Below are 55,441 nucleotides of genomic sequence, written 5' to 3' on the forward strand. Positions count from 1 at the left end.
GGGGGGGGGGGGGGGGGGGGGGGGGGGGGGGGGGGGGGGGGGGGGGGGGGGGGCCCCCCCCCCCCCACCCCGGGTGCTGCGGTACCGCGGACGGGGCCGTCCGTCAGCAGTCGCCGCCGCCCGCGCCCTTGCCGGCGGTGTCCCCGTTGGCCAGGTTGATCGCCAGGTTGGGCAGGGTGATGGCGCCGCCGATGGTGGCGCCGTTGGCGTTGGCCTTGAGACCGCTGATGTCGGTCTGGCCGCCGGTGGCATCCAGGCCGAACTGGCCGGCCGTGCCGTCGCTGATGCCGGTGCCCTTGATGTTGGCGCTGTCGGCCGCCGCACCGATCTGGTTCGGGGTGGTGGCGGTCGCGTTGAGGGTCGCGGTGGCGCCCTTCACCGATTGGGCGTCCAGGATCAGGTTGTTCGCCTGGATGCCCTGCCCGGAGGCGAGCTGGGCGGAGGTGAGGGGAGTGGCCGCGGCCGGCGAGGAGATGTTCAGCGACCAGGTGCCGACCGTGCCGACGACCGGCAGGTTGACCGACTGGACCGCGTGGATGCAGATCCCGTCCAGACCCGCCTTGGGCAGGCCGACCTCGGCCGCGGCGGTGGAGCTGCCCGCGGTCACGGTGGTCAGGACCGCGCCGAGGCCCTTGGGGGCCGCGACGGTGGTCGAGGACAGGGTGAACGGAACGCTGGTGAGCGAGAGGTTCGCGGCGAGCACGCCCTGAGCCATCGCCACCGTCATCGCGGCGATCGCGGCCGTGGCCGGCAGCGCGATCAGCGCGGATCTGCGCCAGCGCGTGACACCTCTTGATTCTTCCTGCATGGGGTCTCCAACCGTCGTCCCGCGCTGCTGAGGGTCTGCGCGGGTACCTGAGGCGCGGCCGGCTCCGGGAGCGCCCATCCCCGACACTCCCGGAGTGCTTTACATATTTCGGCTGCGTGTCCAGAAAGTAAGCAGGGTGTGAGGGAGTGTCAATAGAGTTGGCAGGAGTCGGTACGCGTGTCTGCTCCGTGCCGCAGGGGCGTGGCTAGACTCGGCGAATGGCATGGATCAGGGAGACCGTCAGGTCACTGCTGCGGGACCGGCTGCTCGACACCGCCCGGGACCTGGTCGCCGCCGACGGCTTCGACCGGCTGCGGATGACCCAGATCGCCGCCGTCGCCGGCGTCAGCCGGCAGACCGTCTACAACGAGTTCGGCTCCAAGGACGCGCTCGGCGAAGCGCTCTTCCGCCGCGAACTCGAACTCTGCCTCCACGGCATCGAGCAGCAGCTCGACGAACACCCCGACGACCCGCACGCCGCCGCCGAGGCCGCCGCCCTCTTCACCCTCCGGCTCGCCGGGCGCAACCCCCTGGTCAAGGCCATGCTCACCGCCACCCGGGACGGCGAGGACGGCCTCCTCCCGTACCTCACCACCCGCGCCGAGTCCGCCTTCACCACCGCCACCGCCATGCTCGACGGCTACGCCGCCACCGCCTGGCCCGCGATCGACCCCGACTCCCGCGACCTCGCCGTCGACACCGCCGTCCGGCTGACCGCCAGCCACATCGTCCAGGGCGCGGGCGACCCCGCCACCTCCGCCCGCCGGATCGCCGAGGTCTTCGTCCGCGTCGCCCGCGCCTGATCCGACTCGGGGGCCCGTGGGGCCCGGGCTCAGTTCGGCGGGGCGGGGACCTCGGTGAGGGTGGGCGCGGTGTCCAGGGTGCCGACGGCGGCCGGGGGCCACACCCGCAGGCCGATGCGGCCGGAGACGGTGGCCAGGTCGCCCCAGCCGAAGCTGCGGGAGTCCTCGGAGCCGTCCGGGTTGTCGCCGAGGAAGAACAGCCTGCCCGGCGGCACCGTCTGCGCGGTCGCGGCGGCCGTCCGCGTGCCGTCCGGCGTGCAGCAGCTGCCGGTCCGGTGCGCCTGCTCGGCCCAGGCCGGCAGGCCGACCCGGAACCACGGGCCGCTGCCGCCCGGCTGCACCAGGACGAGGAACGGGTCCTGCGGCGTCGAGGAGATCTCCACCCGGTCGCCCGGCAGGCCGATCACCCGCTTGACGATCACCTCGTCCCGGCCCGGACGGTGCAGCAGCACCACGTCCAGCCGGTGCACCGCCGCCCCGCCGCTGCCCGGCACGGCCAGCAGCCGCTGACCGTCCGCGAGCGTCGGCCGCATGCTCGAACCGTCCACCCGCACCGCGAGTGCGGCCGTCGCCACCGCCGCGAGCACGCACCCGACCACGACGCCGACGAGCACGCCGAGCAGCAGGCGGGTGGTCCGCCGGCGCGGCCGGTCGGTGGCGTCAACGTCCGTGGTGGGCAGGGGAGTCGACATCGGGCACTCCTGAGGGGGAGAGGGCCGGTGGATGCGGGTGCGGTGCGGTGGGACGGTAGTGGTGCGGCCGCCCGTTGCGGAAGACCCCGGGCGGAGCCGGGCTCAGGGGCGGCGGTCGAGGGCCGCGCGGATCGCCTGCCAGCGGTCCGGGTCGTCCACGGCCACCGCGACCAGCTGGTACGCGCTGCGCTCGCACAGGTCGGCGAGCTGATCCGCCGTCACCTCCGTGCCGTCCAGCCAGCCGACCAGCAGCTCCTCCATGTACGCCAGCCAGCCGTGCACGGTCGCGACGACGGCGGGCGTACGAGGGGTACCGGCGCCCGTCAGCGCCACCAGGATCCACTCCGCGAACCGGGCCCGGACGTCCCGGTGGAGCGTGGCCATCGTGCCCGTGCCGCCGCGGTCCACGTGCCGGACCACCGCCAGGTACAGCGACGGATGCCGGCCCACGAAGGAGATGAATGTCTCGATGCCGCCGCGCAGTTGCGCCGACCCGCTGAGCGCCGGATCCGGCGAGACCTGGCCGAGCACCTCGTCCGCCACCAACTGCACCACGGCGGCCCGGAACCCGCGCTGGGAACCGAAGTAGTGGAACAACAGGCCCGGTGAGACCCCCGCCGAGCGGGCCGCCGACTCCACGGACAGCGTGTCCAGGCCGTCGGAGTGCACCAACTCCCGGGCAGAGTCCAGGATCTGGCGGCGGCGCTGATCCGCCGACAGTCGCCGTCCGGGCTGCGCGCCGGGCTGGGGGAGGGGATGCACGGGCGCATCCTATTGACTTCCCCCCGGGCGTGGCTACTTTTGAGTACTACTCAACAAGCATCCGTGAGCCCCCGTCCGGCCGACCCGCGAGGCGAGGTACCGCCATGCCCAGCAGCCCCCTCCGGTCGCCCGGCACGGCACCGGACCGCGTCCGGCGGCCGGCGCTCCCGTACGAGGAATCCGACCTCGACCGCTACCGCGACCTGCAGCAACTCGCCTACGGGGTGGCCGAACGGGCCGCCGGTCGGCTGCGCGCCGGCATGCGGGAGAGCGACGCGGCCGAACGGCTCCGACAGGAGCTGCGGGCGGCCGGGATCGGCGCGTTCGCCCGGCGGCCTTCGGCCCGCTTCGGGCGGCGGACCGCCGGTGCCGGCACGCCGGGCGGGCTGCCGGGGATGGGCGGGCGCCTCCTGGCGCGGCTCCGGGAACCGGAACGGCTCCGGGACGGGACGCCCTACCTGCTCGACTGCGTCCTCACCGCCGGCGGCCGCACCGTCGGCGTCGCGCTCGCCGGGCGCCTCGGCGGCAACCCTGTCTGGGACGTGCTGCGGGCCGACCTGCCCGCGTACCGGGACCTCGTCCTGCGCGAAGTGCGGCGCGGCAGCCCGCTCCACCGGCTCGGCCGGGCCGTGGACGCACTCGCCGCGAGGCACGGCTACGACAACCCCGACCGCGGCCTGCTCGGCGGGGTCATCGCCCGCTCGGCGCCCGCCCGCGCCGGCGACCCGCAACGCCGTACGGGCCCGGCCCGACCCGCCTCCCACGCCCACCGCCTCCCGCCGGGCCTGTGGGCCGTCAGCCCCAGGGTCGCCTTCCGCGGCGTCGGAGTCGCCTTCGAGGAACTCCTGGTCGTCACCGAGACCTCCGCCTGCTGGCTCGACGACGACCTCCCCCACGCACGCACCCCGTAATACGGAACGCCGACCGCCCCCTTGTGCCTGCGGCGGTGTGGGCTGCGCCCTTGCGCCTGCGGGGCGGGGCTCGTTCGTTGCGCGGGCGTTGACCATCGGGGCCATGCCCGGCCCGCGTCTGCGGCGGGGCCGGTTCGTCACCGGTCGGTGGCGGTGGGCTGTGCCGCAGGCCGTGGCGGGAGGCTCGTTGCCCGTGCTGATGTGTGGGCGCCCTCCCGGCTGGGGGCCGGGAGGGCGTCGGGTCAGTCGGTGGGGGTGAAGATGTGGACGGGGCCCAGTTGGTGGTGGGTCTCGACGGCGTCGTCGAGGTCCTCGACGATGGGGACGGTGCGGCGGGTCTCGTCCTCTTCGTCGTCCTCGGGGCGGCGGTTGCCGCGCTGTTGGGCGACGGCGGAGCGGACGTTCCCGTTGCCGGAGCTGCCGCCGCCGACGGGGCCGTAGTGGCCGCCCATCATGCCGGGCGGCGGCGCGGCCATGCCGCGGGCGCCGTTCCCGGAGCCGTTGCCGGACCCGCTGCCGTTTGCACCGGCGCCGACCACGCCGTTGGTGCCGCCGCCGGCGGAGCTGCCGTGCGGGCCGCCGGTGCCGGCTTCGAGGTCGGTCTGGGTGCCGCCGCCTCCGCCGCGGCGCCCGGTGCCGGCGCCGAGCCGGAGCCCCTGCCCCTGGTGCGGGAGGGCGCCGGCCACCCGGTCGGGGCCGTCGGTGCCGCCGCCTCCGCCGCCGGAGCCGCCGCCGTGGCCGCCGAGGTGGGGCGAGAGGTTGATCCCGCCGAGGACGCTGGTGCCGGAGCCGCCGTGGCCGCCGACGCCGCCGCTGCCGCCGCCGGCGAGGTGCGGGCGGAGGCTGTCGAACGCGGAGAGCCCGGCGTCGCCGGAGTGTCCGCCGCCGAGTGCTCCGCCGGCCCCGCCCGCGAGTTGGAGCGGGCTGAGCGGGGAGGCCTGCTGCGAGCCGAGGGCCCCGATGGCGTGCCGCTGGGAGTCCTCGTGGTCGCTGAGGTTGCGGACGATGGTGTCCATCTTCCCGGCGGTGTCGCGGAAGTGGTTGAGCAGTCGGTTGATGATTTCGACGCCGACGGCGCGGGCGATCTGTTCGGCGGCCTCGACGGCGATCTTGCCGAACATCTCGCTGGGGTTGCCGATGTCCAGGCTGTCGACGATCTTGCGGAAGGAGGAGCCGTGCGAGTCGATGTCGTCGCCGTGGCGGCGGAGTTCGACGGCGGTGGCGGTCATCCTGGCGAGGTCGATGCCGAAGCTCTGGCCGTTGGACTTGCCCGGGGGCGTGCCGAGGACCTCCTTGACGGCCTTCTCGGCGAGGTCGGCGACCGGCTCGGCGATCATCTTGGCGAGCCGGGAGACGGCCTCGTCGAGGATCCGGGAGATGATCTCGCGGCCCAGCGCGATGATGGCGCCGGTGCTGAGCCCGAAGGTGGCCGAGGATGCTGCCAACTGGGCTTGGATATTCACCAGTTGGACGATGCACTGACCCTTGCAGACCTCGATCACCAGCGCTGCCCCCTGCAGCACCTTGGACGCGGTCTCGCAGGCGTCGACGATGATCCCGGAGAACTTGCTGATTCCGGACCACACTTCGGCCAGCTTGTCGGCGGCGTCGCCGTGGTAGTACTCGCCGAGCGTGGTGATGGCTTTGTCCGCCGCCATCTGGGTGGAGTCGATCTGGGTGGCGAGCTTCTTCAACTGGTCGGCCAGTTTTATGAGTTCGTCCTCGTTGGCCTGGGGCCACTTGATCCCCAGCAGGTTGAGTACGAACGACAGCTCTGAAGGTAACTCGATCGCCATAACCGCCCCCTGACCACCGGCGTCGCGTTCACTGATCGCGCACTGCGACGATACACATCGAACTCAGTGCCGACTACCTGACCACGAGGAGTGGCCGGTGATCGGGACACGTTGGTGACATGACATCAGATCCGACTGACAGTGTGCTCGGGATTCACTCGGACATGGTGAGTCCGGCCTCGGCGCCGGAGCGGCTGAGCACCACCGAGCGGATGTGCTCCAGGGCCTGCGCCCAGTCGGTGCGGTCCGGCCGGCTGCGGACGGCGGCGGGCAGGTCGAGCACGCGGAAGGTGGTGAGGTCCATCAGCTGCGGGACGAACTCGGCCCTGCCGACCGTCCACCGCCCGCCGGGGGTGGTGGGCGGGGTGAAGGTGAAGCGGGCGATGGAGCTCCAGTTGCCGCGGGCGTCCTGGGCGCCGGTGGGGTTGAACATCTCGCCGGCGATCTGGTCGCCGAGGCCGTAGACCACCCAGGTGCCGTTGACCTTCTCGTAGGCCTGCGGGATGTGCGCGTGGGTGCCGATGATCAGGTCGACGTCGGGCCGGTCGCCGGTCCGGGCGGCGGTCAGTTCCCGGGCGAGGTCGAGCTGTTGCGCGTCGGGGCTGTCCTGCCACTCGGTGCCCCAGTGGAGGCTGACCAGGACCAGGTCGGCGCCGGCGGCGCGGGCGGCCCGGGCGTCGGCGAGGATCCGGTCGCGGTCGATCAGGTTGACCGCCCACGGCCGGCCGGCGGGCAGCGGGATGCCGTTGGTGTCGTAGCTGTAGGCGAGTTGGGCGATCGTGGCGCCGCCGGCGGTGAGCAGGGCGGGGGTGGCCCGTTCCTGTTCGGTGCGGGCGGAGCCGGTGTGGCGCAGGCCGACGGCGTCCATCGCGTCGAGGGTGCGGCGGATGCCGTCGGCGCCGTCGTCGAGGGTGTGGTTGGAGGCGGTGGAGCAGGAGTCGTACCCGGCGTCCTTGAGCGCCCGGGCCACCTCGGGCGGGGACTTGAAGGTGGGGTAGCCGGTGTACGGGCCGCCGTCGCGGCCGTAGACGGTCTCCATGTGACAGATCGCCAGGTCGGCGGCGGCGATCAGCGGTTTCACCCCGGCGAGCATCGGGGCGAAGTCGTACCCGGTGCCGCCCGCGTCCTGGTGGGCCTGCTGGATCACCTCGGTGTGCGGCAGGACGTCGCCGGTGGCGATCAGGGTGAACGGGCGGGGCCCGGTCGCGGCGGCCGTGGCGGGCCCGGGCGCGGCGGCGGGCGCGGGCGCGGCGGCGGGTTCGCCGGCGGGCGGCGGGGTGGCCGGCTCGGCGGGTCGGGCGCAGCCCGCCGCGGCCAGCAGCAGTGCGAGCGCGGCGGCGGGGAGCAGTCGCACGATCGGCCCGTCCCATCGTCGGGTGGTCTGACAGGACCGACTATGCGGCCCGGGCCGGGTGGCGCCGCCGCCGCGGCGGCGCCACGCCCGGGGGCTCACCCGATCGGGTCGACCCGGTAGCGGAAGGTGCCCTCGGGGGCGCGGTAGTCCGGCAGCCAGGCGGCGAGCACCTGCGCGGAGGGGTAGAACATCGGCTCCGGCAGGGCGTCCACCGGCACCCGCTCCCAGCCCGCGCAGGCGTGCGGCTCGGTGACGTACGCGGGGGCGTCGCTGGGCGGGGCGAGGACGGCGGCGGTGAGCCGGGTGCGGCCGATGCCGTGGTCGAGCAGGACGGCGAGCACCCGCATCCGCTCGGCGGGCAGCTCGATGCCGGTCTCCTCGGCGAGTTCCCGGGCGGCGGCCTGCTCGAAGGACTCGCCGGGGTGGTCGACCTTGCCGCCGGGCAGGCTCCAGGTGGGAGGCTCCCCGGCGGTGGTGCGGCGCCCGATCAGGACCGAGCGCCCGTCCGTCGAGGGGACGATGACGCCGGCCCCGATCAGCGGCGGGGGCGGGGTGCTCGGACCCGAGGTCACCACTTGCCCTTGGAGTAGTCCTTGAGGAAGCAGCCGTAGAGGTCCTCGCCGGCCTCGCCGCGGACGATCGGGTCGTAGACCCGGGCGGCGCCGTCGACCAGGTCGAGCGGGGCGTGGAAGCCCTCCTCGTGCATCCGCATCTTGTCGGGGTGTGGCCGCTCGTCGGTGATCCAGCCGGTGTCGACGGCGGTCATCAGGATGCCGTCGGTCTCGAACATCTCGTCCGCGCTGGTGCGGGTGAGCATGTTGAGCGCCGCCTTGGCCATGTTGGTGTGCGGGTGCCCGGCGCCCTTGTAGCCCCGGTTGAACACGCCCTCCATGGCGGAGACGTTGACGATGTACTTGCGGCGCGCAGCGGAGGCGGCCAGCGCCGGGCGGAGCCGGCTGATCAGGATGAACGGCGCGGTGGAGTTGCAGAGTTGCACCTCCAGCAGCTCGATCGGGCTGACCTGCTCGACCGTCTCGATCCAGGTGTTGGACGCGGCCAGGTCGGGCACCAGGCCGCCGGCGTCGATCGCGGTGCCGGCCTCGATCCGGGCCGGGGTGGCGGAGCCGGTGACCAGGGCGAGCGAGGTGACCTCCTCGGCGCTGATCCGCTCGCTGCCGCCGGTGGCCTGGCCGGGCAGCGCCGGGACGTCCACCGAGCCGCTGCCGAACCGGCCGATCACCGTGGACGCGGGCAGGACGCCGGCCGGCAGCGGGGCCGACTCGGCGGCGACCAGCTCGCGGTACGCCTCGGGGGAGCGGCGCACGGTCTGCGCGGCGTTGTTGATCAGGATGTCCAGCGGGCCGTCGGCGGCGACCTCGTCGGCGAGGGCCATCACCTGCGCGGGGTCGCGCAGGTCGATGCCGATGATCTTCAGCCGGTGCAGCCACTGGTCGCTGTCCGGCATCGCGGTGAAGCGGCGGATCGCGTCGTTGGGGAACCGGGTGGTGATGGTGGTGTGGGCGCCGTCGCGCAGCAGGCAGAGCGCGATGTACATGCCGATCTTGGCGCGGCCGCCGGTGAGCAGCGCGCGCTTGCCGGTCAGGTCGGCCCGCGCGACGCGGCGGGCGCGGTTGAGCGCGGCGCAGTTGCGGCAGAGCTGGTGGTAGAAGGCGTCGACCTCGACGTAGCGCTGCTTGCAGGTGTAGCAGGAGCGCGGGCGCTCGAGTATCCCGGCCAGCTCGGAGGTGGTCTCGGTGGTCAGGCCGAAGACGCCGGCCGTCTCGTCGTCGATCCGGCCCGGGGCGCCGGTCGCGGTCTTCGCGGTGACGGCGCGGTCGTTGGCGGTCTTGCGGGCCCGCATCTCCTGGCGGCGGCGCTGCTTGAGCGTCCGGAAGACGCCGCCGACGGCCTGCCGGACGGTGATCGCGTCCGGGTGGTCGACGTGGATGCCGTCCAGTTCGGCGAGGACGCTGAGACAGAGCTCCAGGCGCTGCGGGTCGATGCCCTTGCCGTAGTCGATCTCTTCGTTGTCCATGCCCGCTGGTACTTCCTTGCTCGCGCCCTGTGTACCGGCGAAGCCTACGGGAGTGGGCCGTGCCGCCGCGAAGTAAGTATTGGAAATCACGACCGTCCCTTACGGATCCGGGTGGGTCCGGCCGGTGGCGGTAGCGTGCGGTCGGTGACCGACGCATCGTCCTCCGTGCCGCCGACCGGATGCCCGTACGCGCTGGACGACCGCCACCTGCGCGACCCGCACGCGGGCTTCGCGGGGCTGCGGGCGGGCGGGGCGGTGCACCTGGCGGTGGCGCCGGACGGGGCGCCGGTCCACCTGGTGACCGGGTACCACGAGGTCCGGGCCGCCGCCGCGGACCCGCGGCTGGCCCTGGACAAGCGGCACGCCCGGACCGCAGGCAGCGCCGGAGACTCGCTGCCGCCGGAGCTCGACGGCCACCTGCTGAACCGCGACGGCGCCGACCACGCCCGGCTGCGCCGCCTGCTCGCCGAGGCGCTCGGCCCGCGCCGGATCCTTGCCCTCGGCGACCGGATCCGGCTCACCGCCGACCGGCTGCTCGACCCCCTCGCCGGGTGCGGCGGCGCCGATCTGGTCGCCGACCTGGCGATGCCGCTGGCGATGACCGTCATCTGCGACCTGCTGGGCGTGCCGCCCGCCCGGCGGACCGACTTCCGGACGTGGACCGACACCCTGCTCTCCCCGGACCCCGGCGCACCCGGCCGCTCCCGCGAGGCGATGCGCGCGATGCACGCCTTCCTGGTCGAGCTGGTCGCGGAGAAGGGGGACGCCCCCGGCGACGACCTGCTGTCCGACCTGATCGCCGCCCACCGGGAGCGGGCGGCGCTCGGCGGGAGCGAGCTGGTCGCGATGGCCTTCCTGCTGCTCTTCGCCGGCTACCACAACTCCGCCGGGCTGATATCGGGCACGCTGTACGCGCTGCTGACCCATCCCGCGCAGCTGGCGGCGGCCCGGTCCGGGCGGCTCGACCCGGACCGGCTCACCGACGAGGTGCTGCGCTGGAACCCGCCCGCGATGCTCGCCGTCCGGCGCTTCACCACCGAACCGGTCACCCTCGCCGGGACGACGGTCCCGCCCGGTGAACGGGTCTGGCTCTCCTGGGCGGCCGCCAACCGCGACCCCGACGTCTTCCCCCGGCCCGAGCTGTTCGACCCCGACCGGGACGGCCCCGGCCACCTGGCGTTCGGCCGCGGCCCGCACTTCTGCGTCGGCGCCGCCCTCGCCCGGCTGGAGAACCGGATCGCCGTGGCGGCGGTGCTCCGCCGCTTCCCGCGGCTCGAACTCGCCGAACCCGCCGACTCCCCGCCCTGGATGCGCTCGCTGCGCAGCCGCGCCCTGACCCGCCTGCCGGTGCGTTTCTGACGCCGGGTCAGTGCCCGGTGGTGGACAGCAGCCAGGTGATGCCGGAGAGGGTCACCATCGACAGCAGCGTCGAGCCGAGGACCGACTCGCGCGCCAGCGCCGTCCCCAGGCCGTACTGCTTGGCGTAGGTGAAGACGTTCTGCGCGGTCGGCAGCGCGGAGAGCAGCACTACGGCGAGCAGTTGGTGCTCCGGCAGGTGCAGGACCAGCGCGCCGAACGCGAGCGCGGCGAGCGGCTGCACCAGCGTCTTGATCGCCACCGTCACCCCGGTCTCCGCCCGCAGCGCGCTGCTGCTCGCGGCGGAGCGGCCGTGCAGCGACATGCCCAGGGTGATCAGCGCGGTCGGTACGGCGGCGTTGCCGAGCAGTTCGAAGGAGTGCCCGAGGGCGGCGGGCGGGTGCCAGGCGGTCGCCGAACAGAGCGCGCCGAGCCCGGCGCCGAGGATGATCGGGTTGCGCAGCGGCAGCAGCAGCGCCCGCCGGGCCAGCGCGGCGGGCCGCCGCTCGCCGCCGGTGCCGGCGTCCAGCGCGGCCAGGACCAGCGGGGTGACCAGCAGGACCTGGAAGAGCAGCACCGGAGCGATCAGCGAGGCGTCGCCGAGCACCTGGACCGCCACCGGGATGCCCAGGTTGCCGGAGTTCACGTACCCGGCCGCCATCGAGTTGATCGCCTGGTCCGCGCTGCGGCGGCCGAACAGCCAGCGTCCCGCGGCCAGTCCCAGGGCGGAGGCCGCGACCGTGCCCGCCGCGAACGCCAGCATCGAGGCGTTGGCGAACGCGCCGAGCGGGGTCCGCCCGACCACGGTGAACAGCTGGGCGGGCATCGCCACCAGGAAGACGAACTTCACCAGCACCTGCTCCGCCTGCTCGCCGAGCACCCCGGTCCGGCTGACCAGGTAGCCGATCGCGGTCAGCACCCAGATCGGTACGAAGGCGGCGAGCAGCGGTTGCAGATCGGGCATCGCGGGGTCCTCGGTCTGGCGGGCCGACGGGGCACCCGGCGGGTGGCCGGGCCGACGGCGGGGCGATGGATCGGACGCGGATAGTCTTCCGGACGTGCCGAACCGATCTCCCGACACCCTCCCCGACCACCCCGGGCCCGCCACCGCCGGGTCCGGCGCCCCGTCCGCCGACGACTCCCGGTTCGACGCCGCCGGACGCCGGGTCCTGGCGGTCTGCATGGCGGCGGGCTTCACCACGCTGCTCGACCAGTCCGTGCTCAACATCGCGATATCCGACGTCCGGGACTCGCTGCACGCCGACTCCGCGCAGATCGCCTGGATCGTCGCGGGCTACTCGCTGGCCTTCGGCCTCGCCCTCGTCCCGGGCGGGCGGCTCGGTGACGTCCGCGGCCGCAAGTGGCTGTTCGTCGCGGGCCTCGCGCTGTTCACCGCGGTGGGCGCGCTCGCCGGCACCGCCCAGAGCGCCTGGGTCCTGGTCGCCGCCCGGCTGCTCCAGGGCGCGGGCGCCGGCCTGGTCAACGCCCAGATGATCGGCACCCTGCAGGACGTCTTCACCGGCACCCGCCGGGCCCGCGCGCTCGGCCTGTACGTCCTGACCGGCGGCCTGTCCACCGCCCTCGGGCCGCCGCTCGGCGGCCTGCTGCTGGCCCTCGCCGGCCCCGAACTCGGCTGGCGGCTCACCCTGTTGCTCAGCGCGCCGTTCGGCCTGGCGACGGTCGTCCTGGCCGCCCGCTACCTGCCCGCGCCGCGTCCGCGCGCCCGCCACTCCGACCTGGACGCGGTCGGCCTGGCCCTGGTCGCGGTGCTCACGCTGCTGGTGATGCTGCCGTTCATCCGGCCGCCGGGCGCGCTCGGCGGCGCCGCGTTCGCCGTGGCGGCGGTGGCCGTCGCGTTCGCCTTCGCCCGCTGGCAGCGGCACTACGCGCGCACCGGACGGCACCCGCTGCTGCACCCCGCGCTCGCCCGCTCCCGCCCGTACGCCCTCGGGACGACGGTGGCGATGGCCCAGTTCGGCACCTCGATCGCCGGCTCGCTGATCCAGACCATGTTCCTGCGCGACGCGCTCGGCCTCTCCGCGCTCGCCACCAGCGCGGTCGCGCTGCCCGCCGCGCTCGCCATGGCCGCCACCTCCTCCCAGGCCGGCCGGGTCGTCCAGCGCTACGGCCGCAGCGCCGTCTCCCTCGGCCTCGGCCTCTCCCTCTTCGCCCTCCTCACCGCGGGCCTCGCCGGCCTGTACGTCCCCGGCGCCGCCCTCCCGTACGTGCTCGCCTGCACGCAGCTGGCCCAGGGCGTCTCCTCCGGCCTGATCGTCGCCCCCAACCAGGCCTTCACCCTGCGCCACGCCCCCGCCGAGGCCGCCGGGGTGGCCGGCGGCATCCTGCAGATGTCCCAGCGGATCGCGGCCGCCGTCGGCATCTCCGCCGTCTCCGGCGTCTACCTCCGGGGGTCCACCGCCGGCCTGCTCGGCCACCGCGACGCCTACTGGCACGCCACCGCCGCCTGCGCGGCGGTCGTCCTGCTCGCGCTCCTCCTCTCCCTCCGCGCCGGCCGCGCCGGCCGCGCCGGCCGCACCGCCGGGACGGCCGGCGGCTGACCGCGGGTGGCCCCGGTCACCTCGGGGCGGGACGCAAGACCGGCGGCCGGTGACCCCGCTCACCTTCCGGTGCCCCGCGGGGTGCCGAGGGAGGCGCCCGGTGCGCCTCCCGGCCCGGTGGCCGGTGACCGCGGTCACTCCGTCGGCGCCGGCGGTGTGACCTGGCGCATCCTCCGGGGTCGCGGGCCGTGGCGGGGATCACCGCGCCCGCCGGGCCGCTCCCGGGCCCGTGCGGAGGCCGCCGACCGCCCCGGAACCCTTGCGCGGCAAGGGTCGGAGGCGAATTCCCGGCCCCGGGAGACGTCCGTCACCCCCTGTGAGCCTGCTCATAGGGGGAGCGCCGTCGGCCGGGTGACTCGTCGTCAACTCGCAGGACTCCGACCGGCATTCCCGAATCAATCGGGTCAAATAAGGACAAACGGGACTGCTTGCCGCCCGACGAGGGCTCACGCAGGATCGTGATTGCGCCCCGGGCCGGCCACCAGTCGAGCCCCAGTGACAGGCGCCATGGCGCAGCCGTTCGCGAATCGACGCGGGCTGCGCACCCGGTGAGCAGGGTTGCCGCCGGGCCCGGCCGCCCCCGGTCTTGTGGGTCCCCGTTCAGTCGCGGGGCTTCCGCATGTGTCCAACCGGGTCGGCAAGTGACCTGGACGACACCTCGGAGGTACTCGGACATGCGACAGATCAAGCACGGCCTGCGCCATCTGCCCAAGCAGCTCGGACACCGCCGGATGCCGGACTACATGCTGGGCGCCGGTGTCGCCGGTGCGGTGCTGCTCGGCACGGTGCTGCCCGTCGCCCAGGCGGTCGCCGCCCCGGAGCGGGTGCCGGCCGCCGCCGCTGCCGCCGCCGCGGCCCCCGCCGACGCCGCGCAGCAGGCCGCCGCCCCGCAGGGCGACGAGGCCGCCAGCCGTGGCGAGGCCCGCGAGGCCGCCCCGCAGGCCGCCGAGGCCGCCGAGGCCGCCCCGGCCGAGCAGGCCCCGGCCGCGCAGCCGGAGCAGGCCGCCGCCCCGGCCCCCGCCCCGGCGCCGGCGCCGGCCCCCGCCCCGGAGCCGCAGAAGCCGAGCTACTCCAACAACCTGGACGGCTGGATCCGCGAGGCCCGCGACGTGCTGGCCGCCGCCGGCAAGCCGGTGCCGTCCTACAAGGCGATGTACGCCACCGCGATGGCCGAGTCGACCGGCAACCCGAACGCCGTCAACGGCTGGGACTCCAACGCCAAGATCGGCACCCCGTCGATCGGCCTGACCCAGGTGATCCAGCCGACCTTCAAGACCTACGCGCTGCCGGGCCACAACGACATCCGCAACCCCGTCGACAACCTGATCGCCAGCTCGCGCTACTGCGACGCCAAGTACGGCGGCATGGACAAGATGGCCTCGGCCCGCGGCTACGGCTCGCACTGGCGCGGCTACTAAATCCGACGCCCGACCGCGGGCAGGATGCGGGGCATGGACCTCGACTCCCTCGCCCGTACCCGGCGCGCGCTGCACGGCGTCGCCGAGACCCTGCTGGCCGGCCCGCAGTACCGCGGGCCGGCCGCAACCATTCGGCTGCGCCCCGTCCCGGGCGGGTTCGCGACCCGCACCGACCCGCCGCTCCTGGTGGTGGACGGCGCGCTGCTCACCCCCGACGGCACCGGCCACCCGCTGGCGGGATCCACCTGCGCCGCCCTCGCCGCCGCGGCGGGCATCACCCCCGGCGGCCCGCAGGGCCTGTACGCGGACGGCTCCGGGGTCGCCCCCGACGAGCCGCTGCACGTCGAGCCCGCCTGCGCCCGGCTGATCGCCGACGCCTTCGCCCGCGGCGACGCCGCCCTGCGGGAGGCCTTCCCCGGCTGCGACCCGGTGCTCTGGCCCGAGCACTTCGACCTCGGCGTCACCGTCGCCGAGGTGAACTACGGCGTCTCCCCGGGCGACGGCTTCCTGCCCGAGCCGTACGCCTACGTCGGCCCGCACACCCCGCGCACCGGCGCCTTCTGGAACGCCCCGTTCGGCGCCGCCCGCCGCCTGGCCGACCTGCCCACCCAGGGCGACCTGACGGCCTTCTTCACCGAAGGGCGCGACCTCGCGGCTGTAGGAACCTCCAACTGAGTGCGCCCGGATTCGTACGACCATTGTGTTGATCTTCGAAATCCGCGCGTGAGCTGGCTTCGGACCCGGGTATCACGGAGTATTGAACGTTGGGTGCGGGGCGCCCGAGAGCGCCCTGCGGCAACGCCGCTACCGCGCCCGAGGTGTACCTTTCCCCAGCCAGAGAGCCCCCTTCATGCGCTTCCTGAACGACCTCAAGCCCGCGTACGACCTCACGTACGACGACGTCTTCATGGTCCCCAGCCGTTCCGCCGTGGGCTCCCGGCAGGGTGTCGACCTCGCGTCCAACGACGGGACCGGCACCACCGTCCCGCTGGTCGTGGCCAACATGACCGCGATCGCCGGCCGCCGGATGGCGGAGACCGTGGCGCGCCGCGGCGGCCTGGTGGCCATCCCGCAGGACATCCCGATCGAGGTGGTCTCCGAGGTCATCGGCTGGGTCAAGCAGCGGCACCTGGTGCACGACACCGCGATCACCCTGAACCCCGGCCACACCGTCGCCGACGCCCTCTCCCTGCTGCCCAAGCGCGCCCACGGCGCGCTCGTGGTGGTCGAGGGCGGCAAGCCGGTCGGCGTGGTCACCGAGGGCGACTGCCAGGGCGTCGACCGCTTCACCAGCCTCTCCGAGGTGATGAGCCGCGACCTGCTGCTCCTGGAGGAGGGCATCGACCCGCGCACCGCCTTCGACCGGCTCAACGAGCACCACCGCAAGCTCGCCCCGGTCATCGCCCCCGACGGCACCCTGGTCGGCCTGCTGACCCGCAAGAACGCGCTGCGCGCCACCCTGTACACCCCCGCCGTGGACGCGAACGGCCGGCTGCGGATCGCCGCCACCGTCGGCATCAACGGCGACGTGGCCGGCCGCGCCAAGGCGCTGCTGGAGGCCGGTGCGGACGTGCTGGTGGTCGACACCGCGCACGGCCACCAGGAGTCGATGATCAGCGCGCTGCAGGCCGTGCGGGGCCTCGACCCGCAGGTGCCGATCGTGGCCGGCAACGTGGTCGCCGCCGACGGCGTCCGCGACCTGGTCGAGGCCGGCGCGGACATCCTGAAGGTCGGCGTCGGCCCCGGCGCGATGTGCACCACCCGGATGATGACCGGCGTCGGCCGCCCGCAGTTCTCCGCGGTGCTGGAGTGCGCCGCCGAGGCCCGCCGCCTGGGCAAGCACGTCTGGGCCGACGGCGGTGTCCGCCACCCGCGCGACGTGGCGATGGCGCTGGCCGCCGGCGCCTCCAACGTGATGATCGGCTCCTGGTTCGCCGGCACCTACGAGTCGCCCGGCGACCTGCAGACCGCCGCCGACGGCCGCCAGTACAAGGAGAGCTTCGGCATGGCGTCCGCCCGCGCCGTGCGCAACCGCACCTCCGACGAGTCGGCGTACGACCGCGCCCGCAAGGGCCTCTTCGAGGAGGGCATCTCCACCTCGCGGATGTTCATCGACCCGGCCCGCCCCGGCGTCGAGGACCTGATCGACTCGATCGTGGCCGGTGTCCGCTCGTCCTGCACCTACGCGGGCGCCTCCTCGCTGGAGGACTTCCACCAGAAGGCGATCATCGGCGTGCAGAGCGCGGCCGGCTACGCCGAGGGCAAGCCGCTGCACTCCAGCTGGGCCTGATCCGGCACCGAGGGCCGGTCCCCCGCCACCGCGGCGGGGGACCGGCCCTCGCGCGTGCTCAGACCTTGCCGTCCAGCGGCGTGAGCAGCGCCCGGCTCACCATGCCGACCGAGTGCGAGAGCGCGTCCGCCACCGCGTCGTACGCCGGCCGCACGCGGCGCAGCCCCCACAGCGCGAGGACGCTGGCCCAGGCGGCGTCCCGGGCGCGGTCGACCGACCAGACGCCGACCACGTGCATCAGCGGGTCGGCCACCGGCAGGTCGTCCGGGCCCGGCAGCAGCGCGTCGCGGACCTCGTCCTCGACCCGGGCGAGCAGGTCGTTGACCCGCCGGTAGTCGGCGGCCAGCTGCTCGGGCTCGCGGCCCAGCCGCCGGCAGGTGTCCAGCACGGCGAGCGGCAGGTCGTGCTCGATGTGGGCGTTCATGCCCGCCAACGCGTACTGCAGCGGGTGGATGCCCGGGGTGGCACGCAGCTCGAACAGCGGGCGCCAGCAGGCGGCCGGCCGGCGCCCGGCCCGGTCGGCGTCGACCGCGTCCAGGTAGCGCACGGCGAAGCCGGAGTCGAGGTCGGCCAGGGCGGCCGGGTCGTCGAAGTACACCGCGTCCAGCTGCGCGCGGACCAGCCGGGTCACCGTCAGGTACATCGAGTTGAAGACCGCGACCCCGTCGGTGGGCGGGAGTTCGGCCGACAGGGCGGCCATCCGCTCGATCACCTGGTCCACCGTCGGAAGCTGGCTGATCGTCATACGGTCGTCCCATCGGTTCGTCCGGAAGCCCCACTGTCGCACCGGACCTCCGCCGCTCCAAGCCGCCGCGCGCACACGGCCGCGACCGGGGGCGGACGGCGTCAGGGGTGGGGGGTGACCGCCGCGGAGAGCCGCTCGGCGGCCTCGGCCACCGCGTCGGCGAAGCGCGAACCCGGGTGCCGGGTGAGCCGTTCGATCGGGCCGGAGACCGCGAGCGCCGCCACCACCCGGTTGCCCGGACCGCGGACCGGCGCCGCCACCGACGCCACCCCCGGCTCGCGCTCGCCCACCGACTGCGACCAGCCCCGGCGGCGCACCCCGCTCAGCGCCGTCGCGGTGAACCGGGCCCCGCGCAGCGCCGTGTAGAGCCGCTCCGGCTCCTCCCAGGCCAGCAGGATCTGCGCGGCCGCACCCGCCTTCATCGACAGCGAGGAGCCGACCGGCACGGTGTCCCGCAGCCCGGCGACCCGCTCGACCGCCGCCACGCAGACCCGCTGCTCGCCGCGCCGCCGGTACAGGTGCGCGCTCTCGCCGGTCAGGTCGCGCAGCTCGGTCAGCACCGGTCCGGCCGCGGAGAGCAGCCGGTCCTCGCCGGCCGCCGCCGACAGTTCGGCCAGCCGCGGCCCGAGCACGAACCGGCCCTGCAGGTCGCGGGCGACCAGGCGGTGGTGCTCCAGGGCGACGGCGAGGCGGTGGGCGGTCGGCCGGGCCAGGCCGGTCGCCGCGACCAGGCCGGCCAGCGAGGTGGGGCCGGCCTCCAGGGTGCCGAGGATCGCGGTGGTCTTGTCGAGCACGCCGACGCCGCTCAGGGTGTCCATGGGTGGGGGTACTCCAGTCTCGTACCCGGGGGCCTGACGCCCCCGGGGCTCCGGGCAGGGGGAGCGGGGATCGTCAGCGGGGGAGGGCCGAAGAGGTCGGCGAAGAGCCCGCGTCGGGGACGAGACGGGTGGACATCGGCGTGGGCAGGGCGCCGGGGATCAGCACGGCGCAGGGGGCGGCAGGGGCCGCGGCACGGGGCAGCACAGAAGCACTCCTCATCTTCCCCGCCGCCACGTTGGCGACGAGCCGGAGTTGGCACTGGACCCGGTTGCGCGGCGCGAGCTTCGAGCGCCGTGACGACCGGGGAGTTGCCGGGGCTTCGTAGGGCCGGTCCCTCCACCCCTCTGGATGATTCGCGAGGAACCTTACAAGACTCCCGGCGCGGCTTGCCAGCCACTTCGGGTCGGGGTGCCCGTCCGGCGGGTCGAGATGCCCGTCCGGCCGAACGGGCCGATCATGGAAATCGCCTGCCGTCGTCCGGACGGCGGACGACCGGGAAGGGACCGACGCGATGTTCCAACTCCTGTGGATCCTCCTCATCGGCTTCGTGCTGGGCGTCCTCGCCAAGCTGATCCTCCGTGGACCGCAGTCGATCCCGTGGTGGCTGACCATGCTCCTGGGCGCCGCCGGCGCCTGGCTCGGCAACGCGGTCTCCGGCTGGATCGGCGTACGCCACACCGGCGGCATCGACTGGATCCGGCACCTGCTGCAGATCGGCTTCGCCGTCCTGCTGGTCGGCGTGGTCGCCCCCGCCTGGACCAGGTCCCGATCCGGCCGGTAGCGCTCCGTCAGGGGGAACTGCGCCACCACCGGCGGGGGCGCCGCGGCTCCGGCCGTCCGTCGTCCTGCCCGCCGCGGGGGCGCGGCTCAGGCGTAGATCCGGGCCTGCAGGGCGTACAGCTCCGCGTAGAGGCCGTCGGCCGCGACCAGGTCGGCGTGGGTGCCGCACTCGCGGACCCGGCCGTCCTCCAGGACGACGATGCGGTCGGCCATCCGGACGGTGGAGAAGCGGTGCGAGACCAGCAGGCTGACCGCGCCGGTGCGGGCGCCGGAGTCGGCGACCAGCCGGGCGAAGCGCTCGAACAGGGCCTGTTCGGCGGTGGCGTCCATCGCGGAGGCGGGCTCGTCCAGGGTGAGGAGGAGCGGTTCTCGGCGCAGCAGGGTCCGGGCCAGGCCGAGCTTCTGCCACTGCCCGCCGGAGAGGTCGGTGCCGTCGCCGTAGCCGCGGCCGACCAGCCCGTCCAGGCCGCCGGGGACGGCCGCCTCGACGCCGGCGGCGTCGGCCGCGGCCAGCGCGGAGCGCAGCGCCTCGTCGTCGTCGATCCGTTCCGGGTCCCCGATGCCGGTGTTGTCGCGGAGCCGGAGTTCGAGGCGGGCGAAGTCCTGGAAGAGCGCGGCCAGTCGGCTCTGCCACGCGCGGGGGTCGATCTCGGCGAGGTCGACGCCGTCGACCAGGATCCGTCCCGCGGTGGGCCGGTAGAGTCCGCAGATCAGCTTGATCAGGGTGGACTTGCCGGCGCCGTTCTCGCCGACGACGGCCAGCGCGCTGCCGGCGGGGATGTCGAGGTTGACGTCCTCCAGTACGGGTCGTGCGCTGCCGGGGTAGGCGAAGCCGACGTTCTCCAGCCGGATGCCCCGGGTGAGCGCGGCGGGTGCGGGGCGGAGCGGGCCTTCCGGGCGGACGCCCGGGTCGGGGGCCTGCTCGCGCAGCTCGGCCAGCCGCTGCGCGGTCCGGCCGGCGTCCTGGAGGACGGCCAGCAGGCCCAGCGCGGTGGCCACTTGGAGGGACAGCTGGGCGGCCAGGGTGATGACGAGGATGACGTCGCCCAGCCCGGAGGTGCCGTGCTCGGCCTGCCGGACGACGGTCCAGATCGCGGCGCCGTACGCGGCGGCGAAGGCCAGTTGGCCGCCGGCCCGCAGCGCCGCGGCCGCGGTGTGGGCGCGGCGGAGCTCGGCTGTGGTCCGGGCCCAGGCGTCGCGGTGCCGTTCGATCAGCAGCGGGCCGGCCCCGGCGAGCCGGATCTGCCGGGCGGGGGAGGGCGAGGTGGCCGTGTCCAGCAGGTGCCGTCCGAACCTGACGTGGCGGGCGGTGCGCTCCTTGGCGGCGTCCAGCCGGCGCTGTGCGCGGTTGCCCGCGAGCACCGGCAGGACGCCGGTGAGCGGCAGGAGCAGGAGCCAGGGGTTGAGGCCGCCGAGCAGCACGGCGGTCAGCCCCAGTTGCAGGGCGAGCCCGCCGAGTTGGAGGACCGCCTCCAGGGAGGCCCGGGTGCGCGGCAGGTCCTCGCGGACCAGGGCCAGGGCGTCGGCGAACCGGGCCGACTCCAGCCGTTCCAGGTGCGGATCGCCGTGGGCGATGGCGAGCAGCTCGTTCTGCAGCTCCACCTCGCCGAGGTCGCCCAGTTCGAAGTAGGACAGGTGCGCGAAGTGGTTCATCATCAGTTCGAGGACCAGCAGCACCGCGGCGGTCAGGCCGAGCAGGGCGGCCGTGCCGGTGTGCCCGGCCACCGCGGCCATGGTGAGGCCCTTGAGGCTGAGCGCGATCAGCGGCGTGGCGAGGTAGCCGAGCAGCATCATCGTGCAGGCGCGCAGCAGCCGGCGCCGGTCGCAGCGCCAGGCCAGCCGCAGCAGGTGGTGCACCGCCAGGAGCAGGACGGTCATCGCAGGGCCCCTTCTTCCGTGAAGCGTTCGGCCTGGGCGCGGAAGAGCGCCGCGTACTGCCCGTCCAGGGCGAGGAGTTCCTCGTGGGTGCCGGACTCCGCGACCGCTCCGTCGGCGAGGACGAGGATGCGGTCCGCGCGGCGCACGCTGGAGAAGCGGTGGGCGATGATCACGCTGGTCACGCCGCGGGACATGTCCAGGAAGCGGTCGAAGAACGCGGCCTCGGCGCGGACGTCGAGCTGTGCGGTGGGTTCGTCGAGGATGAGCAGGGAGGCGCCGTCGGCGAGGGCCAGCATGGCCCGGGCCAGGGCGACCCGCTGCCACTGCCCGCCCGAGAGGTCGGTGCCGCCCTCGTACTGCGCGCTGAGCACGGTGGACAGGCCGTGCGGCAGCCGGTCGAGGGTGTCGAGGACGCCGGCGCGTTCGGCGGCGGTGCGCAGCGCGGCGGTGTCCGCCAGGAGCTCCGGGCGGCCCAGCGCGATGTTCTCGGCGGCGGTCAGTTCGAAGCGGGCGAAGTCCTGGAAGATCACGGCGATCCGCCGGTGCCAGGCGGCGGGCGGGACGGCCGCGAGGTCGGTGCCGCCGACCGTGATCCGGCCGCCGGTCGGGCCGTGCAGCCCGGCCAGCAGCTTCACCAGGGTGGTCTTGCCGGCGCCGTTGAGGCCGACGATCGCGGTGGACGCGCCCTCGGCCAGTTCCAGGTCGAGGCCGCGGAGCACCTCGGGGGTGTCGGGACGGTAGCGGAAGCCGACCTGCTCGAAGCGGATCGGGCCGTGCGGGGCCACCGGGCCGTCGGCCGCGGTCCGCGGCGCGGGGACGCGGTCCTCCAACTGCCGCAGGGCGTCCTCCGCGGTGAGCCCGTACAGCGTCTGCATGTCGCTCTCCGGGAAGAAGACCCCGAAGCGCATCGGGATCAGCACGGCCTGCAGGGCGGCGCTGAGTTGGAGCAGCGAGAGGGTACCGGTCGCGCCGCCGCGCGCGAGCAGGACCAGTGCGGTGGCGCCGCCGATCAGCCCGAGCGCGGCGAGCGCGACGAACGGCGCGAGGAGCAGCCGCCGCCGGGTGGCCCAGAGCGGCTGCAGGTAGGCCCGGGCCTCCTCGCCGTGCCGCTCGCGCAGCCAGGGCACCAGCCCCAGCAGCCTGGCCTCCTTGGCGAGCCCGCTGCCGCTGGCGGTCCGCCGGAGGTAGGCCAGCCGCCTCCGCCGTCCGGCCATGGTGGACCGGACGGCGCCGAACCGGCGCAGCGAGTCGCGCTGCCCGTAGCGGATGACCAGCGCGGTGACGGCGACCACGGCGGCCGGGAGCGGACCCAGTACGACGGCCACCATCACGGTGGCACCGGCGAGTTGGGCGTAGCGGGCGAGCAGGGCCAGCGCTCCGGCGGTGGCGTCACCGGGGGTGGGGGAGGTCCGGTCGAAGCCGCCGCGGGCCTCCGCGAGCAGGTCCAGCACCTCCTGCCGATCCAGGTCCTCCGGCGGCAGGCCGTCCAGGGCGCAGGCCATGAGTCCGCTGATCCGGGCGCCGTCCACCCGCCGGGAGACCAGCTCGGCGGCCAGGGTCTGGAAGGGCGCCAGGAGTTGCTGGAGCAGGAAGGCGCAGCCGGCCAGCAGCACGGCGAGCCCGAGCCGGGCGGTGGCCCGGTCGGAGGGATGCGCGCCCACGACGTCGGGCAGCCCGGCGATGACGTGGCTGGTGGCGAGGATGAATCCGATGGGCAGCAGCCCGACCGCGAGGTGCATGGCGGCGACGGCCGCAAGGGCTCCCGCGGGCAGCTGCCGGAGCAACCGGGCGGTGGAGACCCACCGTTGCGCCCGCCGGCGCAGGAGCGGCCGTCGGGTACGGGGTGGGGAGGTGCGTGCGGGCACGGTGGAGCGCCTCCGGTTCGGTGGGCGGTCGGCAGGGAGGCGAGGGCCTGGGAAGTGCCGAGCGAACGGGACGGCGCTGTCGCCGTGCGGCACGAGTCCTGGAGTCTGGTCCAGACCGGTGCGGGGCGTCAAGGCATGTCCACTGATGAACGATCAGGATCCCTGCAGTGAACGTTGGGTGACGAACAGACCAACAAAGGACTGGTCAAATGGTCTAGACATTCGCTGGCGGCGGTGGGTAACGTCCGTCATCGGGCCAGGTCGAGCCAGGCTCCCGCTGCCGCCCGCCCGGCGATCCCGGACCGGCCGCCCCCTTCGCCGCCCGCCGCGCGGGCATCCCGTCCCAGCTCTGCCACGTCCTCGTGCCCCCGCCCGCCGGGGGCACCGCTCCGCGTGCCGTCCGGCCGCGGCACCAGCCTGCGTGAGGAAACGCCATGGACCACCGAGGCGCCCGCTCCCTGGACTTCCACGGGAGCAGAGCCGCGACCGCACCGATGACCTGGGGCCAGCGTGCCATCTGGAAGTCCATCCGCTGGCTGGACGGCGAGGCGCACTACTTCAACATCCGACGGATCGTCGAAGTCCCGCCGGAGTTGACGGTCGATCAGGTCGTCGACGGGCTCACCGCGCTGGTCTCCCGGTACGAGGCGCTGCGCACGCTCTTCCGGGAGACCGCGGAGGGCGGCTGGATCCAGGAGGTCGCCGACCGCGGCAGCGTCCCGCTGGAGATCGCCGAGGCCGCGCCCGGCGCCGCCGACGACCTGGCCGAGCAGGTGGCGGACGCCCTGGTCCGGCGCACCTTCCGGCACGACACCGAGGTCCCGTTCCGCGCCACCCTGGTGCTGGAGGACGGCCGCCCGGCCCGGCTCGCCCTGGTCTTCTCGCACCTCGGGGTCGACTTCTGGGGCGTCCGCGAACTCCTCCGCGAGCTGGGCGACCTGCTCGCCGGGACGCCGGCGCCGGAGCCGGAGTGGCAGCCCGTCGACCAGGCCCGGTACGAGTCCGAGGGCGTCGGCGCGGCCCGCGGCGCCGCGGCCGTCGCCTACTGGCGGAGCACCCTGGAGAAGGTCCCCGCCACGCTCTTCCCGCCGGCCCCGGCCGGGGACGAGGGACGGCCCGAACGCTTCGTCCGGCTCGGCATGGACTCCCCGGCGGCCGCGCTGGCCGCCACCGCCCTCGCCGACCGCTGCCAGACCAGCACCGGCACCGTCCTGCTCGCGGCCACCGCCGCCGTCCTCGGCGCCTACACCGGGCACAGCACCGTCCCGCTCCAGCTGATCGCCGTCAACCGGCACGACGACCGGACCCGCCGGCTGGTCGCCGCCATGGCCGAGAACGCCCTGTTCTCCCTGGACGTGGCCGAGGGCACCTTCGACCAGGCCGTCCGGCGCGCCTTCCTCGCCGGGATGAACGCCTACCGCCACGCCCACTACGACCCGATCGCGGTGGACGAGGTGCTCGACGCGGCCCGGGCCCGCAGCGGCGACACCCTCAACCTCGGGCAGTTCTTCAACGACAAGCGGCTGCACGACCGTTGGGAGGACCTGCCGGACACCGGCGGCGACCCCGCCCGGCTCGCCGACCTCGCCGGGAAGACCCGGGTCTTCCACGTCGGCTCCTGGGAGCGCCAGGACGCCACCTTCTTCGTGCACACCAGCTACGCCCCCGACACCTGCCTGCTCTACCTGATGGCCGACACCGACCTGATCCCGCGCCCCGACATCGAGCGCCTGCTGCTCGCCTTCGAGGCGCTGCTGGTGGACAGCGCCGACGCGCCCGTGGAGCTGGCCGCCTTCCGGTCCGTCGCGCCCCGCGCCGGCCGACCGACCGACGTACCGAACGCAAGCCGCTGAGGAGCACCCGATGACCACCGCCGCCGCCCCCGTCTGGGACGAGGAAGTCGCCACCGCCGTGGCCCGGCTGACGACCGCCGCCGAGAACGAGTACTACAACCCCTACCAGGCATTCGAGTGGCCGGAGAGCATCCCCGACGGCGCGCTGTGGATGAGCGAGGACCTCGTCACCGTGCACGGCACCGAGGCCGCCGCGGAACTCACCCGCGAGCAGTACCTCGCCCTCACCAAGTGGGAGAGCATCAACTTCTACAGCCTCAACGTGCACGGCATCCGCGAGCTGATGCAGGAGGTGGTGCGGCGCATCCACACCCCCGGCTACGAGATCCCCACCCCGTTCTTCCACCACTTCCTCGGTGAGGAGAACGAACACATGTGGTTCTTCGCCGAGTTCTGCCTGCGGTACGGCGGCAAGCTGTTCCCCAACCGGGCGATGGCCTTCCCCGGCGACAAGCCGTCCCCGCAGCTGGACAACTTCACCGTCTTCAGCCGCATCCTGATCTTCGAGCAGATCGTGGACCACTTCAACAGCCGGATGGCCGCCGACGCCGCGCTGCCGGAGACCATCCGGGCCATCAACCGGGTCCACCACCAGGACGAGTCCCGGCACATCGCCTTCGGCGCCCAGCTCGTCCGCGCGCTGTGGCAGCGGCTGGTCGAGGCCGGCGACGAGCGGGAGACCGCCGCCGCCCGCAGCTACATCGAGAAGTACATCAACGCCTCGATCCAGCAGCTCTACAGCGTGGACGCCTACCGCGACGCCGGCATCCCCGACCCGTTCGCCTTCCGCGCCCGGGTGCTGGCCGACCCCGCCCGTCCGGCGGTGCACGACGCCATCACCGCCCGCACCCGGACCTTCTACCGCCGGATCGGCGTGCTCGACACCCCCGCCGCCTGACCTCGCGCCCCGCCCCTCCCGAAGGACTCCCATGCCTCCCCACACCGCAACCGCCACCGGGCCGGCCTTCGCCGCCACGCTGCGCGAGCCGGGCCCCGGGCTCGTGGTGCTCGACCCGGTCCGCGCCACGCTGCTCACCGAACTCGACGCCCTCTTCACCGGCCTGGCGGAGCTGACGGCCGCCGCCCCGGTCGTCGGCCCCCCGCTGCTGCCCGCCGAAGGGCTGGCCAGGCTCGACTACTTCCGCAACTTCCCGCACCTCGGCGTCGCCGCGGCCCGCTTCCGGGACGAGGCGCTCGACGCGCTCGCCGCCGGGGACGCGGTCGAGGGCCAGGCGGTCCGCCCCACCGGCTACCTGCTGCCCTCCGCCACCTGCTACGGCCTGCTGCTCTCGCTGGCCGCCCAGGACATCGGCACCGAGCTGCGGGTGACCGCGGTCGGCCGGTGCTTCCGCAACGAGGACCACTACGACGGCCTGCGCCGGCTGTGGGGCTTCCACATGCGCGAGGTGCTCTACCTCGGCTCCGCGGACGGGGCCAGGACCCACCTCGCCGACTCCAAGGTCTTCGTCGAGGAGCTGGCCGACCGGCTGGGCGTGCCGCTCTCCTACCGGCCCGCGAACGACCCCTTCTACGACAAGAGCGGCTCCCGCGCCAAGCTGATGGCCCTCGACCCGGTCAAGTACGAGTTCACCGCCGAGGACGGAACGGCCATCGCCTCGGTCAACCGTCACCGCAACTTCTTCGGCGAGCGGCTCGACATCACCGCCGACGGGCAGACGGCGCACAGCAGTTGCACCGCGTTCGGGGTCGAGCGCTGGGTGCACGCCATGGTCCTGTCGCACGGCAGCCCGGAGGCAGCCCTGGAGCGGGTCCGTGCGGTGCGCGGCGGCGCGGTCGGCGGCGATGACCGCACCGGCTGACTTCCGAGCGGCCGCGGAGCGCGGCGCCGCCGCCATCGGTGTCCCCTTCCCGCTGATCCAGGCCGGGATGGGCGGGGTGGCCGGGCCCGCGCTGGCCGCCGCGGTGAGCGACGCCGGGGCACTGGGCACCGTCGCGCTCTACAAGAGCGACGCCGCGCTGGCCGCCGCCCTGGTGGACGACACCGCCGCCCGCACCGACCGGACCTTCTCGGTGAACGTCATCCCCGAGGTCGCCGACCGGCTGCTGGACGCCCAGATCGCCGCCGTCCTGGACCGCGCCGACCGCCGGATCGCCGTCAACAGCTACGGTCTGCCGCCCGAGCGGACCGCCGCCGCGGTGCTCGCCGCCGGGCACCGGCTGATCGTCCAGACCGGCAGCAGCGCCGAGGCCCGGATCGCGGCCGGGCTGGGCGCCCACGCGGTCGTCGTGCAGGGCGTGCAGGCGGGCGGCCACCACCTGGGCGGGCAGCCGCTGGAGGAGCTCCTGGCCGACGCGGCCGGGGTCGGCGTCCCGGTGTTCGCCGCCGGGGCCGTCGCCACCGGGTCCGACCTGCTGGAGGCGGTCCGGCGCGGCGCCTCGGGCGCACTGTGCGGGACGCTCTTCGTCGCCGCCGCCGAGTCGGCGGCCCACCCCGACTACAAGGCGGCCCTGACCGCCGCCCGGGCCGCGGACACCGTGGTGACCGAGCGCTTCTCCATCGGCTGGCCCGGCCGCCCGCACCGGGTTCTGCGCAGCCCGGTCACCGAGTCCGCCGAGCCGCTTCCCGCCGCCCTGATCGCCTGGACCACGGTGATGGGAGCGCGGCGGCCGGTGCCGCGCGGATCGGCCGCCGCGCCGACCGCGGAGGCCGAGGGGCTGGTCGGCGAGATGGCCCGGTACGCCGGGCTGGGCTGCGGCGCCGTCACCGCCGTGGAGCCGGCCGCCGCCCTGGTCGGACGACTCCGCGCCGAGTTCGCGGCGGCGCTCGCCGACGGTCCGGCCGTCGATCCCGTCCCCGCCGAGCCCGTCCCCGCCGATCCCACTCCCGTCGAGCGATGAACGGACAACCGCTGCGGGCGGCCCTGGACCGGCTGATCGGCCCCGGCACCGACCCGGCCGGGCTGCGGGTCGGCGTCGACCTGGTGCACATCCCGCGGGTCGAGGCGCTCGCCCGGCAGCACGGCGAACGCTGGCTCGCGGACCACTTCACCGCCCGCGAACGCGAGCAGCTGGCCGCCGTGCGCGGCCGCCCGATGGCCACCCTGGCCGGGCGGCTCGCCGCGAAGGAGTCCTTCGTCAAACTCCTCGCCCCGGCCCGCGCCCTCGTCCTCACCCGGGACATCGAGGTGCTGCGCGGCCCGGGCGGCGCCCCGGGCATCCACCCCCGGGGCACGGCGCTGCGCGAACTGCGCGAGGCCGGGGTCGACCGGTGGACCGTCAGCATCACGCACGAAGGGGACTGGGCCATCGCGGTGGCCGCCGGACTGGCGAACGGCCCCCGTACCGATCCGCGCACCGACCCGCATCCCGCACCAGCGAAGGAGCAGTGAGCACCGCCATGCAGCAGATCTCCGAGTGGATCGCGTCCAAGAACCCCGGCCTGGACCGGGCGGTCGACCCGGCCGAGGACCTCATCGAGGGCCGGCTGATCGACTCCCTGGACTTCCTGGAGTTCATCTACCTGCTGGAGAACGTCTCCGGGCAGCCGATCGACCTGACCGAGGTGACCGTGGACGACTTCCGCACCCTGGACCGCATCCAGGAACGCTTCCTCGCCCCGGCCGCCCAGGGGACGGCGTGACCGCGGACGCCCCCCGGCCCGCCGCCGTCCGCTTCGGCAGCTGCGACGCCGAGCAGCGCTGGCGCCCGTCCGACCTGGCCCGGCTGCCCGCCCTGCGCGACCCGCACGCCGAGGTCCTCACCCGGGCCATGGACGAACTCCAGGCCGTGCTGTGCGGACCGGAGGACGTCCTGCTGACCGCCCGGCAGCCCCCGGAGGCGTTCACCGAGGCGATGGCCGCCGCCGGGTTCCCCGCCCGGCACCTCGCCGTCCCCGGTGACCCCGACCGGCCGGTCGAGGCGAGGCTCGCCGAGCACGGGCTGCCCGGCCTGGCCGGGGCGGCGGCGCAGCCGTACGCCGTGCTGCCCGGCACCCGGGAGGCCGCGGCCCGCCTCGGGCTGGCCGGGGAGCTGCCCGACCCGGAGACCGTGCGACGGGTCAACTCCAAGGTGTGGTCCACCGCGCTGGGGCTGCCCGGCTCCGGACGGACCGTCACCTCGGTGGACGAACTGCACAAGGCGGTCGAGGAGTTCGGCCCCTGCGTGGTCAAGGACCCGTACGGCGTCTCCGGGCAGGGCAACATCACCGTCGACTCGCCGGCCCGGCTGGACATGATCGGACGCCATCTCGCCCGGGTCCCGGAGCGGATCGAACTGGTCGTGCAGCCGCGCTTCGAGCGCGCCGCGGACTTCGCCGCGCACCTCACCATCGCCCCGGACGGCGGGACCGTCTGGCACGGCATCCGGCAGATCCTCAACGACGGCCACTCCTACCGGGGTTCGGCACCGCCCGCGCCCGAGCTGGTGGACCGGCTGGAGCGCGACGGCTACCGGGACACCGTGGAGGCCGTCGCGGCCGCGGCCGCCGGCGAGGGCTACCGCGGGCCGATGTCGGTCGACTCGATGACGACGGTCGACGGCGGGCTGGTCCCCCTCCTGGAGGTCAATGCCCGGCTCTCGCCCGGCATGATCGCCCAACGGCTCGGCGCCCGGCTCCGGTTGCGCGTCCTGCCGGTCACCCGGCCCGGCTGCTACGAGCGGCTGGTCACCGCGCTGGACGACGCCGGGCTGTTGGCCCGCGCCGGCCGCCCCGGTGTGCTGCCGCTCGCCGCCAGTACCCTCGTGCCGCCGCGCGGTTGGCTCTTCTACGCGGTCCTCGGGGACGCGGCCGCGGACCTCCCCGACCTGGATCCGCTGCTCGCCGCCGTCGCCTGACACCGATGCCCCTCTCGCCCCCTCCCGTGGACTGGAGACCGACCATGGCAGAGACCACGTACGACGCCGCGTCCGCGGCCGCCTACCGCGCCGCCCGCGAGATCCCTCGCGAGGCGCTGGAGGCCTGGCGGCAGGCGGTCGCCGAGGAGGCCGCGCCCGGCCCCGGCACGACCCTGCTCGACGTGGGCGCCGGGACCGGCGGCTTCGCGACCGCCTTCCACGACTGGTTCGGGGTCCGGGTGCTGGCCGTCGAGCCGGCGCCCGCCATGCGCGCACTGATCCCGGCCTCCGACGGCGTCGTCCCGCTGGACGGCCGTGCGGACGCGCTGCCGGTGCCGGACGCGAGCGCGGAACTCGCCTGGCTCGGCTCGGTCGTTCACCACCTGCCCGACCTGGAGGCCGCCGCCCGGGAGCTGCGCCGCGTGCTGCGGCCGGGGGCGCCGGTGCTGATCCGCAACACCTTCGCCGGCCGGGGCCGCCGCGACCTGCGGGTCCGCTTTTTCCCGGAGACCGCCGCCATGGTCGACGGCTACCCGAGCGTCGAGCGGGTCACCGAGGCGTTCGCCACCGCAGGCTTCCGCCGCACCGCACTGCGCGAGCTGCCCCAGCAGTCCGCGCCCACCCTCGCCGCCTGGGCGGACACGCTCCGCCGCGAGGCGGACTCCAAACTCCGCGCCCTCACCGACGACGCCTGGACCAGCGGCCTCGCCGCCGTCCGCGCCGCCGCCGCGGAGCACCCCACCGAGCCCGCCGTCAGCTGGATGGACCTCCTGGTACTCCGCTGACCGTCCCCGCACGTGGTGTGCGGGGTCTGCGGCGGTGACGCAGGACGGCCCCCGCCAGGAGGGTGCCGGGGCTGCGCGGCCTGAGCCACTGGTCGTCGTAGCGGTCCACGGCGCCGAAGGACCGGTATTTGTACTCCTCGTCCCCGCGCAGGAAGTCGAAGGTGTCGAGGCCCAGGGCGGAGGCCTCGGCGACGGCCCGGTCCAGCAGCACGGTCCCGAGGCTCAGCCGGGCGTAGGCCGGGTCCCAGCCGCCGTTGTAGTAGGCGAAAGTGTTCTGCCACAGGAAGCCGTACACCGCTCCGACGGGTCTGCCCTCGCGCTCGGCGAGCAGCGCCGTCGGGCCGCGGTCGCCGTCCGCGCGCTCCAGGAGGCGCAGGTGGAAGGCGCGCCGGGCCGGGCCGAAGGCCGTTCTCGTACCCTTCACCTCCTGCCGCAGCAGGTGCAGACGCAGCACCGTGTCGATCACCTCGGCGGTCATCTGCGGCGGAGCCACCCAGCGGAACGTGACGCCGGCGTCGGCGAGCTGCCGCTCGCGCCGGCGCATCAGCCGGCGGAAACCGGTGGAGCCGACCGGTAGTCCCGGGCCGACCGTGAGGCGCGGACAGGTCGTCCGCGCGATCCGCCGGGTGCCCGGGGGCAGCAGTCCGGGACCGGCCTCGGGGTCCATGGCCGGCAGCCACAGGCTCCCGCCGCGGACGCGGCCGGCGAGCCAGGCGCCGACCTCCGCGTGACGGTGCGGCAGGGCGGGAAGCAGCCCGTGGTCCGCCGCGTCGGCGCCGGAGCCCAGCAGCGTCCAGAAGCTCACCGGGAGCGGGAGGCGCGGGTGCAGCCGGCCCCGGGTGCGGACCAGCGGGACCACCGCCTCCACCCGCCCGTCGGGGGAGGTCCACACTGCGGTCTCCGCCGTCGCGTTCGCTGCCGGGTCCATCGCCTCCCACGAGCCGAGCACCCAGTCCGGCGTCATGAAGTACGAGGATCCCGGCAGGGCGGAGACCAGCGCGCGCCAGCTGTCCTCCAGCGGGGCGAGGGTCCCGGGGTGGCGGTGGATCGTGGGCCCGGTGACGGGCGGCGCGAGCAGCTCCGCGGGGCCGGTCACCGGCCGGAGTCCTGGAGCAGCCGGACGAGGCCGTCGGCGAACCGGCGGCTCATCTCCTCGACGGTGTAGCGCTGCGCGTCCTTCCGGCATTCGCGCCGCAGGGAGTCGAGCCGCTCGGGGGAGGTCAGCAGGTCGGCGACGGCGTCCGCGTACGCCTGCGGATCGTCCGGCGCGACGAGGGCGTTGCGGCCGTGTTCGAGGTACTCGAACTCGGGGGCGTGCCAGGGCCAGGGAGTGGTGACGACCGGGGTCCGGAGGACGAAGGAGTCGACCGCGCACAGTCCCACCAGGCCGGGCATCAGCAGGACGTCGGACACCGCGCCCAGCAGGGCCTTGCGCGCACCGAACGCCTGCCCGACCGGCACCACGACCGGCGTGCGTGCCGCCGCCGCCTCGACCAGGCCCTGCTCCTGCCCGGCCCCCGCGACCAGCAGCCGGAACCCGGGAAGCCGCTCGGCGACCGCCTCGGCGGCCTCGACCAGGAACGGGATGCGCTTGCTCGAGCTCAGCGCCCCGACGAAGAGTCCCGTCCGCCCGGATGTCAGACCGTGCTCGGCCTGGAACGCCGCGATCTGTCGGTCCGTCACATCGCGGTAGGCGTCGGCGAGCTCCCGGGTGTCGATGGAGTTCTGGACGACCGTGACGCGCTGCCCGGGGAAGCCCCGTTCGGCCACCGTTTGGGCGCCGCCGTCCGTGTAGGCGAAGAACCAGCGGGCCCGCCGGGTCAGCGCGAACTTGAGGCTCTGCTCGAGTGCGGACTGCGGCTGGGTGTACGTGCGGCCGTGGTCCCACATCGCCACCGTCGGGCCGCGACCGGTCAACTGCCGCAGCAGCAGCGGATACAGTTCGAGGTTCCGCAGCGACTGGTCCACCACCAGCACGTCCGAGGCCCGGACGACCCCGCCGAGGCGCTTGTGGACCAGCGGACGCCCCGCCAGCCAGGTGCTCCACTGCCGCAGCCGCACGGCGCCCTCCACGTGGATGACGTCCCGCCGCGCCTGCTGGTCCCGGCTGTACGGGGCGCCGTGCGCGATCACCAGGGTGATGCCGCGCTCGTCGAGGTCGCTGGTCAGGAGCCGGTAGAAGGATCGCCGGAATTCCGAGAGGAAAGGCACCACGAGTACCACGCGTGGCCGTTCAGCGGGGGGGCGTGTCGTCCCGGACTCCGTCGTCATGATGGATAAATTGCCATGAGCGTCACGAACGGCACGTCAGAAACCGTGTGCCGGGGGTGGAGAAGACTCATTAGGAGCAGTCATGAAGCACAATGCGCTGACCCGGAGAATCGCCGCCAGCCCGCTGGCCCCCTTCGCCACCTTCCCGACGCGGCTGGCCGCCGCCGCCCGGCACAACGCCAAGGCGGTCCGGCAGACCACCTCCTGGCTGGTGCGCTCGCGTGAGCACGTCCACTACACCTACGACCTCGAACCGCTCAACCTCGAACACCTCGCCTGGTTCGTCTCGACGGCGACGGGCTGCCGGGTCGACGCCGCCCGCGGCTACCTCGCCGAGGTCCGCGAGGACGCGCAGCTGCGCCAGGTGCTCGGTGCGGGGCTGGCCCGCAGCAGCCGCAGCGCCACCACCGACCCGGTGATCCGCTACGGTCGACGGATCGGCTGGTACGCCTTCGTCCGGGCCCTGCGCCCCCAGTTCGTGGTCGAGACCGGGACCAACCGGGGGATGGGCAGTGCGGTGATCGCGGCCGCCATGCTCCGCAACGGCTGCGGCCGGCTGGCGACCGTGGACATCGACGACCGGTCGGGCGAGCTGATCCTGCCCCCGTACGACAGCGTGGTCGAGCACGTGGTCGGAGACTCCCTCGAGTTCCTGGCCGGTCCGGTCGCCCGACGGCAGCCGATCGACCTGCTCTTCGTCGACACCGGCTGGACGCCGGAGCACGAGCGCGCCGAACTCGCCGCCGCCACACCGCTGCTGGCCCCGGGCGCGGTCGTCCTGGCGACCAAGAGCTACTGCTGGACGGAGCTGGCCGGCTGGGCCGAGGCGCAGCAGCGGGAGTTCCTGCACTTCAACGAGAAGCCGCGCGACCACTGGTACCGGGGCGTCGGCATCGGCGCGTCCTTCCCCGCCCTGGTCCGGGCGTGAACCCGGCGGTCAGGGGCCGGCTCGCCGGCTGGTACTACCGCTGGGACGCGTGGCAGGCCCCCGACGCCGTGCTGCGCCGCTCGCCCGCCCAGGCCTGGTGCCACCAGCGGGCCTGGGACCGGCTCGCGGTCCTCGGCTACCACGGGGTCGAGGACGCGGCGGTGTTCGAGGCGCATCTGGACCTGTTGCAGCGCTCCTTCAGCCCGGTTCCGCTGAGCCAGGTGGAGGAGGCCCTCCACGGCGGCCGGCCGCTGCCGCCGCACAGTGTGCTGATCACCTTCGACGACGGGGACCACACGGTCCACAGCCGGGCCCTGCCGCTGCTCGCGGCGCGCGGGATCCCGGCGGTCTGCTTCGTCATCGCCGACCTCGTCGGCACCGACACCCCGTTCTGGTGGGACGAGGTCGAGCAGCTGGTCCGTCAGGGCGGCCGGACGCGCCGCGTGCCGCCCGCGCCGCCCGAGATCACGGTGCACACCCTGAAGCTGCTGCCGGAGTACGAACGGCGGCTCGCCCTGGAGGAGTTGAGAGCCACCTCGGCGCTGGCGCCGCCCCGGCAGCGCCAGCTGACCGCCGTTGAGCTCCGGGAGTTGGAGGAGGGCGGGATCACGGTGGGGAACCACACCCTCACCCACCCGTGCCTGGACCGCTGCGACGACGGCCAGGTGCGGACCGAGGTGCTGGAGGCGCACGAGCGGCTGACCGGGCTGCTGGGCCACGCGCCGACCGCCTTCGCCTACCCCAACGGCAACAGCGACGACCGGGCGCACCACCTCCTCTCCCGGGCCGGCTACCGCTCGGCCTTCCTCTACAACCACCGGCTCGCCGTCCCGGGGCGGCGGCACCCGCTGCGGATCGACCGGCTGGTGGTCTCCACCCGGACCAGCGTCGACCGGCTGGAGACCATCCTCTCCGGCCTGCACCCGGCCCTGTTCCGGGCCGGGCGGGGTGCGGCCCGCACCCTCGCGCACGCGGGTCAACTGCTCGGCAACAGGTCATGACCCGGATCGAGGAGTCTGTGTGCGTCGTCGCCCCGGTACTGCGGCCATCCGCCTGTCGACGGCCGCCCTGTGGGCGGTCGGGCTCGGCCCTGCCTTCTTCGTGGTGGTGGTGTCGGACCGCCGTCCGTCGGCCCCCGGCCCGCTGCCGGGCTGGGACTACCCACCGGTCGAGCCGCCGGCGGCGCCCTGGCGGGTGGAGGCCGGCCAGCTCTACCTGCTGCTGACCGCGGCGCTGCTGTCCGGTGTGCTGATCTCCCGGTGGGCCGGACCGCGCCGGACGCCGGACGCGGTCGGCGCCGGCCTGGCGGCGACGGGTCTCGCCATGTACGCGGGCCCGGTGCTGTCCGCCCTGTTCGGCGGACACGGCGGCGCCGACGACTGGCGGCTCTACCTCGCGCCGCTGGTCGTGGCCGCCCTGTACGCGGCGCCGGCGGTCCGGCCGAGCCGGATGCTGTGGCGACTGCGCGCCGTCGTGCGCGTCTACACCTGGGGCAGCCTGGCCGCACTGGCCGTCGCACCCGGCTGGGCGCTGACCTCCAGCGTCATCGTGAACTTCCGGCTGCCCGGGCTCGGCTACTCCCGTCTCGCCGGGCTCACCGACCACCCCATCCTGCTGGGTACGGTGGCGGCGGCCGCCCTGGTCGTGGAGGCCGCGCCGCTCCACCGGTCCCGGCTGTGGCTGCTGCACAGCGGGGCGGCCCTGGCCACCCTGCTGCTGGCCCAGTCGCGAACCGCCTGGCTCGCGGCGCCGTTGGCCCTGCTGCTCCTGTACCGGCGCGACGTGCCGAGACGGCTGCACCCGCTGCTGGGGCGGGGGCTGATCATCGGTACGGCGGGTTGCGCCGCCCTGCTCGTCCCCGCGCTGCTCGGCGGACTCGAGCGGGTCGTGTCGGACCGCGAGGTCACGTCCTTGCACGGCCGCACCGAGGTCTGGGCCCTGGCGATGGGTGTCTTCCGCTCCCACGTGCTGCTGGGGTACGGTCCGACGCTCTTCACCGACCACTCCTCGCCGGTGCGCGGGATGTACGCGCACGCCCACGGTCAGCTGCACCAGACTCTCGCCACCTCCGGGTTGGTGGGCGCCCTCGGGCTGGTGGTGTTCGTCGTGGCCCTCGTGCTGGTGGCGGCGCGGACGGCCCGGGCGAGCGCGGGGCTGTCGTGGGCGCTGCTGGTCCTCACCCTGGCCACCTGCGTGACCGAGGCTCCGCTGCGCGGCCTCGAGTTCAGCCCGTTCCTCCTGTTGGTGCTGCTGAACGTCACCGTCCTGCTCACCATGTCGAGCAGCCGGCAGCCCCGGCCCGCTGCGGCCGTCGCTCAGGCCTTCCCCGGGCCGGCCGGTGACGCCCGGTCCTCGCGCAGCGCCGTGAACAGTTCCGAGGCGGCGGGCTGGGCCAGGACATCCCGGTCGGGGTCCTGCGGATAGGGCTGCCGAGGGACGGTGCCGAACTCGAGACCGCCCTCGGGGACCGCGCGGAGCCGCTCGACCAGGTCGTACAGCTTGCCGAGGGAGGCGAGGTCGGAGTCGGCGGTGATCGACGACGTCGCGGCGTCCAGCACCGGGTAGAGCCTGGCCGGGTTGAACAGCACCCCACTGCTGCGCAGCTTCGTCGAGAGCAGGCCCAGGAAGTGCTGCTGCCGAGTCATCCGGTTGGTGTCGCTGCCGTCCCCGACGTACTCGCGGGCCCGGACGTACGCGAGCGCGTCCGCGCCCTGCAGCAGATGGTGCCCGGCGGAAAGGTCGAGCCCGACGTTCGGATCCCGCTCGGCCGTCGGCAGGTCCACCTCGACGCCGCCGACCGCGTTGATGATCCTGGCGAACCCCTCGAACCCCACCACGAGGTAGTGGTCCACCCGAATGTCCGTCAGCCGTTCGAAGGTGCGGATGGTGCACGCCGGGCCGCCCAGGTCGAAGGCCCAGTTGAACTGCGCGAACTGGGCGCGGCTGGTGCCTCCGCCGGCTGTCGGGCAGCTCGGGATCGACACCATCAGATCCCGGGGGACGCTGACGACCCGAGCGCTCCTGCCGTCGGCCGAGAGGTGGAGCACCAGCACCGTGTCCGAACGCGCACTGCCCAGCTCGGGGCGGAAGTCCGAGCCCATGATCAGGATGTTCTGGGCCGCGCCGGACGCCCGGGGCCGCTCGCCGGCCTGGGCGGCGAGCGCCTCCTCCGTGGCCCGGTCGGTCCGGATGTTCCGGTCAAGGTGCCGGTACGTCCACCAGCCGAGGGCCGACGCGGTGGCGAGCAGGAGCACCGCCGCCAGGGCGAGGAACCGCAGTACGCGGCGGCGGGACCGCGGGACGGGTGCCGTCGGCCGGTCGTCCATCAGAAGCCGCCTCTCCGGTTGGAGCAAGGGTGCGTGGCGCACCCGGTGATTCCTTGTCACCGTGAGAGAGCATTGCCGAACACCGGGGGACTTACCTTCTGATGCAAAACATTCCTCCAAAAGGAGTGGGACGTGACGACTTCCGCTACGCGTCCGTCGCCCGAATGGCTCCCGGTCAGACGGCGGTCAGCCAAACGCCTCATCGATCTCATGGGCGGCTCGTTTCTGTTACTGATGGCCATTCCCGTGATGGCGGCCGTCTATCTCGCCATCAAGGCCACCACCAAGGGGCCGGTGTTCTACCGTCAGGTGCGCGTGGGTCACCACGGCATTCCGTTCACCATGATCAAATTCCGCACCATGCACGTCGGATCCCACCGGGCCCGAGCGGCCCTGGTGCACCTGAACGAGGCCGGCGGCCACCTGTTCAAGCTGCGCAACGATCCGCGGATCACCCCGGTCGGCCGGCTCCTGCGCCGCCTCTCGCTCGACGAACTGCCGCAGCTGGTCAATGTCCTGCGCGGTGACATGTCGCTCGTCGGGCCGCGCCCCCTGCTGCCGGAGGACTCCGACTATCTCGGACGGGCTCGGGACAGGCTGCTGGTTCCGCCCGGGGTCACCGGCCTGTGGCAGGTGAGCGGGCGGTCGAATCTGCCGTGGGAGGAGATGGTCCGGCTGGACCTGCACTACGTCGAGAACTGTTCCGCCCTCCTCGACCTCGTGATCCTGGCCCGCACGATCCCGGCGGTCCTCACAGCCCGGGGCGCGCACTGACGGACGTCCGGGTGAATGCGGCGTGTCGTGGGGATCCGAGCCGACCCGGTGTCGGATGTTTGGCTCGTGCCAGCACCCCGCATCGCCGTCCTGATGACCTGCCACAACCGGCGGGACAAGACCGTGGCCGCACTCTCCGCGCTGCGTCGCCAGCGCGGACTGCCGACCGGGTCCGCGCTGTCGGTCCATCTCGTCGACGCCGGCAGCGGCGACGGCACGGCGCAGGCCGTCGCCGAGCGGTTCCCGGAGGTCGAGCTCGTCGGCGTCGGACCCGACGTCTTCTGGGGCGAGGGAATGCGGCTCGCGAGCCGGAGCAGCCGCCGCGCCGGGATGCCCGACTGGGACCGGCAGCTCTGGCTCAACGACGACGTCGAGCTCGCCGACGACGCCCTCGCACAGCTGCTGGAGACCTCGGCCCAGGTCGGACCGGACGCCATCGTGGTCGGGCCGCTGCACTCCTCGGACGGGACCCGGACGACGTACTCCGGCAGGCGCCGCACGCTGCCCCGCTGGCATCCGCGTGGGCACACCCTCGAACTGGTCGACCCCGCGGGCCGGCCCGAGCCGTGCGACACCTGCAACGGCAACGTGGTGCTCGTGCCCCGCGCCGTGCACGACCGGCTGGGCGACATCGACGGCCGGTTCAAGCACTCGATGGGTGACTTCGACTACGGCCTCCGGGCCCGCCGGGCCGGCATCCCGATCTACGTCGCCTCCCGCTACGTGGGGGCGTGCGACACCAACCCGTTGCTCTCGGGTTCCCGGGAGCCCGGCATCGGTCCGCGCGAGGCCCTGCGGCGGGTGCTGTCGCAGCGGGAGCTGCCGCCCCGGCAGTGGTGGGCCTACTGCCGTCGTCACCTGTGGCCCTGGGCACCGCTGTTGATGATCGCGCCGTACGTCAAGACCGTGCTCCTCGCGATCCGCCGTCCCGCCCGCTCGCAGAAGTGACGCCACCGAACTCCGACCGATACCTGAGGGGATCGAGATGAAAACCCACGGCTGGTCTCCTGCGGGGCACGGCATCTGCATGCCCCGCTCGCTGGGAAGATGGCGGGGGGTGGGTCTGGGCAACGAGGTCTTCCCCTGGGCCAAGGCGTACCTCGCGAGTCGGGAACTCGGATTCGGGCTCCTGCAGCCTCCGTGGGGGCTCAACCCCCGGGACTACCGGACCGAGTTCGGCACCCCGAGGCTGGACTGGGTCGGACACGCGGCCCTGCGGGCGGTGCTGCCGAGCGAGACGGTGACCGACGAGATGGTCCGCTCGACCGGACGGATCGACTACGGTGAGGCGATCCGCGTTCTCGACGCCGAGCACGGCTGGTCCCGGCGGCGCGCGCTCCTGCTGATGCACGAGGGGATGTCGGGAGGCTACCTCGGGATCGCCCGGGCCCGGGACTTCCTCCGGAGCCGGCTGTTGGGCCGCAAGCCGGGCCAGGAGGGCCGCGAACCGGATCCGGCCAGGCTCCACGTCGTCGTCCACATCCGTCTCGGGGACTTCGGTGGCACCTCCGCCGGGCCGCGTCCCGGGGAGTGGAACGAGTCCGTGCCGGTCGAGTGGTACCGGTCGGTGCTGGCCGCCCTGCGGGCGCGCCTCGGGGACACGCTCCACGTCGACATCCTGAGTGACGACCAGGTCCGGGTCGCCGGGCTGCTTCCCGAGTGGGCGCGGGAGGACAGCCGCCGGCGGAGCACTCTGGAGGACCTCTCGGTCATGGCCTCGGCCGACCTGCTGATCTGTTCGGTCTCCTCCTACTCGATGCTCGCCGCCTTCCTGTCGGACGCCCCGTACATCTGGTACCGCCCCCACCTGGGCGAGCACGGTGGCTTCCTGAGCATCTGGGGGCACGAGCCGGACCAGCGGACCGGCCCGACCGCCGCGAACGTCCTCCGCGAGCGGCAGGACGCCGCCGACCCGGCGCTCACCCGCGGTGTCGCGATGGACACCGGCGACGACCTGCCCGGGTGGCTGGCCGACTACCTGGGAACGAGGACGGCGCTGCGCCGGCGCAGCGCGGATCTGATCCACTACGGGGTCGTCCCGCGTCACGCCGCCGTCTCGAACCACCGGGTGTAGGCCGCGGCGACCGTGCCGAGGTCGAAGTGGCGGCGCACCCGGTCGCGGCCCGCGGCGGCGAGCCGGGCGCGCCGCGCGGTGTCCTGACCGAGCGTCACCATGGCCGACGCGAACTCCTCGCGGGACTCCGGGTCGACGAGGACCCCGGCCTCCCCGTCGCCGAGGACCCAGGGCACGGCGCCGCTGTGCCGTCCCGCGATGACGGGCACCCCCATGGCCATGGCTTCCAGCAGGACCATGGGGCACGCCTCCAACCGCGACGGGTGGATCAGGACCGTTGCCTCCGCGGCGACGCGGGCGAGCAACGGGCCGTGATCCGTGGAGCCGATGAACTCCACTCCCGCCGTGAGCCCCTGCGAGCGGGACCAGGCCTCCGCCGCCCCGCCCGGGCCGAACCCGTCGCCGAACATCAGCAGGCGGGCGCCGGGCAGTTGGGCCCTGGCCCGGCCGAAGGCCCGAAGGGCCGCCTTTCCGTTCTTCAGCGGCCCCCAGCCGTTGAGGACGGTGGCGAAGGCGGGAGCGTCGGTCGGTGCGGGGGACGGGGCGCTCGGCAGCCCGGCGGGCTCAATGCCGTTGGGGATGACCTGGACCGGGCCGGGCGCGCGCAGCACCCGCTGCAGATGACGTGCGGTGTAGGGGCTCACCGCGCTCAGCGCCGAGGCCCGGTGGACGGCGGGCAGGGCAAGGGAGTTGCGCAGCCAGCGGAAGGCGGTGCCTTCCTCCCACGCGCAGCGGAGCGGGGCGTCGTGAGCGGTGACGAAGGCGGGCAGCCCGCTCTGCGCCGCGGCGAGCGCGAATTCGTACGTCCAGTGGGCGCTGACCACGTCGGCGGGACGGTCGCGCATGGCCGACGAGAGTGCCTCGCGTTCCACCCGGAAGAAGTCCCGCAGATAGTGCCGTGCGCGTGACCTCGTGGGGACCAGGACGAGGGTCAGCGGACCGGCTTCGTGGACCCAGCGCCCTGTCACCTCCTGGCTGACCGCGTAGACGGTGACGCGGTGCCCCTGTTCGAGCCAGGCGCGGACCAACTGGCCGGTGTACGGGAAGGAGTAGGTGGCCGGTGGCTCGCAGCCGAGCCGGTCGCGCAGCGGAGCGAGTGAGATCGGTCCGGCGAAGCCGATGTGCATGGCGGTCCTTAGCGCTTCAGATGCGGCCGGTGCGGGCCGACCAGGGGATGAGGCCGAGTGCGGTGGCTGTGGTGAAGACGGGCACGCTCCGGCGCAGGGCGAGCCAGAAGGCGACGACGGGGAGCAGCGCCAGCAGCCCCCAGACCGTCCGACTCAGCGGGCTGTGCCCGTACGTGGTCCCCGCGCGCCCGGCGAGGTACAGGGAGCCGCCGACGACGGCGTGGACCAGATGGATCCGCAGCATCCCGGACAGCTCGAGCAGGCCCGCGCGGTGCCATCTGCCCAGCTGCAGGGCGTGTCCGACGGCGGGGCCCAGGGCCATGGCGGCCGGCACGAGCGTGAGGCTGCGCAGGGAGGTGACGGCACCCACGGCGCACAGGACGGCCACGGTGACCGACACCTGGACGACGAAGAGCCCGCGCAGCTCCCGGCGGACCTCGTCGATGGCGTAGCCGATGGAGCACAGGAAGTAGAGCGCGGCGTTCAGGGCCATCAGCGGCACGAGCGCGGACGCGCTCTCCCAGCCGGGTCCGAGGAGCAGCGCGAGCGCGGGGGGGCCGATCGCGGCCACCACGCCGAACGGGACGAACGCCAGCGCGGAGGTGGCGCTGAGCATGTCCCGGATCCGCGGCCCGAGCGGAAGGCCCTGCCCGTGGGCCGCGGCGAGGGCGGGTGTGACCGCGTGGTGGAGGCTCTGGCAGAGCAGGTTCAGCGGGATCCCCACGGTCACGGACGCGCGGGAGAACTGCCCTGCCATGGCGGGGCCGAGCACGCGCGCGGTCAACCAGAGCGGGGACTGGATGGCGGCGGTCTGCAGCAGGCCGTACCCGGTGAAGGTGCCCGAGAGCCCGATCATGGACCGGGCCGGGACGTGGGGCCCCTCGGGGAGGTCGGAGCGGGTCAGCCGGGCGGCCGCGACGAGCAGGGTGCAGCCGGAGGCCAGGGGGAACGCGGCGGCCAGTCCGTACGGATTCCAGCCCAGGGCGAGCAGCAGCGAGCCGGTGCACAGCCCGGTCACCTGCCCGCCCAGGTCCGCCGCCACGGACGCGCGGGCGAGCCCGCACCGGCGGAGCGCGGCGGTCGCGACCGCGGCGGACGGAAGGACCAGGAACTGGACGCCCAGGATCCTCAGCAGCGGTTCCATCAGGGGGAGGTGCCACAGCGAGGCGCACAGCGCCGCGGTGGCCTGCACGGCCAGACAGCTCAGGACGCCGCAGACGGCGGAGATCCGCCAGGCGGAGCGCAGCAGCTGACGCGTGAGGTGTTCGGAGCGCAGCAGGTAGGTGGTCAGGCCGGCGTTGGAGAACAGGGTCAGGACCTGGAGGAGGGCGAGCGCGGTGGCGTGCGCGCCGTACGCGCCGGCGAGCACGACGCGTGCGGTGTACGCCGTGTAGCCGAGCTGGAGGACGGTGTTGACGGCGGCGCCGCCGTAGTTCCACGCCAGAGCGGCCAGTGCCGTGCGGGATCCCGACACCCGCTCGACGTCGCTCACCGGGCGGCCGGCGCGAGCAGTGCGGGCACCCCGGCCGAGGCGGGCCGGTGCTCGGTGGGTGACGCGTCCGGTGGCCTGAGCAGAAGTCCGATCAGCAGGCTCTGCTCGAAGGGCAGGGCGTAGGTCAGGCAGAAGCAGGCGATCCCCGCCGTGGCCAGCCACCGGAGCAGTCCGTTCGGGGACCGGTGGTCGGTGCGGAGCAACATGGCGACGACGAGTGCCACAGCAGCGATGAGGCCCACCAGTCCCACCCTCAGGAGGAGATGCAGATAGTAGTTGTGCGGCTGCTCCTCGACGACCCTGCCGTAGAGGAGGCGGGTGAATCCGGAGCCGAACGGCAGACCGAACAGCCAGTCGTGGAGTCCCTGCGGCCGGTCGACGAGCAGCCGCCAGCTGGCGACGCGCCAGGCCATGGTGTCCTCGTTGGTCGCCGACGAGGCGAGGCTGCGCGTCAGGCCCGCGTCCGGGGCGAACGAGCCGGCCAGCGCCGCCGTCGCGGCGAGCAGGACGGCCGCGCCGATCCCGGCGGCCTTGCGGCTGCCGTGTCCGGGGCGGAAGAGCAGCCATCCGGCGATCATCACCAGCGCGGCGAGCCAGACCGTGCGGTGCTGCAGCAGCACGACGAGCAGCAGCAGCGGGCCGACCAGCCACCCGGTGACGCGCGTGCGGTGGCGGCGGCAGAGCAGCATGACCGCGGCCTGCGCGATGACGAAGGCCGAAGCGGCGTCGACCGGACGCGAGTTGACCCGCTGACCGGCGATCAGGACGTAGTCGGAGTTGCTGCCGATTCCCACGCGGCTCCACCAGAGGATCGCGACCACGCCGTAGAAGCAGGCCAGCACCGTCCAGACCCGGTGCAGCGTCCGGTCGAGGTCGACATCGGGTCGCACCGTGGCGGCGTAGCCCGCGGCACCGAGCACGTGGAGGAAGTACACCCGTGCCTCGTTGCCGGCCGGTTGGACGCCGTAGCCGGAGACACCTCGGACGAGGGACGCGAACACCAGGAGGGCGAGCAGCACCAGCGCGGCGTGCCCGAGGTGCGGCCGGACGGGTCGCCGTACCAGGGAGACGGCGGCGGCGAGTGCCGCACACACGGTCAGCACGTCCAGCGGGTAGAGAGTGATACCGGCGTCCACGACCGGCACTTGGCCCCGCAGGGCCACCTGCCAGGCCTGGCCGCCCACGAGGGCGGCGATCCCGACGGTGGGGAAGCGGACGAAGACCAGCACCACGGCAACGGCGGCCGCGAGGGCTGCCGCTGCCCGGAGAACAGCCTCCGGGGATAGCGCTGTGCCGGCATGGGCCACGACTGCTCTCCTCGACACCGGTGGACTGACGCGCTCAGGAAGAAGAATTCGCCAGGACGCAGGCCCGGAGCACTCCGACACGCCGGGCGGTCCCGCCGGCGACGTACGGCACCGGGTCGCATTGGTGCATCTGGCGGGATCGGTCGTGAGCGGCTCACCTGAAAATGCTTCAAAGGTGCTTAAGCTTCCCAAAAGGGATGGACGACAGAGCAACCCGAAGAGGTGCACGGTGGATCTGCGCGGTTTTCTCAGGGCGCTCGCCCGGCGGTGGCTGTCCATCACCGCCCTGACACTGGCCGGCCTCGCCGCGGGGATCGCCGTCACGGCGTTCTCCACCCCGCAGTTCCAGGCGGGCAGCCAGATCTTCGTCTCCGCCCGGGCCACCTCCGACATCGCGGAGCTCAACCAGGGCAGCGCCTTCTCGCAGGCGCGAGTGCAGTCCTACGCGGACATCATCTCGAGCCCCCGGATCGCCGCCCCGGTCGTCGCCCGGCTCGGACTCCGCATGACACCGAGTCAGCTCTCCGACCACATCAGCGCCTCCGTCAAGCTCAACACGGTGCTCATCGACATCACCGTCACCGACACGGACCCCGAACTGGCCGCGATGATCGCCAACGCCGTTGCCGACGAGGCCGGTCGGCAGATCGTCGCGCTGGAGGCCCCGCCCGGCCAGGCGGCCGCCACCCCCGTCCACATCGGCGTCACCCGCTCCGCCGCGGCCCCCACGGGCGCCGTCTCCCCGAGGCCCCTGCTCAACGGCGTGGCCGGGTTGTTCGCCGGGCTGCTCGCGGGCATCGGCGTCGCACTCCTGCGCGACACCCTCGACACCACCCTGCGGACGAGCAAGGCGCTCGGCGATGCCACCGAGCTGCCGATGCTCGGTGTGGTGCCCTTCGACAAGGGGGCGCCGGACGCCCCGCTCGCCGTCGGCCCGGCAGCCCACGGCGCGCGCGCCGAAGCCTTCCGGATGGTGCGGACGAACCTGCAGTTCGCCCAGGTGGACCGCAAGCCTCGGGTGATCATGGTGACCAGTCCGCTGCCCGGCGAGGGGAAGACCAACACCGCCGCGAACCTCGCGCTGTCCCTGGCCGAGCAGGGCGGCCGGGTCTGCCTGGTCGACGCGGACCTGCGCAACCCGTGTGTCGCCAAGTCCTTCGGGCTCGTCCAGGACGCCGGCCTCACCAGTGTGCTGATCGGTATGGCCACCGCCGACGAGGTCCTGCAACCGTTCGGCAGGGGGCAGCTGAGCGTGCTCACCTCGGGGCCGGTCCCGCCCAACCCGGCGGAGCTCCTCGCCTCGGACCGGATGCGGGCGATCCTGGACGACCTCGCCCGGACCTTCGACACCGTCGTCGTGGACAGCGCGCCCCTGCTGCCCGTCGCCGACACCGTGGGGCTGGCCCCGATCGTCGACGGCACGGTCCTCGTCGTACGGGCCGGGCGCACCCCGCGTGAGCGCGTCCAGGCCGCGGTCGGTGCACTGCGCTCGGTGGGCGCCCCGATCCTCGGAGGCGTGTTGAGCATGGCGAAGCTGAAGAGTGAGGGCTACGGCTACGGCTATGGCTACGGGGAGCGGCCGCAGGGAACGGACGAGCGGCTGGCGGCACCCAGGAAGTCGGAGGCCGGTGCGATGGCCACGGAGCTCGGGCTCACCAAGTGACCGGGTTCGACGTCCTGTTCGTGTGTACCGGAAACCTCTACCGATCGACGATCGCGGAACGCCTGCTCGCCGTGCGCCTGGGCGAGCAGGCCGGCGGCTTCCGGATCGGCAGCGCCGGCACCCAGGCGCGCCCGGGGGCTCCGATGAGCCCTCGGGCGGCCGCGGTGATCAGGGAACTGGGCGGGGAGGCGGGCGAGTTCGAGAGCAGGCGGCTGACCGCCGAGCTCGTCGCCTCGGCGGATCTGGTGCTGGGGCTGGCCCGCGAGCACCGGGAGGCCGCGGTGCGGCTGCGCCCGACGGCGCTGCGACGCTGCTTCTCGCTGGAGGAGTTCGTGCGCCTCGGCGGCGGCCCCCACGAGGACGGCGGCCTCCACGCGGACGGCGGCGCGCCCGGTGCGGTGTCGCGGGCGGCCGCCCAGCGCGGCCGCGCTCCCGCGGTGGCGCCGGGGGCCGACGACATCGAGGACCCCGACGGCCGGTCGGCGGAGTTCCTGCGCTCGACCGCCGCGCGGATCGACCGGGCGCTCCAGCGGGTGGCAGCCCTCCTGACGGTCCGCCAGGACGAGCTGCTCGGCTGCTGACGCTACCTCGTGGCCACCAGCGACTTGGGAAGGCCGGCGAAGCGTTCGAACCAGAGGCGGGAGCCGGGGAAGTAGGAGCGCATCTCGGTCACCGACAGCAGCTCGACCTCCGCGACGTCCGCCACCGCCTGGGCGTGGTCGCCGGACCGGATGTGCCCGTACGGCCAGCGCTGCGAGATCGCGACCCTGGTGCGGAAGGGGAGGTACTGCATCCCCGGGAACACCCAGTGCGGCTCGATCGGGAAGTACCGGTAGGGCGTCTGCACCCAGTGGTGGTCCGCGCGCGTCCGCACCGCCTCGGCGAAGCGCTGCCGCCGGCTGTGCCCGCCGACGTGCTCCACGAGCGAGTTGGAGTAGACGAGGTCGAATCGCTCGGCCGCCAGCGACCCGGGCAGGTCGCAGGCGTCGGCGACCAGCGCGGTGAGGCCGGGTGCGGTGTCCAGCGCGGTCCTCGGGTCGAGGTTGACCGTCACCACGTGGGCCGGGCGGACCGGCGCGAACTGCCAGGAACTCGGTGTCCCGCCGAGGTCGAGGACGCGCATGTCCGCCAGGTCGGGGAAGCACCGCAAGAGCTCCGACCAGCGGCGTGCGCGTGCCGCGTGTGCCAACGAGCCGGGCCTCGACGGGTCGGCGATCATGGTCCTGAGCATGCCGGTCTCCGGTGGGTGTGGGGCAACGCCGGTCGCGCCCAGTGTGGCGCCGCCGCGTACGCCGGGCCGCTCATTACGCCGACGGCGGCATGTCCGCCGCCACTCCGATCCGGTGACGGTCCGTCACCCACTGCCGAGCCTAGTCTGGGCCGCATGACTGAGGAGTTCACCGCGCGGTACCTCTCCGGACGCGAACTGTGGGGGGACGACTTCGGGCCGGACCAGATCGCGGAGTGGTTCGAGGACGAGCGCGAGGCCTACGCGGACCTCGGGGCGGCCGCGTCCTCCGCCGAGGAGTACGGCTACAGCGGCTTCAACCGCCAGTACGGCTTCCGGCACCTCCCCGACCGCCGCTTCTCCCGCGCACTCGGTGTGGGCAGCTCGTTCGGCGGCGAGTTCATGCCGGTCCTGGACCGGGTCGACGAGATCACGGTCCTGGAGCCCTCGGCACGGCTCCGGTCGACCACGCTGCGCGAGACCCCGGTGCGGTACGTCGAGCCGGTGCCGTCGGGCGACATGCCGTTCGCCGACGCCAGCTTCGACCTGGTCCTCTGTTTCGGGGTGCTGCACCACATCCCCAACGTGTCGAAGGTGGTTCGCGAGATCGGCCGCGTCACCGCCGCCGACGGCTGGGTGCTCATCTGCGAACCGGTCGTCTCCATGGGCGACTGGCGAGGGCACGACCGTCCGGGGCTGACGAAGCGCGAACGGGGAATCCCGCGCCATCTGCTCGAGGGGGCGGTCCGCGGCGCCGGGCTCGCCATCAGGTCGAGCCTGTTCTGCGCGGCGACCGTGACCCCCAGGCTGGGGCGCGCGCTGCGCTGGAACCCGTACGCGACGCGGGCCGGGTCCGTCGTCGACCGGGCGTTCTCGCTCGCCACCGCCTGGAACTACCGCTACCACCCGGTGTCCTCCTGGCAGAAGCTGCGCCCCTCGTCGGTCTTCATCACCGCCCGGCGGGAGGGCTGACCCCCAGCACCTCGCGGTAGAGGCCCTCGGTGCTGCGCAGCCAGGTCCGCTCGGTGTAGCTGTCCTCGAAGACCCGGCGGCAGTGCGCACGGAGGCCGGGGAAGCGTGCGGCGGCGTGGGACAGGGCGGGCGGCAGCGGCTCGTCCCAGCTCACGACCGCCCCGGTGCCGTCGGCGCGGACGGACTCGGCGACGGAGGAGCCCTCGAAGGCGAGGATCGGCAGACCGGCAGCCAGGGCTTCGAGTTGGACCAGGGGAGCGCCCTCCAGGCAGCGGCTGGGAAAGACCAGGCCGAGCCAGGAGGGCAGCCGGCGGCGCAGCTCGGTGCGGTCCAGCCGGCCGAGGAAGCGGACCGACGGCGGTGCCAGTGAGCGGGCCCGGTCGAGGAGCTCGCCGTCGCCGACGATGTCCAGCGGCACGCCGGCGGGCCAGCGGCGCAGTAGGTCCAGGGCGCCCTTCTCGGCGGTGAGCCGTCCGGCGAAGACCCACCGTCCGGTCGGGGCGACCGGGTCGCCGGTCGCCGGGTCGTCGACGAAGTTGGGGATCAGGGCGGTGCGTTCGGCGGCGATGCCGGCCCCCAGGTACGTCCGCCGGCTGAGCTCGGAGAGCAGGACCAGCCGGTCGGCGCGGCCCAGCAGCGGATCGGCCGCAGGGCCGCGGCGGTTCGCCCAGGCGAGCGGCACGGTGGCAGCCCGGGAGTCGCGGTAGCAGCCGTGCCGGACGCCCGCCCAGCGATCGCCGTCCAGGCAGCTGCTGCACGGGGAGCCGCCCCGGTAGAGGGTCGCCCCGGCGCACAGCGGGCGGTAGTTGTGCAGTGTGGCGACCAGCGGGCCGTCCCAGCCCCGCACCCAGGCGCGCCCGAAGTTGGGGAAGAGGTTGTGGACGTGGACCACGTCCGGGGCGAAGGCGAGCAGGTCGGCGACCGGCGTGCGGCCCCGGCCGCTGGCGACGGTCGCGGCCGCCCGCACCGGGTAGAGCCGGCGGCGGGCCAGCTCGTCGGTGCGGGCGGCCACCACGGCCACCTCGTGACCGGCGGCCCGCAGCGCACGGGCCTGGTCCAGGACGGCCTCGTTCTCGCCGCTCGGCTGGGCGGAGGCGTAGAAGCTGTGCACCAGGGCGATCCGCAGGGTGGTCACCCGCACTCCTCGGGGGCGAGCCGTGGCGGCCGCACGGCGATCCGGGCCAGGTACGCAGGGTTGTTGCGCAGATAGCGGCGCCAGAGCCGGCGGGGCTCCTTGGCGAGGCGGTAGGACCACTCCAGGCCGCGCTGCTGCATCCACTGCGGAGCCTGCGGCTTGAGGCCGGCGTGGAAGTCGAAGGCCGCGCCCACGCCGAGCAGCACCGGCGCGGTCAGCAGCGGCCGGTGCGCGGCCATCCAGCGCTCCTGCTTCGGCGTCGACAGGCCGACCCAGACCAGGTCGGCGCCGCTCGCGTTGATCCGGCCGACGACCTCGGCGTCCTCCTCGGCGGTGAGCGGCCGGAACGGCGGCGAGTACGCGCCGACGATCCGCAGGCCCGGCAGCCGTCCGCACAGCCGCTCGGCGAGCAGCTCCGGGACGCCCTCCCCGGCGCCGTAGAGGTACGAGCTCCAGCCGCGCTCGGCGGCCCGGGCCAGGACGTCGAGCATCAGCCCGGGGCCGGGCACCCGGCTCATCCACCCGGCCCCGGCACGGTGTCCGGCCCACACCATGGGCATGCCGTCGGGCACGGTCAGCCCGGAGCGGTTGTGGATGCGCAGGAGCTCCGGGTCCCGCTGGCACTCCATCACGCCGTGCACCCCCGTCACGCAGACGTAGCTCGGCTCGCGGGTCCCGACCCACCGGGTGATCTCGTCCACGGCCGTACCCGGGTCGACCGCGCTGATGCCGACGCCGAGCACGTCGACGCGCCGGAGGGCGGGCATCAGTGCTGGTGGGGGCGGCCGTCGCGGCGCGCCTTCACCTGGTCGTACACCCAACGGTAGGTCCGCTCGAGGCCGGTCCGCAGCGGGACCGACGGTGCCCAGTCGAGTTCCTTGACGATGCGGGTGTTGTCGCTGTTGCGGCCGCGGACGCCCAGGGGGCCCCTGATGTGGTGGTGCTTCAGCTCGACGCCGGCGATCTCCTCGACCAGCGAGTACAGCTGGTTGATCGTGACCAGCTGGTCGGAGCCGATGTTCAGCGGCTCGGTGACCTCGCTCCGGGTGAGTCGCAGAGTGCCGGTCACGCAGTCGTCGACGTAGGTGAAGCTGCGGGTCTGCTCGCCGTCGCCCCAGATCTCGATCGTGTCCGCTCCGGTGAGCACGGCGGTGGCGACCTTTCGGCAGGCGGCGGCCGGCGCCTTCTCCCGGCCGCCGTCCCAGGTGCCGTGCGGGCCGTACACGTTGTGGTAGCGGGCGGCGCGGGTGGCCAGGCCGTAGTCCTCCCGGAAGTGCCGGGCCATCCGCTCGCTGAAGAGCTTCTCCCAGCCGTAGCCGTCCTCGGGCATCGCGGGGTAGGCGTCCTCCTCGCGGAGCGGGAGGACCGCGGCGTCGGTCTGCTTCTCGGCGGCGTAGACACACGCCGAGGAGGAGTAGAAGTAGCGGCCGACACCGCAGTCGCGGGCGGCGAGCAGCATGTGGGTGCTGGAGAGCACCGAGAGCATGCAGGCCGCCTTGTTGCTCTCGATGAACCCCATGCCGCCCATGTCGGCGGCCAGGTGGTAGACCTCGGTGGCGCCGCCGTCGAGAACCTCGGCGCACGACTCGCGGATCGAGACGTCGCGCACCAGGTTCTCCGCAGCCGGATGGAACTGGTACCACTCCTGCGGCGGCTTGCGGTCGACCGCCCGTACCGATCGGCCTTCGGCGAGCAGCGCCCGGGTGAGGTGCCCGCCGATGAACCCTCCGGCTCCGGTCACCACAGCGTCGACGTGTGCCATGACCCGATCTCCCTTCTGGCAATTCGGACAAAGTGCTAGAAAGGTACTCTCGCTCAGAGTCATCGGGCGGTTACGCTCCCGGAAGGAGGGGCTTCCCCCATCCTTTCGGCTCAGTGGTCAGCCCGCGGGAGAGGGACGGCCATGTCCGACTACGACGACTTCGCCGACCGGTACGACCGGACGGCCGAACTCAGTCCCACGCGTGTGCCGATCGAGTTCCACTCGGTCTTCAAGCTCCTCGGCGACGTCACCGGCCAGGCGTGGCTGGACGTGGGCTGCGGCACCGGGATCTACACGCGGGCGCTGCGCCGTCGGGGCGCCCGCCACGTGGTCGGCGTGGACCTGTCCGCGGAGATGGTGCGCATCGCGGACGAGGCCGAGGCGAGCGAGCCGCTCGGCGTGGAGTACCTGGTGCGGGACGCTGCGGACCTCGAGGAGATCGCCGCGTTCGACGGGGCCCTGGGCGCGTTCCTCCTGCACTACGGCACCGACCGTGACCACCTCGACCGGATGTGCCGGGGGATCGGCCGCAACCTCGCATCCGGCGGACGCTTCGTCACCTACCAGCTCAATCCGGAGATCTCCACGGCCCCCGGCTACTACCGGCCCTACGGCATCGACTTCCGGTTCCCGGACGAGACCCTGCGGGACGGCCAGGGGTTCACCTTCCGGTTCGACACACCTGACGTCGAGAGCCCCGAGTTCGGCATCCACTACTGGAGCCGGGCCGTACTCGACGACGCACTGGAGACCGCGGGGTTCCACGACATCCGCTGGGTCATGCCCGAACTCTCCCCACGGGCCGCGGCCCAGCGGGACGCCGGCCGGTGGCAGGACTATCTCGACCGGCCGATCTGCGTACTCATCGAGGCCACCAGGAACTGACCACCGCGTGGTGGCGGAACCGGCCGGGGACCGGAGCGGCGGCCATGTGTGATCTCTGCATCGTGCGGTGGGTGCGGCTGTCCACGTTCTGGCCGCGGACAGACGGCCGTGGTGGTCCGAGGTGACGGCAGGTCACCCCTGCCGGGGCAGGCCGTCGAGCCATCCGCGGGTAGACCTGTCGGGCAGCAGACGATCGTGATCCGGCCCCGGACACCGCGCCTGCGGTGTCCGGGGCCTTGTGGCACCGAGCTGCTCGCCCACTTGGGGGTCGGTCCAGTGCTGGAAGCGTGCGGGCACCGAGCCGGGCGGGCAGCTGAGGACCAGTACGCCACATGGCCGGCGAGCGGCCCGGGCCGTCGTCGGCCGCCTCCCGCTGCTCGGTGCGAGGATGCTCGCGTTGTTGGCTCGCCAGGTCGCCGCCGGACAGCATGCGACCGCGCACCCGACTCGCAGGAGGGGAGCGGATCCGGCACAGTGCAGCCCGCCCGCCCCCCAGTCGGCGCCTGACGCCTGGCGCCCGATCGTCAGTTCGCCCGGTCGTAGTGGCGGTGCATGGTCACGCTCGGGCCGGACTTCGCCAGGGGGGCCGTCGCCCCGCCCCTGGGGGCGGACAGCGCCTCGCGGTCGAGGAGCGCCTTGACCTGGGCGGCCAGGTCGTCGGCGCGCTCCTTGACGACGGAGATCGGGTCGTTCGAGGTGTCCAGCGCGTCCAGCCGGCGGTGGATGGCGGCCAGCTGGTTCCTGGCCTCCGGGCTGAGCGTGAACGGCTGCGCGGTGGAGACGACGAACTGGTAGGCGCCGGCCAGGGTCTGGCAGCCGGGGCATTGCTCGTTGACCGCCCGGCCGAGGTTGGTGGCGTTGAGCCGGACGTTGTCCCCGGCCATGGTGACGATCTGGAAGGACAGCGCGATCGACCGGCACGGGTGCTGGGTCGAGCAGCCGGCCGAGACGGCGGTGGCCCGGTTGTTCGCGCCGACGCTGAACACCGTGCCGAGTTCGTGGACGGTGAACGAGTCCTTGTACTGGTCCGGGTGGACGCGGTTGGCGTGCGTGGTCGCGCGGTCCGCGAAGGCTGCGGCACCGCGGCCGGGGTGGTCCGAGAACGGGACGGCGTCGGCGGGGGCGGCGACGGCGAGTACGGCCAGGCAGGCGCCGCTCAGCGCGCCGAGGCGTCCGGCCGTCCGGCCGATGATCGAACTCCGTTGCACAGTGCGGTTTTTCACGAAGACCTCCTGAGGGTGTGCACGGCGTCCGGCAGCTGTTCGGCCGAGGCGTGCGGGGCGGTTGGCGTGGGTCGGTGCGATGCTGCGGGGGCCCGCCTCCGCGAGAGCGGGCGGACGAGGATCCGGTGGAGCAGTCGGGCGATGGCCCGAGCCGCGAGGTAGGCGCCTCCGACCAGCGGGCACAGCAGGGTGAGAGTCCCGATGGCGCCGACCGCTGCGGTGGAGAAATGCCTGTCCGAGAAGGCGGTGAGGGTGTCGGCGGCCTGCGCGGAGAGCGAGTGCGCGGCCGTGGTGAGGATCCTCGGCAGGTTCCACAGGACGTAGCCGAGCTCGCCGGCGAGCAGCGGGACCACGGTCAGCACCCATACGGTGACCACCGCGCGGGCGGACCTCTTGAGGTCGGCGACCTCGGGTCTGACGGGGCGTCCGGGCAGCAGGCTCAGCAGGGTCGGCCGGATCTTGCCGAACAGGTCGGGGACGCCGGCGAGGTCGCCGAGGATGAAGTACCCGTCCAGGCGGACGATCGGCATGAGCTGTTCGACGATCTCGATGTGCGCGACGAGCACCGCGGCCAGGAAGAGCGGCCGGCCGGTGAGGGCGTAGCCCCCGGCCAGGCCCAGCATGAAGACGACGTTGAAGTAGACGCCGCCGAGATCGGTGCGCAGCCGGCCGGCCCGGCCGATCCGGTACACGTCGGTGACGTCGGTGTAGAGCGAGGGCCACAGCACGTACAGGCCGCAGCCGATGGGGCCCGGCCGTGCTCCGCCGTAGTGGCAGGCCGACGCGTGTCCGAACTCGTGGAACAGCAACGAGGCGACCGTGAGGCCGAACACGGCGAGCAGGAGCACGGGCTGGTCCAGCACCTGCAGTACGGGGCGCATCGCCCCGTGGAGGGCGAACAGCCAGACGTCCAGGGCGACGGCTGCCGTCAGGACGGTGGCCACCACCCACGGGCGGTGCAGCCAGGCCAGCGACCGTGCGATCCGGACGACCTGGTGCTCGCGCAGCAGGACGCGGCGCCCGGCGAGGGTGAGCAGCAGGTCCGAGCGGGGGGCGTCGACCGGGTGGCCGTCGCCGCCGGGCGGTGCGGTGATCCCCATCGGCCGGAGCTTGTGCTCGATGAGGTAGTCGACGTTGTCCGCGCTGACCTCGCGCCCGTAGCGGGCGCTGACCCGGTGCGCGATGGCCCCGGTGCCCCGGACGCCGTCGATCGATTCCGCCACCAGGTGCAGCAGCAGGGTCAGTTGCACCACCTGGCCGTCCCCGCGGCGAGCGAGGTAGCGGGGCTCGGTGAACCCGCCGCCCTGGTACTCGCCGTGCAGCCGCAGCCCGGTGGTCAGGCGCGGCACCGGGAGGGGCGCCGCCGGCCGCGGGCCGTCGGTCGCCGTCGGTAGGTCTCCAGCCACGCTGGACCCGTCCTTCCTCGTGAGCGGACCGCGCCCCGTGACGCGGTCCGCTCACGTGCGGGCTGTTACCGCTGGTAGACGTTGATCGACTGCGCCGCCTCGGCCTGCGCGACCGCGAACGGCGAGTAGTCGTTCACGGCCCACGACTCGTTGTGCGCGTGGATGAAGGCGACGTTGGCGTGGATCTTCACGAACTTCAGCCGTCCCAGCGCCTCGCGGCTCGGCAGCAGCTCCACGGTCTCGGCGTTGAGCTCGGTGACGTTCATGCTCATGGCAGTACCTCTCTGTTGGGGTCGGGGAGGTCCCCCGACTCCTGTCCAGTCAGATCGGACGTTCTGTCCGACGAGATTGGACGCTAGTCGCTGTCCGGTGACAACTGCAAGTACAGACACGAACACGGCGTGTCACCGGACGCTCGATAGGGGGAAATCGGCAGGTGAGATGCGTGATCGCATGGACGGCGCGCCGTGCGCCCGTAGAATCGGGGCCACCCGGACGTGTTCCGTCGGCTCCGACAGCAGGAAGCACACCATCCCGTGGACAACGCACTGCAGCGAATGATGAGGCGGCAACTGGACGAGCAGGGCTGGTCCTACGGCGACGTCGCCCGTCGCGGTGGCCTCCCCCGCTCCACCGTCCACCACCTCGCCACCGCCGAGCGCCTGGTACGGATGCCGCAGCCCGCGACGCTCGAACGCCTCGCCGCCGGGCTGGAGTTGCCACTGGAGGCGGTGCGGCGCGCGGCCGCCGAGACCTGTGGGATCTACCTGTACGCGGAGGGCGAGCCCGGAGCGACCACCGATCCCGAGGTGGCCACCCTCATCGCCAGCCTCCAGCAGCTGTCCGCCACCGACCGGCAGCATGTGGCCGCGCTCGTGGACTCCCTGCTGCGGCGCAGCCGGCGGCCGGACGGTGTGTGACGGGGTGGCATGCACCCGCCCTGTCGTGAACTCGGGCAGGGCATACCGCTGTTCGAGGGTCGAAAAGGTCGAAAAGGATAAGAATCGGGAGATCGGGGCTATCGTCTTCTCCTACCCGAGGCTGTGAGTCGCACGAGCCTCCGGCACGTGCTGCGTGCTCGTCGGACACGGAGGCGATGTTGCTTGTCGTCCACGGAGGCTCGAACACCGCGATCGTCCGGGACCGGACGGGCCGGCCCGTCGTCCTGCTGTCGGGTCCGCGCCCCGAGGACCTCACCTCGGCGATACTGACCGGTCTGCGCGACCTGGCAGCCGCCGTGCTGACCTCGGGGGAGAGCGAGCGGCTCGAACGCTGCCTCGCCGCGCTGCGTCGTGGCGACCTGGTCAAACACAGCCGCATGGAGGTCGAGGGCGTGGTCCTCACCCTCTACGGCGAGGTCTGAGCACCTCGTCGGCGGGATCCCGCTGTTCGAGGCAGCGCCAGTCGACACCGGCCGCCTGTGCCGCCTCCGCGGCATCGACCCGGACGGCTGCAAGGGCTTCAGTCAACGTCCGTGCAACTGCCCGACGCCACCTTGGTCGGCCACGGCCGGCGGCAACCCGGTTCCGGTGATCCTCTCGTGCACGGCGGTGATGCGCTCGGTCA

Annotated in this window: 53 protein-coding genes and 1 riboswitch; of the genes, 28 read left to right on the forward strand and 25 right to left on the reverse strand. The window is 73.8% G+C overall.

What is annotated here, in order from left to right; translation table 11 throughout:
* Positions 1–103: 103 nt before the first annotated feature.
* A complete protein-coding gene (locus tag ACGFX4_RS33860; RefSeq protein ID WP_393082801.1) occupies positions 104–808 on the reverse strand; it encodes a cholesterol esterase in 705 nt (234 codons plus the stop codon).
* Positions 809–1,026: 218 nt separating this feature from the next.
* On the opposite strand from ACGFX4_RS33860, the gene ACGFX4_RS33865 reads away from it, so the two are divergent.
* Positions 1,027–1,611, forward strand: coding sequence for a TetR family transcriptional regulator (locus ACGFX4_RS33865; RefSeq protein ID WP_393082803.1), 585 nt, complete (start codon positions 1,027–1,029; stop codon positions 1,609–1,611).
* 29 nt (positions 1,612–1,640) lie between these two features.
* Here the strand turns inward: ACGFX4_RS33865 and lepB are convergent, their stop codons facing one another.
* Together lepB and ACGFX4_RS33875 are read right to left on the reverse strand one after the other, a co-directional pair.
* Positions 1,641–2,303, reverse strand: a complete 663-nt coding sequence (gene lepB / locus ACGFX4_RS33870) for a signal peptidase I (protein ID WP_393082806.1) — start codon at positions 2,301–2,303, stop codon at positions 1,641–1,643.
* 102 nt (positions 2,304–2,405) lie between these two features.
* Positions 2,406–3,065: a TetR/AcrR family transcriptional regulator gene (locus tag ACGFX4_RS33875; RefSeq protein ID WP_393082809.1), complete on the reverse strand. Its 660-nt coding sequence runs from the start codon at positions 3,063–3,065 to the stop codon at positions 2,406–2,408.
* Between the two features lie 104 nt (positions 3,066–3,169).
* Here ACGFX4_RS33875 and ACGFX4_RS33880 point away from each other — a divergent pair, with 104 nt between their 5' ends.
* Positions 3,170–3,976: a M24 family metallopeptidase gene (locus ACGFX4_RS33880; RefSeq protein ID WP_393082811.1), complete on the forward strand. Its 807-nt coding sequence runs from the start codon at positions 3,170–3,172 to the stop codon at positions 3,974–3,976.
* Between the two features lie 242 nt (positions 3,977–4,218).
* On the opposite strand, the gene ACGFX4_RS33885 is transcribed toward ACGFX4_RS33880, so the two are convergent.
* The 4 genes from ACGFX4_RS33885 to ACGFX4_RS33900 all read right to left on the reverse strand — a co-directional run bounded on the left by ACGFX4_RS33885 (position 4,219) and on the right by ACGFX4_RS33900 (position 9,161).
* A complete protein-coding gene (locus ACGFX4_RS33885; RefSeq protein ID WP_393082813.1) occupies positions 4,219–5,772 on the reverse strand; it encodes a hypothetical protein in 1,554 nt (517 codons plus the stop codon).
* Between the two features lie 154 nt (positions 5,773–5,926).
* Positions 5,927–7,126, reverse strand: coding sequence for a CapA family protein (locus ACGFX4_RS33890; protein WP_393082816.1), 1,200 nt, complete (start codon positions 7,124–7,126; stop codon positions 5,927–5,929).
* A gap of 95 nt (positions 7,127–7,221) precedes the next feature.
* A complete protein-coding gene (locus tag ACGFX4_RS33895) occupies positions 7,222–7,698 on the reverse strand; it encodes an NUDIX hydrolase (RefSeq protein ID WP_393082819.1) in 477 nt (158 codons plus the stop codon).
* A complete protein-coding gene (locus ACGFX4_RS33900; protein ID WP_393082822.1) occupies positions 7,695–9,161 on the reverse strand; it encodes an SDR family NAD(P)-dependent oxidoreductase in 1,467 nt (488 codons plus the stop codon). The genes ACGFX4_RS33895 and ACGFX4_RS33900 overlap by 4 nt, the downstream gene beginning before the upstream one ends.
* A 144-nt stretch (positions 9,162–9,305) precedes the next feature.
* Between ACGFX4_RS33900 and ACGFX4_RS33905 the strand changes: the two genes are divergently transcribed.
* Complete coding sequence (locus tag ACGFX4_RS33905; RefSeq protein ID WP_393082824.1) at positions 9,306–10,520, forward strand: cytochrome P450; 1,215 nt, start codon at positions 9,306–9,308, stop codon at positions 10,518–10,520.
* 7 nt (positions 10,521–10,527) lie between these two features.
* On the opposite strand, the gene ACGFX4_RS33910 is transcribed toward ACGFX4_RS33905, so the two are convergent.
* Positions 10,528–11,481, reverse strand: coding sequence for an AEC family transporter (locus ACGFX4_RS33910; RefSeq protein ID WP_393082827.1), 954 nt, complete (start codon positions 11,479–11,481; stop codon positions 10,528–10,530).
* A 94-nt stretch (positions 11,482–11,575) separates the two neighbouring features.
* Here ACGFX4_RS33910 and ACGFX4_RS33915 point away from each other — a divergent pair, with 94 nt between their 5' ends.
* The 4 genes from ACGFX4_RS33915 to ACGFX4_RS33930 all read left to right on the forward strand — a co-directional run bounded on the left by ACGFX4_RS33915 (position 11,576) and on the right by ACGFX4_RS33930 (position 16,783).
* A complete protein-coding gene (locus ACGFX4_RS33915) occupies positions 11,576–13,075 on the forward strand; it encodes an MFS transporter (RefSeq protein ID WP_393082829.1) in 1,500 nt (499 codons plus the stop codon).
* A gap of 674 nt (positions 13,076–13,749) precedes the next feature.
* Positions 13,750–14,493 carry a transglycosylase SLT domain-containing protein gene (locus tag ACGFX4_RS33920; RefSeq protein ID WP_393082833.1) on the forward strand — a complete coding sequence of 248 codons (744 nt, stop codon included), beginning with the start codon at positions 13,750–13,752 and terminating at the stop codon, positions 14,491–14,493.
* A gap of 33 nt (positions 14,494–14,526) precedes the next feature.
* Positions 14,527–15,168, forward strand: coding sequence for a hypothetical protein (locus ACGFX4_RS33925; RefSeq protein ID WP_393082835.1), 642 nt, complete (start codon positions 14,527–14,529; stop codon positions 15,166–15,168).
* A 175-nt stretch (positions 15,169–15,343) separates the two neighbouring features.
* Positions 15,344–16,783, forward strand: a complete 1,440-nt coding sequence (locus ACGFX4_RS33930; RefSeq protein WP_393082838.1) for a GuaB1 family IMP dehydrogenase-related protein — start codon at positions 15,344–15,346, stop codon at positions 16,781–16,783.
* Between the two features lie 58 nt (positions 16,784–16,841).
* On the opposite strand, the gene ACGFX4_RS33935 is transcribed toward ACGFX4_RS33930, so the two are convergent.
* Together ACGFX4_RS33935 and ACGFX4_RS33940 are read right to left on the reverse strand one after the other, a co-directional pair.
* Positions 16,842–17,528 carry a DUF5995 family protein gene (locus ACGFX4_RS33935; RefSeq protein WP_393082841.1) on the reverse strand — a complete coding sequence of 229 codons (687 nt, stop codon included), beginning with the start codon at positions 17,526–17,528 and terminating at the stop codon, positions 16,842–16,844.
* Positions 17,529–17,629: 101 nt separating this feature from the next.
* Positions 17,630–18,346, reverse strand: a complete 717-nt coding sequence (locus ACGFX4_RS33940) for an IclR family transcriptional regulator (RefSeq protein ID WP_345700368.1) — start codon at positions 18,344–18,346, stop codon at positions 17,630–17,632.
* A gap of 213 nt (positions 18,347–18,559) precedes the next feature.
* Positions 18,560–18,702, reverse strand: a riboswitch (SAM riboswitch).
* A gap of 156 nt (positions 18,703–18,858) precedes the next feature.
* Here ACGFX4_RS33940 and ACGFX4_RS33945 point away from each other — a divergent pair.
* Complete coding sequence (locus ACGFX4_RS33945) at positions 18,859–19,128, forward strand: GlsB/YeaQ/YmgE family stress response membrane protein (protein ID WP_393082845.1); 270 nt, start codon at positions 18,859–18,861, stop codon at positions 19,126–19,128.
* Positions 19,129–19,214: 86 nt separating this feature from the next.
* On the opposite strand, the gene ACGFX4_RS33950 is transcribed toward ACGFX4_RS33945, so the two are convergent.
* Both ACGFX4_RS33950 and ACGFX4_RS33955 read right to left on the reverse strand, forming a co-directional pair.
* The gene (locus ACGFX4_RS33950; RefSeq protein ID WP_393082848.1) at positions 19,215–21,005 is read right to left on the reverse strand and encodes an ABC transporter ATP-binding protein; all 1,791 of its coding nucleotides are present in this window, start codon (positions 21,003–21,005) and stop codon (positions 19,215–19,217) included.
* Positions 21,002–22,870, reverse strand: a complete 1,869-nt coding sequence (locus ACGFX4_RS33955; protein ID WP_393082851.1) for an ABC transporter ATP-binding protein — start codon at positions 22,868–22,870, stop codon at positions 21,002–21,004. Before ACGFX4_RS33955 ends, ACGFX4_RS33950 begins: the two co-directional genes overlap by 4 nt.
* Before the next feature lie 434 nt (positions 22,871–23,304).
* Here ACGFX4_RS33955 and ACGFX4_RS33960 point away from each other — a divergent pair, with 434 nt between their 5' ends.
* From ACGFX4_RS33960 to ACGFX4_RS33995, 8 genes are read left to right on the forward strand one after another with little or no spacing between them, the layout of a single operon-like run.
* The gene (locus tag ACGFX4_RS33960) at positions 23,305–24,723 is read left to right on the forward strand and encodes a condensation domain-containing protein (RefSeq protein WP_393082853.1); all 1,419 of its coding nucleotides are present in this window, start codon (positions 23,305–23,307) and stop codon (positions 24,721–24,723) included.
* Between the two features lie 10 nt (positions 24,724–24,733).
* Complete coding sequence (locus ACGFX4_RS33965; protein WP_393082856.1) at positions 24,734–25,621, forward strand: diiron oxygenase; 888 nt, start codon at positions 24,734–24,736, stop codon at positions 25,619–25,621.
* Between the two features lie 31 nt (positions 25,622–25,652).
* Complete coding sequence (locus ACGFX4_RS33970) at positions 25,653–26,543, forward strand: aminoacyl--tRNA ligase-related protein (protein ID WP_393082859.1); 891 nt, start codon at positions 25,653–25,655, stop codon at positions 26,541–26,543.
* On the forward strand, positions 26,527–27,582 hold the full coding sequence (locus ACGFX4_RS33975; protein ID WP_393082862.1) for an NAD(P)H-dependent flavin oxidoreductase: 1,056 nt from the start codon (positions 26,527–26,529) through the stop codon (positions 27,580–27,582). The genes ACGFX4_RS33970 and ACGFX4_RS33975 overlap by 17 nt, the downstream gene beginning before the upstream one ends.
* Entirely contained in the window at positions 27,579–28,073 is a 495-nt protein-coding gene (locus ACGFX4_RS33980) for a holo-ACP synthase (RefSeq protein WP_393082865.1), read from the forward strand. The genes ACGFX4_RS33975 and ACGFX4_RS33980 overlap by 4 nt, the downstream gene beginning before the upstream one ends.
* Positions 28,074–28,081: 8 nt before the next feature.
* Positions 28,082–28,324 (forward strand): acyl carrier protein, encoded by a 243-nt coding sequence (locus ACGFX4_RS33985; protein WP_393082962.1) that lies wholly within the window; start codon positions 28,082–28,084, stop codon positions 28,322–28,324.
* The gene (locus ACGFX4_RS33990) at positions 28,321–29,517 is read left to right on the forward strand and encodes a hypothetical protein (protein ID WP_393082868.1); all 1,197 of its coding nucleotides are present in this window, start codon (positions 28,321–28,323) and stop codon (positions 29,515–29,517) included. The genes ACGFX4_RS33985 and ACGFX4_RS33990 overlap by 4 nt, the downstream gene beginning before the upstream one ends.
* Before the next feature lie 44 nt (positions 29,518–29,561).
* Positions 29,562–30,302 (forward strand): class I SAM-dependent methyltransferase, encoded by a 741-nt coding sequence (locus ACGFX4_RS33995; protein ID WP_393082870.1) that lies wholly within the window; start codon positions 29,562–29,564, stop codon positions 30,300–30,302.
* On the opposite strand, the gene ACGFX4_RS34000 is transcribed toward ACGFX4_RS33995, so the two are convergent.
* The gene (locus ACGFX4_RS34000) at positions 30,271–31,398 is read right to left on the reverse strand and encodes a GNAT family N-acetyltransferase (protein WP_393082873.1); all 1,128 of its coding nucleotides are present in this window, start codon (positions 31,396–31,398) and stop codon (positions 30,271–30,273) included. The two genes, ACGFX4_RS33995 and ACGFX4_RS34000, sit on opposite strands and share 32 nt — an antisense overlap.
* A complete protein-coding gene (locus ACGFX4_RS34005) occupies positions 31,395–32,513 on the reverse strand; it encodes a glycosyltransferase family 4 protein (protein WP_393082876.1) in 1,119 nt (372 codons plus the stop codon). Before ACGFX4_RS34005 ends, ACGFX4_RS34000 begins: the two co-directional genes overlap by 4 nt.
* Before the next feature lie 142 nt (positions 32,514–32,655).
* Between ACGFX4_RS34005 and ACGFX4_RS34010 the strand changes: the two genes are divergently transcribed.
* Genes ACGFX4_RS34010 through ACGFX4_RS34020 form a run of 3 tightly spaced genes read left to right on the forward strand, consistent with a single transcriptional unit; the run spans position 32,656 to position 35,925 of the window.
* Complete coding sequence (locus tag ACGFX4_RS34010; protein ID WP_393082879.1) at positions 32,656–33,501, forward strand: class I SAM-dependent methyltransferase; 846 nt, start codon at positions 32,656–32,658, stop codon at positions 33,499–33,501.
* Positions 33,498–34,502, forward strand: a complete 1,005-nt coding sequence (locus tag ACGFX4_RS34015; RefSeq protein ID WP_393082882.1) for a polysaccharide deacetylase family protein — start codon at positions 33,498–33,500, stop codon at positions 34,500–34,502. Before ACGFX4_RS34010 ends, ACGFX4_RS34015 begins: the two co-directional genes overlap by 4 nt.
* A 19-nt stretch (positions 34,503–34,521) precedes the next feature.
* A complete protein-coding gene (locus tag ACGFX4_RS34020; protein ID WP_393082885.1) occupies positions 34,522–35,925 on the forward strand; it encodes an O-antigen ligase family protein in 1,404 nt (467 codons plus the stop codon).
* Here the strand turns inward: ACGFX4_RS34020 and ACGFX4_RS34025 are convergent.
* Positions 35,817–36,827, reverse strand: coding sequence for an LCP family protein (locus ACGFX4_RS34025; protein ID WP_393082888.1), 1,011 nt, complete (start codon positions 36,825–36,827; stop codon positions 35,817–35,819). The genes ACGFX4_RS34020 and ACGFX4_RS34025 overlap by 109 nt on opposite strands.
* 132 nt (positions 36,828–36,959) lie before the next feature.
* On the opposite strand from ACGFX4_RS34025, the gene ACGFX4_RS34030 reads away from it, so the two are divergent.
* The 3 genes from ACGFX4_RS34030 to ACGFX4_RS34040 all read left to right on the forward strand — a co-directional run bounded on the left by ACGFX4_RS34030 (position 36,960) and on the right by ACGFX4_RS34040 (position 39,675).
* Positions 36,960–37,601 carry a sugar transferase gene (locus ACGFX4_RS34030; protein ID WP_393082891.1) on the forward strand — a complete coding sequence of 214 codons (642 nt, stop codon included), beginning with the start codon at positions 36,960–36,962 and terminating at the stop codon, positions 37,599–37,601.
* Between the two features lie 93 nt (positions 37,602–37,694).
* Entirely contained in the window at positions 37,695–38,549 is an 855-nt protein-coding gene (locus ACGFX4_RS34035; RefSeq protein ID WP_393082965.1) for a glycosyltransferase family 2 protein, read from the forward strand.
* A 109-nt stretch (positions 38,550–38,658) separates the two neighbouring features.
* Positions 38,659–39,675 (forward strand): hypothetical protein, encoded by a 1,017-nt coding sequence (locus ACGFX4_RS34040; RefSeq protein ID WP_393082894.1) that lies wholly within the window; start codon positions 38,659–38,661, stop codon positions 39,673–39,675.
* Here ACGFX4_RS34040 and ACGFX4_RS34045 read toward each other — a convergent pair.
* Genes ACGFX4_RS34045 through ACGFX4_RS34055 form a run of 3 tightly spaced genes read right to left on the reverse strand, consistent with a single transcriptional unit; the run spans position 39,645 to position 43,601 of the window.
* Positions 39,645–40,802, reverse strand: a complete 1,158-nt coding sequence (locus ACGFX4_RS34045) for a glycosyltransferase family 4 protein (protein WP_393082897.1) — start codon at positions 40,800–40,802, stop codon at positions 39,645–39,647. The two genes, ACGFX4_RS34040 and ACGFX4_RS34045, sit on opposite strands and share 31 nt — an antisense overlap.
* A 16-nt stretch (positions 40,803–40,818) precedes the next feature.
* A complete protein-coding gene (locus ACGFX4_RS34050; protein ID WP_393082900.1) occupies positions 40,819–42,294 on the reverse strand; it encodes an oligosaccharide flippase family protein in 1,476 nt (491 codons plus the stop codon).
* Positions 42,291–43,601 (reverse strand): O-antigen ligase family protein, encoded by a 1,311-nt coding sequence (locus ACGFX4_RS34055; protein WP_393082903.1) that lies wholly within the window; start codon positions 43,599–43,601, stop codon positions 42,291–42,293. The genes ACGFX4_RS34050 and ACGFX4_RS34055 overlap by 4 nt, the downstream gene beginning before the upstream one ends.
* 229 nt (positions 43,602–43,830) lie before the next feature.
* On the opposite strand from ACGFX4_RS34055, the gene ACGFX4_RS34060 reads away from it, so the two are divergent.
* The gene (locus ACGFX4_RS34060) at positions 43,831–45,264 is read left to right on the forward strand and encodes a polysaccharide biosynthesis tyrosine autokinase (RefSeq protein ID WP_393082906.1); all 1,434 of its coding nucleotides are present in this window, start codon (positions 43,831–43,833) and stop codon (positions 45,262–45,264) included.
* Positions 45,261–45,845, forward strand: coding sequence for a low molecular weight phosphatase family protein (locus tag ACGFX4_RS34065; protein WP_393082909.1), 585 nt, complete (start codon positions 45,261–45,263; stop codon positions 45,843–45,845). Before ACGFX4_RS34060 ends, ACGFX4_RS34065 begins: the two co-directional genes overlap by 4 nt.
* A 2-nt stretch (positions 45,846–45,847) precedes the next feature.
* On the opposite strand, the gene ACGFX4_RS34070 is transcribed toward ACGFX4_RS34065, so the two are convergent.
* Positions 45,848–46,495: a class I SAM-dependent methyltransferase gene (locus ACGFX4_RS34070; RefSeq protein WP_393082912.1), complete on the reverse strand. Its 648-nt coding sequence runs from the start codon at positions 46,493–46,495 to the stop codon at positions 45,848–45,850.
* Positions 46,496–46,648: 153 nt separating this feature from the next.
* Between ACGFX4_RS34070 and ACGFX4_RS34075 the strand changes: the two genes are divergently transcribed.
* Positions 46,649–47,464: a methyltransferase domain-containing protein gene (locus ACGFX4_RS34075; protein ID WP_393082915.1), complete on the forward strand. Its 816-nt coding sequence runs from the start codon at positions 46,649–46,651 to the stop codon at positions 47,462–47,464.
* Here the strand turns inward: ACGFX4_RS34075 and ACGFX4_RS34080 are convergent.
* The 3 genes from ACGFX4_RS34080 to ACGFX4_RS34090 are packed head-to-tail and all read right to left on the reverse strand — an operon-like array spanning position 47,442 to position 50,361.
* Positions 47,442–48,599 carry a glycosyltransferase family 4 protein gene (locus ACGFX4_RS34080; protein WP_393082918.1) on the reverse strand — a complete coding sequence of 386 codons (1,158 nt, stop codon included), beginning with the start codon at positions 48,597–48,599 and terminating at the stop codon, positions 47,442–47,444. The two genes, ACGFX4_RS34075 and ACGFX4_RS34080, sit on opposite strands and share 23 nt — an antisense overlap.
* Positions 48,596–49,366: a WecB/TagA/CpsF family glycosyltransferase gene (locus ACGFX4_RS34085; protein WP_393082921.1), complete on the reverse strand. Its 771-nt coding sequence runs from the start codon at positions 49,364–49,366 to the stop codon at positions 48,596–48,598. Before ACGFX4_RS34085 ends, ACGFX4_RS34080 begins: the two co-directional genes overlap by 4 nt.
* On the reverse strand, positions 49,366–50,361 hold the full coding sequence (locus tag ACGFX4_RS34090; protein WP_393082924.1) for an NAD-dependent epimerase/dehydratase family protein: 996 nt from the start codon (positions 50,359–50,361) through the stop codon (positions 49,366–49,368). The genes ACGFX4_RS34085 and ACGFX4_RS34090 overlap by 1 nt, the downstream gene beginning before the upstream one ends.
* 141 nt (positions 50,362–50,502) lie before the next feature.
* Between ACGFX4_RS34090 and ACGFX4_RS34095 the strand changes: the two genes are divergently transcribed.
* Positions 50,503–51,246, forward strand: a complete 744-nt coding sequence (locus ACGFX4_RS34095; protein ID WP_393082927.1) for a class I SAM-dependent methyltransferase — start codon at positions 50,503–50,505, stop codon at positions 51,244–51,246.
* 524 nt (positions 51,247–51,770) lie between these two features.
* On the opposite strand, the gene ACGFX4_RS34100 is transcribed toward ACGFX4_RS34095, so the two are convergent.
* The 3 genes from ACGFX4_RS34100 to ACGFX4_RS34110 all read right to left on the reverse strand — a co-directional run bounded on the left by ACGFX4_RS34100 (position 51,771) and on the right by ACGFX4_RS34110 (position 54,147).
* The gene (locus ACGFX4_RS34100) at positions 51,771–52,469 is read right to left on the reverse strand and encodes a hypothetical protein (RefSeq protein ID WP_393082930.1); all 699 of its coding nucleotides are present in this window, start codon (positions 52,467–52,469) and stop codon (positions 51,771–51,773) included.
* Positions 52,466–53,875: a hypothetical protein gene (locus ACGFX4_RS34105; protein WP_393082933.1), complete on the reverse strand. Its 1,410-nt coding sequence runs from the start codon at positions 53,873–53,875 to the stop codon at positions 52,466–52,468. Before ACGFX4_RS34105 ends, ACGFX4_RS34100 begins: the two co-directional genes overlap by 4 nt.
* A 65-nt stretch (positions 53,876–53,940) precedes the next feature.
* A complete protein-coding gene (locus ACGFX4_RS34110; protein WP_393082936.1) occupies positions 53,941–54,147 on the reverse strand; it encodes a hypothetical protein in 207 nt (68 codons plus the stop codon).
* Between the two features lie 225 nt (positions 54,148–54,372).
* Here ACGFX4_RS34110 and ACGFX4_RS34115 point away from each other — a divergent pair, with 225 nt between their 5' ends.
* The gene (locus tag ACGFX4_RS34115; RefSeq protein ID WP_393082939.1) at positions 54,373–54,795 is read left to right on the forward strand and encodes a helix-turn-helix domain-containing protein; all 423 of its coding nucleotides are present in this window, start codon (positions 54,373–54,375) and stop codon (positions 54,793–54,795) included.
* Positions 54,796–54,971: 176 nt separating this feature from the next.
* A complete protein-coding gene (locus ACGFX4_RS34120; RefSeq protein ID WP_393082942.1) occupies positions 54,972–55,238 on the forward strand; it encodes a hypothetical protein in 267 nt (88 codons plus the stop codon).
* Positions 55,239–55,441: the final 203 nt, after the last annotated feature.

Origin of the sequence: Kitasatospora sp. NPDC048365 (assembly GCF_043200835.1) — a bacterium.
Classification (GTDB): Bacteria; Actinomycetota; Actinomycetes; order Streptomycetales; family Streptomycetaceae; genus Kitasatospora; species Kitasatospora terrestris.

Bases quoted from the DNA above. Each gene is read 5' to 3' on its own strand.
- ACGFX4_RS34045 (WP_393082897.1), bottom strand. From the start codon at position 40,802: ATGCACATCGGCTTCGCCGGACCGATCTCACTCGCTCCGCTGCGCGAC.
- ACGFX4_RS33950 (WP_393082848.1), bottom strand. From the start codon at position 21,005: ATGACCGTCCTGCTCCTGGCGGTGCACCACCTGCTGCGGCTGGCCTGG.
- lepB (WP_393082806.1), bottom strand. From the start codon at position 2,303: ATGTCGACTCCCCTGCCCACCACGGACGTTGACGCCACCGACCGGCCG.
- ACGFX4_RS33865 (WP_393082803.1), top strand. From the start codon at position 1,027: ATGGCATGGATCAGGGAGACCGTCAGGTCACTGCTGCGGGACCGGCTG.
- ACGFX4_RS33940 (WP_345700368.1), bottom strand. From the start codon at position 18,346: ATGGACACCCTGAGCGGCGTCGGCGTGCTCGACAAGACCACCGCGATC.
- ACGFX4_RS34025 (WP_393082888.1), bottom strand. From the start codon at position 36,827: ATGGACGACCGGCCGACGGCACCCGTCCCGCGGTCCCGCCGCCGCGTA.
- ACGFX4_RS33995 (WP_393082870.1), top strand. From the start codon at position 29,562: ATGGCAGAGACCACGTACGACGCCGCGTCCGCGGCCGCCTACCGCGCC.
- ACGFX4_RS33985 (WP_393082962.1), top strand. From the start codon at position 28,082: ATGCAGCAGATCTCCGAGTGGATCGCGTCCAAGAACCCCGGCCTGGAC.
- ACGFX4_RS33980 (WP_393082865.1), top strand. From the start codon at position 27,579: ATGAACGGACAACCGCTGCGGGCGGCCCTGGACCGGCTGATCGGCCCC.
- ACGFX4_RS33965 (WP_393082856.1), top strand. From the start codon at position 24,734: ATGACCACCGCCGCCGCCCCCGTCTGGGACGAGGAAGTCGCCACCGCC.
- ACGFX4_RS33885 (WP_393082813.1), bottom strand. From the start codon at position 5,772: ATGGCGATCGAGTTACCTTCAGAGCTGTCGTTCGTACTCAACCTGCTG.
- ACGFX4_RS34010 (WP_393082879.1), top strand. From the start codon at position 32,656: ATGAAGCACAATGCGCTGACCCGGAGAATCGCCGCCAGCCCGCTGGCC.
- ACGFX4_RS33910 (WP_393082827.1), bottom strand. From the start codon at position 11,481: ATGCCCGATCTGCAACCGCTGCTCGCCGCCTTCGTACCGATCTGGGTG.
- ACGFX4_RS33935 (WP_393082841.1), bottom strand. From the start codon at position 17,528: ATGACGATCAGCCAGCTTCCGACGGTGGACCAGGTGATCGAGCGGATG.
- ACGFX4_RS33960 (WP_393082853.1), top strand. From the start codon at position 23,305: ATGGACCACCGAGGCGCCCGCTCCCTGGACTTCCACGGGAGCAGAGCC.
- ACGFX4_RS34120 (WP_393082942.1), top strand. From the start codon at position 54,972: ATGTTGCTTGTCGTCCACGGAGGCTCGAACACCGCGATCGTCCGGGAC.
- ACGFX4_RS34035 (WP_393082965.1), top strand. From the start codon at position 37,695: ATGACCTGCCACAACCGGCGGGACAAGACCGTGGCCGCACTCTCCGCG.
- ACGFX4_RS34095 (WP_393082927.1), top strand. From the start codon at position 50,503: ATGTCCGACTACGACGACTTCGCCGACCGGTACGACCGGACGGCCGAA.
- ACGFX4_RS33930 (WP_393082838.1), top strand. From the start codon at position 15,344: ATGCGCTTCCTGAACGACCTCAAGCCCGCGTACGACCTCACGTACGAC.
- ACGFX4_RS34070 (WP_393082912.1), bottom strand. From the start codon at position 46,495: ATGCTCAGGACCATGATCGCCGACCCGTCGAGGCCCGGCTCGTTGGCA.
- ACGFX4_RS34110 (WP_393082936.1), bottom strand. From the start codon at position 54,147: ATGAGCATGAACGTCACCGAGCTCAACGCCGAGACCGTGGAGCTGCTG.
- ACGFX4_RS34075 (WP_393082915.1), top strand. From the start codon at position 46,649: ATGACTGAGGAGTTCACCGCGCGGTACCTCTCCGGACGCGAACTGTGG.
- ACGFX4_RS33975 (WP_393082862.1), top strand. From the start codon at position 26,527: ATGACCGCACCGGCTGACTTCCGAGCGGCCGCGGAGCGCGGCGCCGCC.
- ACGFX4_RS34085 (WP_393082921.1), bottom strand. From the start codon at position 49,366: ATGCCCGCCCTCCGGCGCGTCGACGTGCTCGGCGTCGGCATCAGCGCG.
- ACGFX4_RS33920 (WP_393082833.1), top strand. From the start codon at position 13,750: ATGCGACAGATCAAGCACGGCCTGCGCCATCTGCCCAAGCAGCTCGGA.
- ACGFX4_RS33900 (WP_393082822.1), bottom strand. From the start codon at position 9,161: ATGGACAACGAAGAGATCGACTACGGCAAGGGCATCGACCCGCAGCGC.
- ACGFX4_RS33945 (WP_393082845.1), top strand. From the start codon at position 18,859: ATGTTCCAACTCCTGTGGATCCTCCTCATCGGCTTCGTGCTGGGCGTC.
- ACGFX4_RS33970 (WP_393082859.1), top strand. From the start codon at position 25,653: ATGCCTCCCCACACCGCAACCGCCACCGGGCCGGCCTTCGCCGCCACG.
- ACGFX4_RS34090 (WP_393082924.1), bottom strand. From the start codon at position 50,361: ATGGCACACGTCGACGCTGTGGTGACCGGAGCCGGAGGGTTCATCGGC.
- ACGFX4_RS33880 (WP_393082811.1), top strand. From the start codon at position 3,170: ATGCCCAGCAGCCCCCTCCGGTCGCCCGGCACGGCACCGGACCGCGTC.
- ACGFX4_RS33860 (WP_393082801.1), bottom strand. From the start codon at position 808: ATGCAGGAAGAATCAAGAGGTGTCACGCGCTGGCGCAGATCCGCGCTG.
- ACGFX4_RS33925 (WP_393082835.1), top strand. From the start codon at position 14,527: ATGGACCTCGACTCCCTCGCCCGTACCCGGCGCGCGCTGCACGGCGTC.